General features: G+C 53.5%; 57 protein-coding genes and 1 other RNA gene (1 of these 58 only partly in view). 35 read left to right on the top strand and 23 right to left on the bottom strand.

The annotated features are described in order from the left end of the window. The 6 genes from lepB to rpoE all read right to left on the bottom strand — a co-directional run. A protein-coding gene (gene lepB / locus FD744_RS22225) for a signal peptidase I (RefSeq protein ID WP_034825616.1) crosses the window boundary here: on the bottom strand, window positions 1-374 show its beginning. Its footprint begins 598 nt before the window's first position; only the first 374 of its 972 coding nucleotides appear in the window; its start codon is at window positions 372-374; its stop codon lies off the left edge, out of view. 9 nt (window positions 375-383) lie between these two features. Further along, complete coding sequence (lepA, locus tag FD744_RS22220) at window positions 384-2,183, bottom strand: translation elongation factor 4 (protein ID WP_034825613.1); 1,800 nt, start codon at window positions 2,181-2,183, stop codon at window positions 384-386. 218 nt (window positions 2,184-2,401) lie between these two features. Beyond that, entirely contained in the window at window positions 2,402-2,866 is a 465-nt protein-coding gene (rseC, locus tag FD744_RS22215) for a SoxR-reducing system protein RseC (RefSeq protein ID WP_160869445.1), read from the bottom strand. Then, window positions 2,863-3,819, bottom strand: coding sequence for a sigma-E factor regulatory protein RseB (rseB, locus tag FD744_RS22210; RefSeq protein ID WP_034825608.1), 957 nt, complete (start codon window positions 3,817-3,819; stop codon window positions 2,863-2,865). Before rseB ends, rseC begins: the two co-directional genes overlap by 4 nt. After that, window positions 3,819-4,478 (bottom strand): anti-sigma-E factor RseA, encoded by a 660-nt coding sequence (rseA, locus tag FD744_RS22205; protein WP_034825605.1) that lies wholly within the window; start codon window positions 4,476-4,478, stop codon window positions 3,819-3,821. The genes rseB and rseA overlap by 1 nt, the downstream gene beginning before the upstream one ends. A gap of 27 nt (window positions 4,479-4,505) precedes the next feature. After that, window positions 4,506-5,084, bottom strand: coding sequence for an RNA polymerase sigma factor RpoE (gene rpoE / locus FD744_RS22200; protein WP_038645348.1), 579 nt, complete (start codon window positions 5,082-5,084; stop codon window positions 4,506-4,508). A 442-nt stretch (window positions 5,085-5,526) separates the two neighbouring features. On the opposite strand from rpoE, the gene nadB reads away from it, so the two are divergent. Then, entirely contained in the window at window positions 5,527-7,146 is a 1,620-nt protein-coding gene (gene nadB, locus FD744_RS22195) for an L-aspartate oxidase (protein WP_160869468.1), read from the top strand. Here nadB and FD744_RS22190 read toward each other — a convergent pair. Then, complete coding sequence (locus FD744_RS22190; protein ID WP_058959164.1) at window positions 7,131-7,880, bottom strand: tRNA1(Val) (adenine(37)-N6)-methyltransferase; 750 nt, start codon at window positions 7,878-7,880, stop codon at window positions 7,131-7,133. The two genes, nadB and FD744_RS22190, sit on opposite strands and share 16 nt — an antisense overlap. Window positions 7,881-8,017: 137 nt before the next feature. On the opposite strand from FD744_RS22190, the gene srmB reads away from it, so the two are divergent. Next, the gene (gene srmB, locus FD744_RS22185; protein ID WP_034825597.1) at window positions 8,018-9,346 is read left to right on the top strand and encodes an ATP-dependent RNA helicase SrmB; all 1,329 of its coding nucleotides are present in this window, start codon (window positions 8,018-8,020) and stop codon (window positions 9,344-9,346) included. Window positions 9,347-9,543: 197 nt separating this feature from the next. Here the strand turns inward: srmB and grcA are convergent, their stop codons facing one another. Then, the gene (gene grcA, locus FD744_RS22180; protein ID WP_038645342.1) at window positions 9,544-9,927 is read right to left on the bottom strand and encodes an autonomous glycyl radical cofactor GrcA; all 384 of its coding nucleotides are present in this window, start codon (window positions 9,925-9,927) and stop codon (window positions 9,544-9,546) included. Between the two features lie 264 nt (window positions 9,928-10,191). Here grcA and ung point away from each other — a divergent pair, with 264 nt between their 5' ends. Beyond that, on the top strand, window positions 10,192-10,869 hold the full coding sequence (ung, locus tag FD744_RS22175) for a uracil-DNA glycosylase (protein WP_160869443.1): 678 nt from the start codon (window positions 10,192-10,194) through the stop codon (window positions 10,867-10,869). 49 nt (window positions 10,870-10,918) lie between these two features. On the opposite strand, the gene grpE is transcribed toward ung, so the two are convergent. Beyond that, complete coding sequence (grpE, locus tag FD744_RS22170; protein WP_034825591.1) at window positions 10,919-11,497, bottom strand: nucleotide exchange factor GrpE; 579 nt, start codon at window positions 11,495-11,497, stop codon at window positions 10,919-10,921. Window positions 11,498-11,619: 122 nt separating this feature from the next. Here grpE and nadK point away from each other — a divergent pair, with 122 nt between their 5' ends. The 3 genes from nadK to bamE all read left to right on the top strand — a co-directional run bounded on the left by nadK (window position 11,620) and on the right by bamE (window position 14,777). Next, entirely contained in the window at window positions 11,620-12,498 is an 879-nt protein-coding gene (gene nadK / locus FD744_RS22165; RefSeq protein WP_034825588.1) for an NAD(+) kinase, read from the top strand. An 85-nt stretch (window positions 12,499-12,583) separates the two neighbouring features. Continuing rightward, a complete protein-coding gene (gene recN, locus FD744_RS22160) occupies window positions 12,584-14,245 on the top strand; it encodes a DNA repair protein RecN (RefSeq protein WP_160869441.1) in 1,662 nt (553 codons plus the stop codon). Window positions 14,246-14,429: 184 nt separating this feature from the next. Beyond that, window positions 14,430-14,777 (top strand): outer membrane protein assembly factor BamE, encoded by a 348-nt coding sequence (gene bamE / locus FD744_RS22155; RefSeq protein ID WP_034825584.1) that lies wholly within the window; start codon window positions 14,430-14,432, stop codon window positions 14,775-14,777. 53 nt (window positions 14,778-14,830) lie between these two features. Here bamE and FD744_RS22150 read toward each other — a convergent pair whose 3' ends face one another. Continuing rightward, window positions 14,831-15,121 (bottom strand): RnfH family protein, encoded by a 291-nt coding sequence (locus tag FD744_RS22150; protein ID WP_160869439.1) that lies wholly within the window; start codon window positions 15,119-15,121, stop codon window positions 14,831-14,833. Next, window positions 15,114-15,548, bottom strand: coding sequence for a type II toxin-antitoxin system RatA family toxin (locus tag FD744_RS22145; protein ID WP_034825580.1), 435 nt, complete (start codon window positions 15,546-15,548; stop codon window positions 15,114-15,116). Before FD744_RS22145 ends, FD744_RS22150 begins: the two co-directional genes overlap by 8 nt. Before the next feature lie 158 nt (window positions 15,549-15,706). Between FD744_RS22145 and smpB the strand changes: the two genes are divergently transcribed. From smpB to FD744_RS22125, 4 genes are all read left to right on the top strand, one after another. Then, the gene (smpB, locus tag FD744_RS22140; RefSeq protein WP_034825578.1) at window positions 15,707-16,189 is read left to right on the top strand and encodes an SsrA-binding protein SmpB; all 483 of its coding nucleotides are present in this window, start codon (window positions 15,707-15,709) and stop codon (window positions 16,187-16,189) included. 44 nt (window positions 16,190-16,233) lie between these two features. After that, window positions 16,234-16,595, top strand: a transfer-messenger RNA (tmRNA) gene (gene ssrA / locus FD744_RS22135). A 299-nt stretch (window positions 16,596-16,894) separates the two neighbouring features. Continuing rightward, entirely contained in the window at window positions 16,895-17,839 is a 945-nt protein-coding gene (locus tag FD744_RS22130; protein ID WP_034825548.1) for a hypothetical protein, read from the top strand. Further along, window positions 17,836-18,111, top strand: a complete 276-nt coding sequence (locus tag FD744_RS22125) for a hypothetical protein (protein ID WP_034825546.1) — start codon at window positions 17,836-17,838, stop codon at window positions 18,109-18,111. The genes FD744_RS22130 and FD744_RS22125 overlap by 4 nt, the downstream gene beginning before the upstream one ends. 373 nt (window positions 18,112-18,484) lie before the next feature. Here FD744_RS22125 and FD744_RS22120 read toward each other — a convergent pair whose 3' ends face one another. Next, window positions 18,485-18,676 carry a hypothetical protein gene (locus FD744_RS22120; protein ID WP_160869437.1) on the bottom strand — a complete coding sequence of 64 codons (192 nt, stop codon included), beginning with the start codon at window positions 18,674-18,676 and terminating at the stop codon, window positions 18,485-18,487. Between the two features lie 54 nt (window positions 18,677-18,730). Here FD744_RS22120 and FD744_RS22115 point away from each other — a divergent pair, with 54 nt between their 5' ends. Next, window positions 18,731-19,585: a PA4780 family RIO1-like protein kinase gene (locus tag FD744_RS22115; RefSeq protein ID WP_160869435.1), complete on the top strand. Its 855-nt coding sequence runs from the start codon at window positions 18,731-18,733 to the stop codon at window positions 19,583-19,585. A 34-nt stretch (window positions 19,586-19,619) separates the two neighbouring features. Here FD744_RS22115 and phnX read toward each other — a convergent pair whose 3' ends face one another. Together phnX and phnW are read right to left on the bottom strand one after the other, a co-directional pair. Next, the gene (phnX, locus tag FD744_RS22110) at window positions 19,620-20,429 is read right to left on the bottom strand and encodes a phosphonoacetaldehyde hydrolase (protein ID WP_160869433.1); all 810 of its coding nucleotides are present in this window, start codon (window positions 20,427-20,429) and stop codon (window positions 19,620-19,622) included. Window positions 20,430-20,438: 9 nt separating this feature from the next. Beyond that, window positions 20,439-21,542, bottom strand: coding sequence for a 2-aminoethylphosphonate--pyruvate transaminase (gene phnW / locus FD744_RS22105; protein ID WP_160869431.1), 1,104 nt, complete (start codon window positions 21,540-21,542; stop codon window positions 20,439-20,441). A 138-nt stretch (window positions 21,543-21,680) separates the two neighbouring features. On the opposite strand from phnW, the gene phnR reads away from it, so the two are divergent. From phnR to FD744_RS22070, 7 genes are all read left to right on the top strand, one after another. Next, window positions 21,681-22,400, top strand: coding sequence for a phosphonate utilization transcriptional regulator PhnR (phnR, locus tag FD744_RS22100; protein ID WP_160869429.1), 720 nt, complete (start codon window positions 21,681-21,683; stop codon window positions 22,398-22,400). Between the two features lie 143 nt (window positions 22,401-22,543). Then, window positions 22,544-23,557 (top strand): 2-aminoethylphosphonate ABC transporter substrate-binding protein, encoded by a 1,014-nt coding sequence (locus FD744_RS22095; RefSeq protein ID WP_160869427.1) that lies wholly within the window; start codon window positions 22,544-22,546, stop codon window positions 23,555-23,557. Between the two features lie 6 nt (window positions 23,558-23,563). Continuing rightward, window positions 23,564-24,682, top strand: a complete 1,119-nt coding sequence (gene phnT / locus FD744_RS22090; protein WP_160869466.1) for a 2-aminoethylphosphonate ABC transport system ATP-binding subunit PhnT — start codon at window positions 23,564-23,566, stop codon at window positions 24,680-24,682. After that, window positions 24,675-25,553 (top strand): 2-aminoethylphosphonate ABC transporter permease subunit, encoded by an 879-nt coding sequence (gene phnU, locus FD744_RS22085; RefSeq protein WP_160869425.1) that lies wholly within the window; start codon window positions 24,675-24,677, stop codon window positions 25,551-25,553. The genes phnT and phnU overlap by 8 nt, the downstream gene beginning before the upstream one ends. Further along, entirely contained in the window at window positions 25,547-26,344 is a 798-nt protein-coding gene (phnV, locus tag FD744_RS22080) for a 2-aminoethylphosphonate ABC transport system, membrane component PhnV (protein WP_160869423.1), read from the top strand. The genes phnU and phnV overlap by 7 nt, the downstream gene beginning before the upstream one ends. Before the next feature lie 134 nt (window positions 26,345-26,478). Next, the gene (locus tag FD744_RS22075) at window positions 26,479-26,835 is read left to right on the top strand and encodes a hypothetical protein (RefSeq protein ID WP_038645311.1); all 357 of its coding nucleotides are present in this window, start codon (window positions 26,479-26,481) and stop codon (window positions 26,833-26,835) included. A gap of 116 nt (window positions 26,836-26,951) precedes the next feature. Continuing rightward, window positions 26,952-27,608, top strand: a complete 657-nt coding sequence (locus FD744_RS22070) for an epoxyqueuosine reductase QueH (RefSeq protein ID WP_160869421.1) — start codon at window positions 26,952-26,954, stop codon at window positions 27,606-27,608. A 39-nt stretch (window positions 27,609-27,647) separates the two neighbouring features. Here FD744_RS22070 and FD744_RS22065 read toward each other — a convergent pair whose 3' ends face one another. Together FD744_RS22065 and mgtA are read right to left on the bottom strand one after the other, a co-directional pair. Then, window positions 27,648-28,325, bottom strand: a complete 678-nt coding sequence (locus FD744_RS22065; RefSeq protein WP_160869419.1) for an SDR family oxidoreductase — start codon at window positions 28,323-28,325, stop codon at window positions 27,648-27,650. Between the two features lie 159 nt (window positions 28,326-28,484). After that, window positions 28,485-31,208: a magnesium-translocating P-type ATPase gene (gene mgtA / locus FD744_RS22060; protein WP_160869417.1), complete on the bottom strand. Its 2,724-nt coding sequence runs from the start codon at window positions 31,206-31,208 to the stop codon at window positions 28,485-28,487. An 803-nt stretch (window positions 31,209-32,011) separates the two neighbouring features. On the opposite strand from mgtA, the gene FD744_RS22055 reads away from it, so the two are divergent. Genes FD744_RS22055 through FD744_RS22035 form a run of 5 tightly spaced genes read left to right on the top strand, consistent with a single transcriptional unit; the run spans window position 32,012 to window position 36,967 of the window. After that, a complete protein-coding gene (locus FD744_RS22055) occupies window positions 32,012-33,580 on the top strand; it encodes an ABC transporter substrate-binding protein (protein WP_160869415.1) in 1,569 nt (522 codons plus the stop codon). Beyond that, window positions 33,580-34,632: an ABC transporter permease gene (locus FD744_RS22050; RefSeq protein WP_034825508.1), complete on the top strand. Its 1,053-nt coding sequence runs from the start codon at window positions 33,580-33,582 to the stop codon at window positions 34,630-34,632. The genes FD744_RS22055 and FD744_RS22050 overlap by 1 nt, the downstream gene beginning before the upstream one ends. Then, window positions 34,629-35,486 carry an ABC transporter permease gene (locus tag FD744_RS22045; RefSeq protein WP_034825506.1) on the top strand — a complete coding sequence of 286 codons (858 nt, stop codon included), beginning with the start codon at window positions 34,629-34,631 and terminating at the stop codon, window positions 35,484-35,486. Before FD744_RS22050 ends, FD744_RS22045 begins: the two co-directional genes overlap by 4 nt. Continuing rightward, window positions 35,476-36,309 carry an ABC transporter ATP-binding protein gene (locus FD744_RS22040; RefSeq protein WP_160834638.1) on the top strand — a complete coding sequence of 278 codons (834 nt, stop codon included), beginning with the start codon at window positions 35,476-35,478 and terminating at the stop codon, window positions 36,307-36,309. Before FD744_RS22045 ends, FD744_RS22040 begins: the two co-directional genes overlap by 11 nt. Continuing rightward, a complete protein-coding gene (locus tag FD744_RS22035; RefSeq protein WP_034825502.1) occupies window positions 36,302-36,967 on the top strand; it encodes an ABC transporter ATP-binding protein in 666 nt (221 codons plus the stop codon). The genes FD744_RS22040 and FD744_RS22035 overlap by 8 nt, the downstream gene beginning before the upstream one ends. A gap of 143 nt (window positions 36,968-37,110) precedes the next feature. On the opposite strand, the gene FD744_RS22030 is transcribed toward FD744_RS22035, so the two are convergent. The 3 genes from FD744_RS22030 to FD744_RS22020 are packed head-to-tail and all read right to left on the bottom strand — an operon-like array spanning window position 37,111 to window position 39,721. Continuing rightward, window positions 37,111-37,896, bottom strand: a complete 786-nt coding sequence (locus tag FD744_RS22030; RefSeq protein ID WP_160869413.1) for an ABC transporter ATP-binding protein — start codon at window positions 37,894-37,896, stop codon at window positions 37,111-37,113. Then, the gene (locus FD744_RS22025) at window positions 37,896-38,741 is read right to left on the bottom strand and encodes an ABC transporter permease (RefSeq protein WP_160869411.1); all 846 of its coding nucleotides are present in this window, start codon (window positions 38,739-38,741) and stop codon (window positions 37,896-37,898) included. The genes FD744_RS22030 and FD744_RS22025 overlap by 1 nt, the downstream gene beginning before the upstream one ends. 20 nt (window positions 38,742-38,761) lie before the next feature. Further along, on the bottom strand, window positions 38,762-39,721 hold the full coding sequence (locus FD744_RS22020) for an ABC transporter substrate-binding protein (RefSeq protein ID WP_058959181.1): 960 nt from the start codon (window positions 39,719-39,721) through the stop codon (window positions 38,762-38,764). Window positions 39,722-39,950: 229 nt separating this feature from the next. Between FD744_RS22020 and speG the strand changes: the two genes are divergently transcribed. After that, entirely contained in the window at window positions 39,951-40,496 is a 546-nt protein-coding gene (gene speG, locus FD744_RS22015) for a spermidine N1-acetyltransferase (RefSeq protein ID WP_034825496.1), read from the top strand. Between the two features lie 179 nt (window positions 40,497-40,675). Here speG and FD744_RS22010 read toward each other — a convergent pair whose 3' ends face one another. From FD744_RS22010 to FD744_RS21995, 4 genes are all read right to left on the bottom strand, one after another. After that, window positions 40,676-41,098 (bottom strand): hypothetical protein, encoded by a 423-nt coding sequence (locus FD744_RS22010; protein WP_038645291.1) that lies wholly within the window; start codon window positions 41,096-41,098, stop codon window positions 40,676-40,678. Between the two features lie 96 nt (window positions 41,099-41,194). Beyond that, window positions 41,195-42,130, bottom strand: a complete 936-nt coding sequence (gene mmuM, locus FD744_RS22005; protein WP_160869409.1) for a homocysteine S-methyltransferase — start codon at window positions 42,128-42,130, stop codon at window positions 41,195-41,197. Further along, window positions 42,120-43,529, bottom strand: coding sequence for an S-methylmethionine permease (gene mmuP / locus FD744_RS22000; RefSeq protein ID WP_160869407.1), 1,410 nt, complete (start codon window positions 43,527-43,529; stop codon window positions 42,120-42,122). The genes mmuM and mmuP overlap by 11 nt, the downstream gene beginning before the upstream one ends. 134 nt (window positions 43,530-43,663) lie before the next feature. Beyond that, on the bottom strand, window positions 43,664-44,002 hold the full coding sequence (locus FD744_RS21995) for a DUF2002 family protein (protein WP_034825485.1): 339 nt from the start codon (window positions 44,000-44,002) through the stop codon (window positions 43,664-43,666). A gap of 149 nt (window positions 44,003-44,151) precedes the next feature. On the opposite strand from FD744_RS21995, the gene FD744_RS21990 reads away from it, so the two are divergent. The 11 genes from FD744_RS21990 to emrB all read left to right on the top strand — a co-directional run bounded on the left by FD744_RS21990 (window position 44,152) and on the right by emrB (window position 56,522). Further along, window positions 44,152-44,469, top strand: a complete 318-nt coding sequence (locus FD744_RS21990; RefSeq protein ID WP_058959185.1) for a DUF883 family protein — start codon at window positions 44,152-44,154, stop codon at window positions 44,467-44,469. A gap of 332 nt (window positions 44,470-44,801) precedes the next feature. Further along, on the top strand, window positions 44,802-45,044 hold the full coding sequence (locus FD744_RS21985; RefSeq protein ID WP_038645282.1) for a redoxin NrdH: 243 nt from the start codon (window positions 44,802-44,804) through the stop codon (window positions 45,042-45,044). A 4-nt stretch (window positions 45,045-45,048) separates the two neighbouring features. Continuing rightward, on the top strand, window positions 45,049-45,453 hold the full coding sequence (gene nrdI, locus FD744_RS21980; RefSeq protein WP_160869405.1) for a class Ib ribonucleoside-diphosphate reductase assembly flavoprotein NrdI: 405 nt from the start codon (window positions 45,049-45,051) through the stop codon (window positions 45,451-45,453). Then, window positions 45,432-47,570: a class 1b ribonucleoside-diphosphate reductase subunit alpha gene (nrdE, locus tag FD744_RS21975; RefSeq protein WP_160869403.1), complete on the top strand. Its 2,139-nt coding sequence runs from the start codon at window positions 45,432-45,434 to the stop codon at window positions 47,568-47,570. The genes nrdI and nrdE overlap by 22 nt, the downstream gene beginning before the upstream one ends. An 8-nt stretch (window positions 47,571-47,578) precedes the next feature. Then, window positions 47,579-48,538, top strand: coding sequence for a class 1b ribonucleoside-diphosphate reductase subunit beta (gene nrdF / locus FD744_RS21970; RefSeq protein WP_160869401.1), 960 nt, complete (start codon window positions 47,579-47,581; stop codon window positions 48,536-48,538). A 412-nt stretch (window positions 48,539-48,950) separates the two neighbouring features. Beyond that, window positions 48,951-50,147: a glycine betaine/L-proline ABC transporter ATP-binding protein ProV gene (gene proV / locus FD744_RS21965; protein ID WP_160869399.1), complete on the top strand. Its 1,197-nt coding sequence runs from the start codon at window positions 48,951-48,953 to the stop codon at window positions 50,145-50,147. Continuing rightward, window positions 50,144-51,406, top strand: a complete 1,263-nt coding sequence (gene proW, locus FD744_RS21960; protein WP_160869397.1) for a glycine betaine/L-proline ABC transporter permease ProW — start codon at window positions 50,144-50,146, stop codon at window positions 51,404-51,406. The genes proV and proW overlap by 4 nt, the downstream gene beginning before the upstream one ends. 61 nt (window positions 51,407-51,467) lie before the next feature. Then, on the top strand, window positions 51,468-52,463 hold the full coding sequence (gene proX / locus FD744_RS21955) for a glycine betaine/L-proline ABC transporter substrate-binding protein ProX (RefSeq protein WP_058959187.1): 996 nt from the start codon (window positions 51,468-51,470) through the stop codon (window positions 52,461-52,463). A 653-nt stretch (window positions 52,464-53,116) separates the two neighbouring features. Further along, window positions 53,117-53,647, top strand: a complete 531-nt coding sequence (mprA, locus tag FD744_RS21950; protein ID WP_034825472.1) for a transcriptional repressor MprA — start codon at window positions 53,117-53,119, stop codon at window positions 53,645-53,647. Window positions 53,648-53,796: 149 nt separating this feature from the next. Continuing rightward, on the top strand, window positions 53,797-54,969 hold the full coding sequence (gene emrA / locus FD744_RS21945) for a multidrug efflux MFS transporter periplasmic adaptor subunit EmrA (protein WP_160869395.1): 1,173 nt from the start codon (window positions 53,797-53,799) through the stop codon (window positions 54,967-54,969). A gap of 14 nt (window positions 54,970-54,983) precedes the next feature. Next, window positions 54,984-56,522 carry a multidrug efflux MFS transporter permease subunit EmrB gene (emrB, locus tag FD744_RS21940; RefSeq protein ID WP_141399025.1) on the top strand — a complete coding sequence of 513 codons (1,539 nt, stop codon included), beginning with the start codon at window positions 54,984-54,986 and terminating at the stop codon, window positions 56,520-56,522. The last annotated feature ends 157 nt before the right edge of the window (window positions 56,523-56,679 follow it).

The raw sequence follows: 56,679 nt of genomic DNA, 5'->3' as shown, positions 1-56,679 counted from the left end.
TGACCCGTTGGGATCAGCGTGGTTTGAGTAATCGGATCTTTGATTCCGTAAGCAAACTTCTCCACCAGAATAAAATCACCAATCAGCAACGTCGGCATCATGGAACCTGATGGGATCTGGAACGGCTCAAAAATAAATGAGCGAACGATCAGTACCACTGCCAGCACCGGGAACACCGATGCCGCCGTTTCTACCCAGCCTGGCTGAGCCGCCACTTTGGCCAGCGTTTTGCCGTCCAATGTGTTGCCCGCCTGCGCTTGTGCAGCTGCCTGCTTAGCACGACGCGCCGGAGCCCACTTAAAGCGATCGATACACCAGATAACACCCGTTATAAGCGTGGCGATCACCAGAATCAGGGCGAACATATTAGCCATTAAAGTTCCTTATTTGCTGTCTTTACCGACATGCAGAATGGCAAGGAATGCTTCCTGCGGCAGCTCAACGTTGCCGACCTGCTTCATTCGCTTCTTACCGTCTTTCTGCTTCTGCAACAGTTTCTTCTTACGGCTCACGTCACCGCCATAGCATTTCGCCAGGACGTTTTTACGCAGCTGCTTGACCGTTGAGCGAGCGATAATGTGGTTGCCGATTGCCGCCTGAATCGCAATATCGAACTGCTGACGTGGGATCAGATCTTTCATCTTCTCCACAAGGTCGCGGCCACGATACTGAGAGTTATCACGGTGGGTAATCAGCGCCAGCGCATCAACACGTTCTGAGTTAATCATCACGTCGACACGCACCATGTCAGAGGCCTGGAAACGTTTAAAGTTATAGTCCAGCGATGCATAGCCGCGAGACGTTGATTTCAGACGGTCGAAGAAGTCGAGTACCACTTCTGCCATCGGGATTTCATAGGTCAGCGCAACCTGTTTACCGTGGTAAACCATGTTGGTCTGCACACCGCGTTTCTCAATACACAGGGTGATCACGTTGCCGAGGAATTCCTGCGGCAGCAGCATATGACACTCGGCGATCGGTTCGCGCAGTTCTTCAATATTGTTCAGCGGTGGCAGCTTCGAAGGGCTGTCAACATAGACTGTCTGGCCGTCGGTGGTGATGACTTCATAAACTACCGTTGGCGCTGTAGTAATCAGGTCGAGATCGTATTCACGCTCCAGACGTTCCTGAATGATCTCCATGTGCAGCAGACCCAGGAAGCCGATGCGGAAGCCGAAGCCCAGCGCCGTTGAGCTTTCTGGCTCATAGAACAGTGAGGCATCGTTGAGGCTCAGTTTGCCCAGCGCATCACGGAACGCTTCATAGTCATCAGAGCTGATCGGGAACAGGCCAGCATATACCTGTGGCTTCACTTTCTTAAAGCCTGGCAGGACATGTTCAGCAGGATTGCGTTGCAGCGTCAGGGTGTCACCGACTGGCGCGCCCATGATGTCTTTGATAGCGCAAACCAACCAGCCTACTTCACCGCAGTTCAGTTCATTACGGTCAACCTGTTTCGGTGTAAAGATACCTAAGCGATCAGCGTTATAGGTCTGACCGGTGCTCATCACCTTCACTTTGTCGCCTTTACGCAGCGTACCGTTCTTGATACGAATCAGTGACACAACGCCCAGGTAGTTATCGAACCATGAGTCGATGATCAGCGCCTGCAGTGGGCCTTCCGGATCACCTTCCGGTGGTGGGATATCACGCACCAGACGCTCAAGCACATCCGGAACGCCAACGCCGGTTTTCGCCGAGCAGCGCACGGCATCAGCCGCATCAATACCAACGATATCTTCAATCTCTTCCGCCACGCGCTCAGGATCGGCCGCAGGCAAGTCGATTTTGTTCAGAACCGGTACCACTTCCAGATCCATTTCCATTGCGGTGTAGCAGTTCGCCAGCGTCTGTGCTTCAACGCCCTGACCTGCATCGACCACCAGCAAAGCCCCTTCACAAGCCGCTAAAGAGCGGGAAACTTCATAGGAGAAGTCAACGTGGCCGGGAGTATCGATAAAATTGAGCTGGTAAGTTTCACCGTTCAGCGCTTTGTAATCGAGCGTGACGCTTTGCGCTTTGATGGTAATGCCGCGCTCGCGCTCCAGATCCATAGAATCCAGAACCTGCGCCGCCATCTCACGATCGCTGAGGCCACCACAAATCTGAATCAAGCGGTCAGAGAGCGTTGATTTGCCGTGGTCGATGTGTGCGATGATGGAGAAATTTCGTATGTGCTTCATTTATATGAATATCTTCACGTAAAAAATCAGTGGAAAACTTGAGCACAGACACATTCAGGAAAGTGAGCTTTACCCGGAATCCTGTCAGCCTCATTAATGACGACGCATATTACACTGTTAACGCCGCGCGTTAAAGAATGGAACTGTGGGGAATCGCAACAGATTTCAGCGGGTAAGCCTAAATGAAAAAGCCGCGCATTGCGCGGCCCTGGCAGGGATCAACCTTCATTTTCTACGCGTATGGCATCGGGCGGTAACGCAACGCTGAGGATGATCGGCTGAAAGGCTTCCCGATGACCGAACACGCTGGAAACCCCTTTAGCCACAATAAAGCCACCGATGCCGCCTAACAGCGCACCGCATGCCGCCGCCAGATCGCTGTGGAACAGCATCTGAAACAGACCTGCGACTAAAAACAGGCCAAGCAGCGGCGTCATGTAAACCAGCAGCGCTGAACCTAACAGGCTGCTTTCACGAATGCCCAATTCAATGCGCTGCCCGGGCTGTAAAGGCTCCGGGCTGGCAATGGTCATCACATGGGCATTTTTCGGCCCAAGCTGGTTGAGCGCGTGGCTACCGCAGCCTTTGCGGGCTGAGCAGCTGTTACAGGAGGTTTTCGCTTCCGAGTGCAGCGTGGCAATGCCTTTTTCCCACGCCACCACGGTGGCCCATTCTCTCATCATTTTTGTGCACCTGAATCTATGCTGTCCGCAATACGTTTGGCCGTTGCAGGAGGTAACTCACCCACCACGGTAATTTCACGATTATCGCGCACTTCTGTCTGCACCGTACGACGCCCAGTGCGCAATGACTGCGGCACACTGCTTTTATCGGCAGGCGTAATGTTGATAGCAAAGCTAAATAAGCCATCGCTGTACAGACGAGATTCTACGGTTTTATTCATGGCTGGCATATCGCGGCGACTCTGCGAAATCAGTGTCATACCCGCTGGCAACCAACCAGGCTGCCAGCTGAGCTGCACTTTATCGCCCGCCGGTAATGACAGCGTTGGCGGCAGATTGGCTTTTTCCAACCCCTGCATCAGATTACGTACGCCTTCATCCACCGCAAAGCTGATGACACGGAACTGCTCCAGCGTTTCACCATCACGATCCAGCAAATCAATGCGTAGCGGCAATTTAGTATCAACATCCAGCCACACTACATAGCTGTAGCGCGTGCCATCACGCGACACGATGCGCACCACTTCGCACATTTGATCGGCCATACGTGAACGTCCTACCGGAATAAAATCGTAGGCATCACCAAGGCGGGAGAAATCAGCAAACATCAATGCAGGCAGCGCATCAATAATGTGATTGCCCGGTAGCGAGAAGGGATCAAGCCCTGGCTCGAAGTAGCTGATGTCATTGCCACGTTGAATCACTTCACGACGCGGCCCATCCATCTGCAACAGTTGGGCAAAGATACGATTATCGATAACTGCATGACGATAGCGCAGAGATTCAATGCCAAGACGAGAAACATTGATGTAGGCGAATTCGTAGTTGAGGTTCTGGCTTGCCTGCTCCATCTGCTGTAACAACGCCCCGGAAGCAGATGTCTGCGCCGGGGCGGTGGAGGACCAAAGCAGGCTGCCTGCCAGCAGGCTAACGGCACACCAAAGTTGCTTCATTACTGCTGTTGAGTTCCTAACGACTGATTTCCGGGAACGTTAGCTTGCGCCTGCTGTGGATCATTCTTTTCATCGAACTGGACCTGATCAGCATGCAGACGGCGTTGCAGTTCATAGTCCTGCAGCATGGCATTCACACGACGACGCTGTTCCTGCACCTGCTGGTTAGAGCTGTTGGTGTCAAACGCGTCAGAAGGGACGCCAAGACTGACAGGAGAAGCTTTACCCATCATCGGCAGCGTATTAAACGCTGGAGAGTCTGAGGTTTCCGTTGCACTGCTGCCAGGCTGAGTATTGTAGTGCTGAACACCCACAATCACGGCCAGCGAGACACAGGCAGCCACACCAATCTGCGCCAGTTGTGCAGTCCAGGTGCCGCCACGGCGCCAGAACGGCATTTTCTCCCAGCGTGATGGCTCAGGCTGCGCTTCAGGAATCAGCGGAGTCACTTTACGCAATGGCTCATTTTCAATGGCCGCTGCAACGCGTGCGGAGATATCAAAATGCAGCACTTCACCGACATCACCTCGTAAGGTGTCGCGGATTAGATGGTAGCTCTCCCAGCTTTTTTGAAGATCTGCATCCTTCGACAACGACGCCAGCAGCTCGTTATCGAGAGTTTCACCATCCATTAAAGCGGAAAGTTTTTCTTTCTGCATGCTTTGGTACCCTTCCAGTAGCCGTTATCACTGACGTTGGATAAGCGGTTGAACTTTATTATCAATGGCCTCTCGGGCACGGAAGATACGCGAACGAACCGTACCCACCGGGCAATCCATGATGGCGGCAATCTCTTCGTAACTTAAACCATCCAACTCCCTTAGGGTGATGGCCATACGCAGATCTTCGGGAAGCGCCTCAATGGTCCGAAAAACAATTTGTTTCAGTTCCTCTGACAACATTAAGTTCTCAGGGTTCGAAATTTCTTTTAATGCTCCCGCACTTTCGAAATTTTCTGCATCGATAGCATCCACATCGCTGGATGGCGGACGACGCCCCTGAGCCACTAAATAGTTTTTTGCTGTATTCACCGCAATGCGGTACAGCCATGTATAAAAGGCGCTATCGCCACGGAAAGATTCCAGTGCGCGATACGCTTTAATAAAGGATTCCTGAACCACATCAGGCACATCGCCTGAAGGGACATAACGTGAAACCAGGCTCGCCACTTTATGCTGGTATCGAATCACCAGTAAATTAAATGACTTTTGATCTCCCTTCTGAACCCGCTCAACGAGAACCTGATCCGTTAACTGCTCGCTCATCCGAGGTAATGTCTCCCCAAATCTCTTTTTATGCGTAAGTGAACTGCCAGCACATCTCATTGTTCTGAGCAAGCATGCGCTTAGAGTCATATGTTGGCCTGAAGTTCACCACGACCAGATATTTTCCGTATCGGAACCACGACATCATTGTTGTTGATTGTCTTTCAGTGTAGCGACTGGCTACGCCGTTGGCGTCATTTGCGGCACCGATAATCGCTGGGAGAGTACCCTATGACGCCCTAATTTTCACCTTTATTACCTGAATTTTCAGAGTGTTTGGTATAAAAAACACGATGTGCTTATTTTCGGACATAACTTACTGAAATCGCGTGATTATGTCGCCGCTCTGGATAATTTTACCGCGTAATTTGTTCAAAATACTTCACAGGACCGGCTTCCAGGCTTATGCTCGGGAAACCTTTTGTTTAGTAAATTAAACACCATGACATCGAATCCTGATTACCAATGTGATGTGTTAATTGTGGGTAGCGGTGCTGCAGGCCTCTCTCTGGCGCTGCGACTGGCACCCTATTACCAGGTGACAGTGTTAAGCAAAGCACAGGTGAACGAAGGTTCGACGCTGTATGCCCAGGGCGGTATCGCCGCGGTGTTTGATGAAACAGACAGCATTGAATCTCACGTCGAAGACACATTAATTGCCGGTGCAGGCTTATGTGAGCGCGAAACCGTTAGCTTTATCGCCAGCAATGCGCGCCATTGCGTGCAGTGGTTGATTGATAACGGCGTGGCCTTCGACAAGGAACCACAAGGTGACGGCGAAGCGCGTTACCATCTGACGCGCGAAGGTGGTCACAGCCATCGTCGAATCCTGCACAGCGCCGATGCCACTGGCCACGCGGTGGAAACCACGCTGGTGAGCCAGGCGCTGAGCCATCCCAACATCCGTATTATTGAACGCACTAACGCCGTTGATTTAATTCTTTCCGACAAACTGGGGCTGCCGGGCAAGCGTCGGGTGGTGGGCGCGTGGATCTGGAACCGCAATCGCGAACAGGTGGAAACCTGTCGTGCTCGTGCGGTGGTACTGGCCACTGGCGGTGCAGCAAAAGTGTATCAGTACACCACCAACCCGGATGTGGCCTCTGGTGATGGTATTGCGATGGCATGGCGTGCTGGCTGCCGTGTCGCCAATCTGGAATTCAATCAGTTCCACCCCACCTGTTTATTCCATCCTCAGGCACAGAACTTTTTGCTCACGGAAGCGTTGCGCGGCGAAGGCGCATGGTTGCTGCGCCCGGATGGTACCCGTTTTATGCCTGATTTTGACGAGCGCGCCGAACTGGCCCCGCGCGATATCGTGGCTCGTGCCATCGATCATGAAATGAAACGTCTGGGTGTCGATTGCATGTATCTGGATATCAGCCACCAGCCAGAGAGTTTTGTCCGCGCGCACTTCCCGATGATCTACGAGAAATTGCTGACCTTCGGACTGGACCTGACAAAACAGCCAATTCCCATCGTTCCTGCCGCCCACTACACCTGCGGCGGCGTGATGGTGGATCAGCAGGGCCGCACCGATGTTGATGGGCTATATGCCATTGGCGAGGTGAGCTATACCGGCCTGCACGGTGCCAATCGTATGGCATCGAATTCTTTGCTGGAGTGTCTGGTGTATGGCTGGTCTGCGGCAGAAGACATGATTCGCCGCTTGCCGGATGTTGCCGCCGTCGAGCAACTGCCGGCCTGGGATGAAAGCCGGGTCGATGACGCGGACGAACGCGTAGTGATTCAGCACAACTGGCATGAACTGCGCCTGTTCATGTGGGATTACATGGGAATTGTGCGCACCACCAAAAGGCTTGAGCGCGCACTGCGCAGAATTAATTTACTACAGCAGGAGATCGATGAGTATTACGCGCATTTCCGCCTCTCCAATAACCTGCTGGAGTTACGCAATCTGGTGCAGGTGGCGGAGTTGATGGTGCGCTGTGCGCTGGAACGCAAAGAGAGCCGTGGCCTGCACTATACGCCTGATTATCCCGATCAACTCCCGGAAGCTTTACCGACTCAACTCCAGCCAGAGCATTATCGGAACAGATAGAAATCACTCACCAGACTCAGCCAGTCAGCCGAATAGCTCTTATCTTCATCACGAATGGCGAGACGTTCCAGCAACGTTTCGCCTGCCGTGGGCGAGAAACCTAACACTAGACGATTCGGCGGACGATGCGCGTAAGCCGCCACGTCGTAGCGATATCGCAGATGCCAGCCTTCAGCCAGCGCCAGCGGGATGAGATTTTCTCCCGCATCCTCGGGCAGCACCACGCAAAAAATCCCCTCTTCTTCAATTAGCTGAGCGGCACAGCGCAATAGCGTGGGATGATCCAGGGTGGTGGTACTGCGCGCGCTATCACGCTCTGCGCTGGCTGACGCCGTTCCCGGCGCAAAAAAAGGTGGATTGCTGACGATCAGGGAGTAGCGTTTTTCCGATTGCTCGCTCCAGCTGACGATGTCCTGTTGATGTACAGTGATGCGATCGGCCCAGGGAGAAGCCTGCACGTTTTCCTCAGCCTGGCTAGCCGCACTGGCTTCCAGCTCGACGGCATCCAGCATCACCTGTTGTGGCGTACGCTGTGCCAGCATCAGCGCAATCAATCCGCTGCCGCAGCCAATATCCAGAATTCGTCGCGCGCCTGCAACTGGCGCCCAGGCACCCAGTAACACGCCATCGGTGCCGACTTTCATCGCACAGCGGTCATGCGCCACGAAAAATTGCTTAAAGGTAAAACCATCTTTTCTTAACATTGCCCGCGTCTGCGGCTGGTCCTGAGACATACTTCACTACCGTTGAATTATCTACTGCGGGGAGTGTAACGTGGTCGTGAGGGGAATTCACCTTCACCTGCTGCACACAAACAGATGAAGATTATGTCTGTTCTGTCTATAATCAGCGCCCCAAACTGAGGTAGACCATGACCGTAACCACATTCTCCGAACTCGAACTCGACGAAAGCCTGCTGCAAGCGCTGCAGGAAAAAGGTTTCACGCGCCCCACTGCCATTCAGGCTGAGACCATTCCTGCCGCGCTGGAAGGCCGTGACGTTCTGGGTTCGGCGCCAACCGGAACGGGGAAAACCGCTGCTTTTCTGCTGCCCGCTTTACAGCATCTGCTCGACTTCCCACGCAAAAAATCGGGCCCGCCACGTATTTTGATCCTCACGCCAACCCGCGAACTGGCGATGCAGGTTGCCGATCACGCACGTGAGTTGGCTAAACACACGCACCTGGATATCGCTACCATCACCGGTGGTGTGGCTTATATGAACCACGCCGAAGTGTTCAGCGAAAACCAGGACATCGTGGTGGCCACTACCGGTCGCCTGCTGCAGTACATCAAAGAAGAAAACTTTGACTGCCGCGCCGTAGAAACGCTGATTCTGGATGAAGCCGACCGCATGGTCGATATGGGCTTCGCGCAGGATATTGAAACCATCGCGGCGGAAACCCGCTGGCGCAAACAGACGTTGCTGTTCTCCGCCACGCTGGAAGGCGAGAACATCAAAGATTTTGCCGAGCGTCTGCTGAACGATCCGGTATCAATTGAAGCGGATCCCAGCAAAAGCGAACGCAAGAAGATTCAACAGTGGTTTTATCGTGCTGACAACCTTGAGCACAAAACCAAGCTGCTGGTGCACCTGTTAAAACAGCCTGAAGCCAAGCGCGTGGTGGTGTTTGTGCGTAAGCGTGAGCGCCTGCATGAACTGGTGACCTGGCTGCACGAAGCCGGCATTCGTACCAGCTATCTTGAAGGTGAGATGGTGCAGGTAAACCGCAATGAAGCGATTAAGCGTATAAACGAAAATCGCGTCAACGTGATGATTGCGACCGATGTTGCGGCACGCGGAATCGACATTGATGACGTCACTCACGTCATCAACTATGACCTGCCTCTTACTGCCGATATCTACTTGCACCGCATTGGTCGTACGGCGCGAGCTGGACGTAAAGGCACGGCGATTTCGTTGGTAGAGGCACATGATCATGTGCTGCTGGGTAAAATTACCCGTTATATCAACGAGCCGATTAAAGCGCGCATCATCGAAGAGTTGCGTCCGGAATCGCGTGCGCCGAGTGCTAAAGTCACGGGTAAACCGTCAAAAAAAGCCCTTGCGAAGCGTAAAGAGCGCAAAGAGAAAGAAGCTGAAAAACCGCGTGTTAAACAACGTCATCGCGACACCAAAAATGTCGGTAAACGTCGTAAGGCCAGCGGCAGCAGCACACCAGAGAGCGGTGCAGAATAAATCAGCACGCACTCAATAAAGCGCCTCTGATGAGGCCTTTTTTTTATCTTTAGCCTGCCAAAATAACGCTTCGGTTATATTTTTGCTGTGAATCCCCTTTCCGGCATTCCCTTTCAGGATCGATAAAGACAAAAAAGCCGCGCCTAAGGGTATCGGCGCGGCCTGTATTGCTGTGTGACTTTTCGTCAGCCGATCAATTACAGACTTTCAGTGAAAGTACGGGTAATCACATCGCGCTGCTGTTCAGGGGTAAGCGCATTAAAGCGCACCGCATAACCAGACACACGAATGGTCAGCTGCGGATATTTTTCCGGATGCTTAACCGCATCTTCTAAGGTTTCGCGACGCAGCACGTTGACGTTCAGGTGCTGGCCACCCTCAATACGCACCTCGGGTTTCTGCTCCAGCGGGATTTCACGGTAAGCAATGTCGCCCAGATCGCTAATAGCAACGATCTGATCTTCCGTGAAATCGCCTTTTGCGCACAGGCAACGGGCTTCCGCTTTCTCATCATCCAGCAACCAGAATGAGTTCAGCAGTTGTGGGTTATTGGCCTGAGTAATTTGAATACCGGTAATCATAGTGACCTCCAGGGCTTTAGTGCGCGATGTTTCCTATCACGCGGTGTATCCATTGATCTGACACATTGATATACCACTGAGGATTTGCCACCGTTTTGACCTGTATCAATTATGCTGGCAAGCGAAGTGCGCTTTATCGCTAACAAATTGATTTACAACCATTACGTATGAAAACTTTTTCTGTATTTTTTCAAATTATTTTTACCCTTCTGCTGCCGTGTCCGACACGTTAAGCTAGGCGCAAATTTTTGCAGGGAGTTAACGATGGCTGAGAAGCTGACCTGGCACGACGTGCTGGCTGAAGAGAAAGAAAAACCTTACTTCGTCGAAACCTTAAAAGCGGTAGCTAACGAACGTGCCGCAGGTGTGACCGTGTATCCGCCGCAAAAAGACGTGTTCAATGCCTTCCGTCTGACGGAACTGGGCGACATTAAGGTGGTGATTCTGGGCCAGGATCCCTATCACGGCCCGAATCAGGCGCACGGTCTGGCGTTCTCCGTGCTTCCCGGCGTGCCCACGCCTCCTTCACTGCTGAATATGTACAAAGAATTGGAGCAGGATATTGCGGGCTTTACGCGCCCACAGCACGGCTTCCTCGAAAGCTGGGCCACACAAGGTGTGATGCTGCTGAACACGGTGCTCACGGTAGAAGCCAGCAAAGCGCATTCCCACGCGCGATTCGGCTGGGAAACCTTTACGGACAATGTTATAAGCGCGATCAATCAACATCGTGAAGGCGTGATTTTCCTGCTGTGGGGTTCGCATGCGCAGAAGAAAGGCAGCATTATCGATACGCAACGCCACCATGTTTTGAAAGCGCCGCATCCCTCACCGCTTTCCGCCCATCGCGGCTTTTTTGGCAGTAAGCACTTCTCGCAGGCGAACGCGCTGTTAATCCAGTCGGGCCAGACGCCCATCGACTGGATGCCTGTCCTGCCTTAGAAATAAAAACGGCCGCAATCAGCGGCCGTTTTTGTATTCAGCAGGGTAATTAGCCTTTGGCTTTGGTTACTGCCACCATCGCTGGGCGCAACAGGCGACCATTGAGGGTATAACCACGCTGCATCACCATCAGTACATGGTTCGGTGCCATGTCTTCTGATTCAATCATCGACATCGCCTGATGCACATCCGGGTTGAATGGCACGTTGGTTTCACCGACCACTTCAACACCATACTTACGCACGGCACCCAGCAGGGATTTCAGCGTCAGTTCGATGCCTTCAATCATCGAAGCCAGTTCGGTGTTCTCTTTATCAGCCACTTCCAGCGCGCGCTCGAGGCTATCAATCACTGGCAGCAGTTCGTTGGCAAATTTTTCCAGCGCAAACTTGTGCGCTTTTTCCACATCCATTTCGGCACGGCGACGGATGTTCTCAATCTCCGCCTGAGCGCGCAGCTGTGCTTCACGCACGCCACCTTGCGACTGGGCTAATTCCGCTTCCAGTTGCGCGATACGCTCATCACGCGGATCCACCTCAGTTGCCGTCTCTGCGTCCACGTGCTGCTGATCCTGTTGAATTTCGTCTGAGACTTGCTCGTTAGGGGTGTTCTGTTCTTTACTACTCATGAATTTCTCCGCGTTTTGCACATTCATCTCGCTGGTTGGCTTATTATGGGGATCAGTTTGACGGTTTCAAGTGAACCCATCACATTGCCTGGCCGTTTTGGCTTATGAGGAACACGCGCTAAATGAACAAACACTTTAACTGCATTGGGATTGTCGGCCATCCGCGCCATCCTACTGCGTTAACCACCCATGAAATGCTCTGGCGCTGGCTGACAGCAAAAGGCTATGAGGTGATCGTCGAGCAGCAGATTGCGCGCGAATTGAACCTGAAAGATGTGGAAACCGGCAGCCTGGCGGAAATCGGCCAACGTGCAGATTTAGCCGTGGTAGTGGGCGGTGATGGCAATATGCTGGGCGCCGCACGCGTGCTGGCACGTTATGACATCAAAGTGATTGGGATTAACCGCGGTAATCTCGGTTTTCTCACCGACCTCGATCCCGATAACGCACAGCAACAGCTGGATGATGTGCTGCAAGGCGAATACTTTGTCGAAAGCCGTTTCCTGCTGGAGGCGCAGGTGTGCAAAGAAGCGTGCTCACCGCGGATTGGAAGTGCCATTAATGAAGTGGTGCTGCATCCAGGAAAAGTGGCACACATGATTGAATTCGAGGTGTATATCGATGAAGTTTTTGCCTTTTCCCAGCGTTCGGATGGCTTAATCATCTCGACGCCCACCGGTTCTACCGCCTATTCCCTCTCAGCGGGCGGCCCGATTCTGACGCCATCACTGGATGCCATCGCCATTGTGCCCATGTTCCCGCACACACTTTCTGCCCGCCCGCTGGTGATCAACAGCAGCAGCACCATTCGACTGCGTTTCTCATCTCTGCGTAGCGACCTGGAGATCAGCTGCGATAGCCAGATTGCGCTGCCTATTCAGGAAGGAGAAGATGTGTTGATTCGCCGTAGCGCGCATCATCTCAACCTGATCCATCCTAAAAATTACAATTATTTTAATACGTTAAGCTCAAAACTGGGCTGGTCAAAAAAATTGTTCTGAAAATCACCGCCAGCCACTTTACTGTATAAAAAACCAGTTTATACTGTATGAAAAACCATATCTGTTTTTACATACAGGTGATTTCATGCTGGCACAACTGACCATCAGTAACTTTGCTATCGTTCGTGAACTGGAGATCGACTTTCATCGTGGGATGACAGCGATCACGGGGGAAACCGGCGCAGGTAAATCCATCGCAATTGATGCGCTGGGCCTGTGCCTGGGCGGCCGCTCTGAAGCAGATATGGTGCGTCAGGGTGCCAGTCGTGCCGATATCTGCGCGCGTTTCCAGCTCAAAGCCTCACCTTCTGCACAGCGCTGGCTGATGGAGAATCAGCTCGATGAAGGCAACGAATGCCTGCTGCGCCGCGTGATCAGTGCCGATGGCCGCTCTCGTGGCTTCATCAATGGCACGTCGGTGCCGCTGTCACAACTGCGTGAACTCGGTCAGTTGCTGATTCAAATTCACGGCCAGCATGCGCACCAGCTGCTGCTCAAGCCAGACCACCAAAAACATCTGCTGGATGCTTATGCGGCCCATGATGACCTGCTTGATGAGATGCGTCAGCACTACCAGCGCTGGCATCAAAGCTGCCGTGCGCTGGCTCAGCATCAGCAGCTGGCACAGGAGCGTGAAGCACGCCGTGAACTGCTGCAATATCAGCTGAAAGAACTGAATGAGTTTGCCCCGCAGCCGGGCGAATTTGAGCAGATTGATGAAGAGTACAAACGCCTCGCCAACAGCGGCCAACTGCTCTCTACGAGTCAGCAGGCACTGCAAATTCTCGCCGATAGCGATGACACCAACCTGCAAAGCTTGCTGTATAGCGCGCGCAATATGCTCGGCGAATTAGTATCGCTGGATGACAAGGTGAGCGGCGTGTTCAATTTGCTGGAAGAGGCAGCGATTCAACTGAGCGAAGCCAGCGATGAGCTGCGCCACTATTGTGAACGTCTGGATCTCGATCCCAATCGTCTGCATGAACTGGAACAACGTCTGTCACGCCAGATTGTCCTCTCACGTAAACATCATGTGTCGCCAGAAACCTTACCGGTGCTCTATCAGCAGTTGCTGGACGAAGCAGAACAACTGTCGCAGCAAGAGAGCGATCAGGAAACGCTGCAAAATGAAGTGGGTTCACACCATCTGGCGGCTGTGGCCTGCGCGGAAAAACTGCACCAGCTGCGTGAACAGGCGGCGCATGAACTTAGCCAGCTGATCACCCAGAGTATGCGTACCCTGTCGATGCCGCACGGTCAGTTTGCCATTGAACTGGAGTTCAAAGCCGATCAACTCACGGCAGATGGCGCTACACGCATTGATTTCCGCGTGACCACCAACCCTGGCCAGCCGTTGCAACCACTCGGCAAAGTGGCATCAGGGGGTGAGCTGTCGCGTATTGCGCTGGCGATTCAGGTGATCACCGCACAGAAAATGGAAACGCCGGCCATGATCTTCGATGAAGTGGATGTCGGTATCAGCGGCCCAACGGCTGCTGTGGTCGGTCAGATGCTGCGTCAACTGGGCGAATCTACCCAGGTGATGTGTGTGACGCACTTGCCGCAGGTTGCCGGTTGTGGACATCAGCACTTCTACGTCAGCAAAGAGACCGATGGCGAGATGACCGAAACCCATATGCAGCCGCTGGATAAACGAGCCCGCCTGCAGGAACTGGCACGTTTGTTAGGCGGTAGCGAAGTCACGCGCAACACGCTGGCCAACGCAAAAGAACTTTTAGCAGCCTGATTCCGCACTTTTTTCTGGCCTGGTGGTCATATGCTTGCTCTGTAGAGGTTTCCAATAGGACAAAGGTTTATTATCATCGGCAGTTATATCGCCATAATAAAGCCTGCCGTAAGCAGAGTTCAGAATTTGATGGCAACAAAACAGCCTGACAAAAGGCGTTTGGCCCCAGAAAAGGAATGTATAGATGCGCTGTAAAACGCTGACTGCCGCGGCAGTGGTAATGTTGATGATGACCGCCGGATGTTCCACCCTTGAGCGCGTTGTATATCGTCCGGATATCAATCAGGGCAATTACCTGGTCGCCAACGATGTTTCGAAGATTCACACCGGCATGACGCAGCAGCAGGTTGCCTACACTCTCGGCACACCGATGATGCACGATCCGTTTGGCAGCAATGTCTGGTATTACGTGTTCCGTCAGGAACCAGGCCATGAAGGCGTGAAGCAGCAAACCCTGACGCTGACCTTTGACAGCAACGGTACGCTGACCAATATCGATAACAAACCGAAACTCACTGGCAAAGAAGGCTAAGTGAGCGGCAACAAAAAAGGCGCTTAAGCGCCTTTTTTGTGTCTGCGATTCCGCTATTTGTTGCTCGCCGAGCGTTCTGCTCGCTGGCGACGCATCTCTTTAGGATCCGCAATCAGTGGGCGGTAAATCTCCACGCGATCGCCATCCTGAACCGCATCACCCAACTTTACTGGCCGGCTGAAAATACCCACCTTGTTATTTGCCAGGTCGATGTCTTTGCGCAGTGATAACAAGCCCGAGGCTTTAATCGCCTGTTCGACGGTCGCGCCCTCTTCCAGGGTTACCGAACGCAGATACTGCTTTTCAGGCAGCGCATAAACGATCTCAACGGTGATATCAGGCACGATAAACCTCTTTCGCGCGCTGACTGAACGCTTGCACCATACTGTTGGCCAGTTCTTTGAAAATACGACCGAACGCCATCTCCACCAACATATTGGTGAATTCGAAGTCGAGGCTCAGCTCCACTTTGCAGGCATCATCACCCAGAGACGTGAAGTGCCATCCACCAGTCAGCTTGCGGAACGGACCATCAACCAGCTGCATTAAAATGCTCTGATTGCTGATCAGGGTATTACGTGTGGTAAAGGTTTTACTGATGCCCGCCTTCGAGACATCTACCGCAGCCGTCATCTGATTTCCGCTGTTATCCAGCACGCGGCTGCCGGTGCAGCCCGGAAGAAACTGAGGATAAGCGTCCACATCATTCACGAGCTGATACATCTGCTCAGCGCTATAGGGGACCAACGCCGAACGGCTAATCTGGGCCATAATGGTTCCTGTTCATCACAAAACCGTTGAATAATACCATTTTCGGACACCAAACAAAATTCACGGGTTTGCCAGCTGTGCTAAAATAGTGTGTTTTTTACCGCCCCCAGGACAGGGGGATGCGCCCACAGACTGAGTGATGTAGACTACGCCGCACTATGACAAAGAAAAAAGCTCACAAACCCGGTTCAGCCACTATTGCCCTCAACAAACGCGCTCGCCACGAATACTTCATTGAAGAAGAGTTCGAAGCGGGGATGTCGCTACAGGGATGGGAAGTTAAATCACTCCGCGCCGGTAAAGCCAATATCAGCGACAGCTACATTTTGCTGCGCGATGGCGAAGCCTATCTGTTCGGTTCCACTTTCCAGCCGCTGGCGGTTGCCTCTACGCACGTGGTGTGTGACCCCACGCGTAGCCGCAAGCTGTTGCTGAAGCAGCGCGAACTCGATTCGCTTTACGGCCGTGTCAACCGCGAAGGTTTCACGGTGGTTGCACTGTCGATGTACTGGAAAAACGCCTGGGCCAAGCTGAAGATCGGTGTGGCGCGCGGTAAGAAAGAACACGACAAGCGTAACGATGTGAAAGATCGCGAATGGCAGATGGATAAAGCACGTATTATGAAGAATTCAAAGCGTTAAGCACTGGATTCAACCGTCACTTTTCTGTAGTATAAGAAGTTCTTGGGGCTGATTCTGGACTCGACGGGATTGTGAAGCCTTAGGTGCATGTCGAGGGGCGGTTTGCCTCGTTAAAAGCCGCAAAAAAATAGTCGCAAACGACGAAAACTACGCTTTAGCAGCTTAATAACCTGCCAAGAGCCCTCTCTCCCTAGCTTCCGCTCTTAAGACGGGGATCAAGAGAGGTCAAACCCAAAAGAGATCGTGTGGATGCCTTGCCTGGGGTTGAAGCACTAAATCTAATCAGGCTAGTTTGTCAGTGGCGTGTCTGTCCGCAGCTGGCCGGCGAATGTAAAGACTGACTAAGCATGTAGTACCGACGGTGTAGTAATTTCGGACGCGGGTTCAACTCCCGCCAGCTCCACCAAAATTCTTTCGCGGCGATACCAGAATCGTCCGCTGAAGTCCTGAAAGCCCGCACGGCACAAGCCTTGCGGGCTTTTTTGTGTCTATCGTTTTCAAGTGAGAATTGTTGGGAATGGTTCTGTCATTGAGCTTGGTTAAACCAGGCACCACTGAGCTCAGATAACCTTATTGTGGCAGCCCTGAATAACTGAATTCATTCCTACCGTTGATTTGTGCGCGATTTCAGATATATGAATTTTCCTAAAGATTTTCTGGCAACTAAGGTTATTCTTTGTTCGAATCGGTCACGGAGATTGCCTGATGGACATCACTAGCCTTAATTTACAATCAAGACTTGAAATAGTCCTGACCAAAGCTGCGGCTCGGTTGCCTTATGAAATGGGACAGCAGCTTCTTGCAATGATTAGTCCTCAGGCATTGGCAACAATGGCTGCGATAGTGGTTGTCTGGGTCGGTGCGCATTTTTTTGGAATTGGTGAAATTGCAGATGTCATTCTGTTGATTGTGGGGTGGGCTGCTGTAGGTGGTGTGGCGCTTGAAGCCGGGAAGAAGCTGTATGATTTTGCTATCAAAACTAACAATGCTCGCAATGAGGCAAATCTCGATGTGGCGGCAGAAAATTTGGCTGATGCTATAACTCTGATCGGCGTTGATGCTGTTCTGGCTGTTTTATTAAAGAAAAAACCGGGGGATACCTTTAAAATTCCTTTTAAGGGAAAATCCATGCCCAGATACAGTAATGATATTGGTAGACGCATGAGCCTGCCCAGAAATGGCGGATGGCGCTATACTCCAAAAATAAAAATAACTAAACATAAAGATGTTATCCAGGGTGCAACAAAGCCCTGGGGTGATGCTGTAGTCGGTCGTAATTATTATCCGGGGGCAATGTCGAAAGATGAGGCGCACTTGAAAATGCTTACGACACTTTACCATGAGCAGGTGCACATATTTATTGCTCCAAAATTTTATTTACTAAGAGAACTCAGGGTCTTTATGCGTCAAAGCGCCTATAATAAGTCATTTATTTTACGTTATCTTGAAGAAGCTTTTGCAGAGACTATTGGCTTATTAAGGGCGCGAGGCATGCATCGTGAATATATTGTCGAGGGTTTTAAATTCCCATTAGGCAACACTTATGAGATAACTTTTTCATTTTTAAGAAATGAAGCGAAAGGAATCCTTTTAGGCCCAGTGGTTGTTGGTGGATTGATGTACAGAGTGTGGTACGGAGCGCAACGATGATTTCTAAAGAAAAAGCGATACAGATAGCGAAAGAATATGCTCAAAAAAGTGAAAAAGGGTGGGATGAGAAATACCATGAAGCAGAGAAGACCATTTTAAGTGGAGAGCCAGCTTGGATCATTTCCACTTCAGACATAAAATACAATGACGAACTTCCATGGATGATGGAGCATTTCCCAAATCCTGTCTATTACTATATTAGCATGGTTGACGGCATCTGCATTGCTATAGGAAATAGAAGAAATGAATTTCAAAGGATTGATGGGAAATAAAACACCAACACTTAATCCAATAGCTTCACCAGAAAATAATATATATTAGACGTACTTATAGCACCTGGATAATGAGTTTAATTTAAAAAATAAATGATTACCACCTCGTAAAATAGAATTCACAGCCTCACCAAACCATTCGCAATATAACTGCAAGCACTAATAGTTAATTTACTTATTGCAACCAAATTTCATATAGCTGACTATCGCCACGAAATCCCTCCCCTTCTGTCTGATGTAAAATACGAACTAGCCTCCATATTCATTTATGTGCGTTTTTAGTTATGGAGGCTGAATATCTGATGCACCACTTTTTTCAGTTAAGGATCTTGCCGTTACCGTCTTAGCCGGCTCGATGCTTTTAATTAAGGTGCTATTCAATTTGATGACGTAAATAGCCATGCTCTGGATCTTTGGATTTTGGTCCCATCGATGGCACCAGAGCCATGCGATGGAGTCCCAGGAGCCGTAAGGTGAAACCCTTGCGGGCTTTTTTGTGCCAGTGGTTTTGTGGAATGATGTACCAGGCCTCTGCAACTATCGATGCTCGTTTGGTTTTTCCCATGTAACTCACCATGTTCTTGATGCGGAAAGCCTCTTAAATAAGGTATAAAGCCGCATGAAAATTCCAAACCGAATCCAACCGCTGGTCGATGACGGCCTGATCGATAACGTGCTTCAGCGCTTGAAAAGCGGCAAAGAAGCTGACGTTTACACTGTCATGTGCGGCGGCAAAGTCCAGTGCGCTAAAGTCTACAAAGAAGCTTCTCAGCGCAGCTTTAAGCAAGCCGTGCAATATCAGGAAGGGCGCAAAGTTCGCAACTCCCGTAGCGCGCGTGCAATGCAAAAAGGTTCCAAGTTCGGCCGCAAGCAGCAAGAGGAAGTCTGGCATACCGCAGAAGTCGACGCGCTGTTCCGCCTGGCCAAAGCCGGCGTTCGCGTGCCTGAACCCTATATGTGCCTCGACGGTGTGTTGTTAATGGAGTTGGTCACTGATGCAGATGGCGCAGTAGCACCACGTCTGAGCGATGTAATTTTGTCGCAAGAGGAAGCTCTGACTGATTTCGCCACCATGATTCGCAATATCGTACGCATGTTGTGTGCCGGCATTGTGCATGGCGATCTGTCAGAGTTTAACGTGTTGCAAGATGAGCATGGCCCAGTGATCATCGACCTGCCTCAAGCGGTGGATGCTTCAGCAAACAACCACGCTGAATCAATGTTCGAGCGCGATGTGAATAATATCACCGAATATTACGGTCAGTTTGCCCCGCAGATTTTAGAAACGCGTTATGCGAAAGAGATCTGGCAGCTATTTGAAGGCGGTAAGTTAACGCCTGAAACCGTTTTAACCGGTCTGTTTGTGGAAGAAGTTCATGCTGTAGATATGGATTCCCTGCTGGACGAAATCATCTCTGCTGAAGATGAGTATTACGATCGCCAGCGAGCAGCTAAAGAGCGGGATGAAGATTAGGGCAGCAAAGTTTCTCTTCGCCGCCCCTGATAAATTAAGGCCGTTCACCCCGCGCCAGTCGGGCATTGATATCTGTGATCACCGTCGGTAAATCCGCCAGCGTATCGATGACGTAGTGCGCTCCCGCCGCGCTCAGTTTCTGCTGCGCCACTTCACGGCGACGCGCAATCTCAGCACCATCCATCTGCTGATATTCTTCCCAGGTCGCACCAAATTCATTCCCGGACACCGACAGACCAACGCTCCACATCCCGGCGCGCAGCCCTTCTTCGATGCCTGGCACGGCGTCGTCGACCTTTACGCAGTGACCGACCGCATCGATGCCCAGTGCAATCACATTCTGAAGAGCCATCCACGGACCAGGACGCGCTCCAGCCGCAAGATCGTCAGCAGCCACCCAGTAATCCGGCGCGTAACCTGCCTCGGCAGCGGCGGGCACCAGTCGCTCCATCACCGGACGCGGATAACCAGAACAGGAGCCGATTTTGATGCCATCGGCGCGGAGCTGGGTTATCATCTCGGTTACCCCTGCGATGGGTTGGGCGAAATCGACCACTTTGGCAATTTGCAGCGGCATAAAAGCCTGGTAGATAGCGTCGATATCCTCCCTGCTCATCGCCCGGCCAAAGCGCTGTTGCCAACGTGCATCCACGGTTGGCAACTTGCCAAGCGCTTCAATGTGCTGCCATTTTCCCAGCCCCATCGGCACGCGTGCTTCTTCCAGCGTGATTTCCATATCAAATGCCAGACGAAAGGCTTCGACAAAAATTTGCGTGGGTGCGAAGGAGCCGAAATCCACGGTGGTGCCCGCCCAATCCAGAATTACGGCGCTAATACGTTGCATGGTATGTCCTCATTTTTTCCAATACATGGCATGTTCGATGGCGTTGAGCAGGCCGGCGATATCCGCTGCATACACCTCACCGATGTTGCCGATGCGGAAGCAGTCGCTTTTTGAAACCTTGCCGGGATAGATCACAAAGCCTTGTGCTTTTAATTGCTGATAAAAATCGGCAAATCGATAGGTCTCGGCCTTGGGAGAATAAAACGCGGTGATGATGGGCGAGTGCATCGCATCTTCCAGTAAGGTTTCAAAGCCCAACTGACGCATGCCCGCCACCAGCTTCAGCTGGTTATGGCGATAGCGTGAATGGCGAGCCGCCACACCGCCCTCTTCCGCCAGCTCTTTGAGCGCCTGCGCAAAAGCCAGCACCGTGTGCGTAGGTGAAGTGAAGCGCCATTTGCCGTGGTTCTCTTCCATGCAGTGCCACTGCGCATAGAGATCCAGTGAGAGGGAGCGGGAGCGCCCTTTGCACTTTTCCAGCTCACTCTGGCGCGCGATAACAAAGCCAAAGCCGGGTACGCCCTGGATGCATTTATTGGCAGAGCTGATCAGAAAATCGATATTGAGTGCTGCGACATCAAGCGGGATACCGCCAAAGCTGCTCATCGCATCGACGATATAGATCTTGCCATACTGCCGGGCCAGGGCTGCCACCTCGGCAATCGGATTCAGCATGCCGGTGGTGGTTTCACAATGCACCATGGCGATATGGGTAATGCTGTGGTCTTCGCGCAGCACGCGTTCGATCTCAGCCACATCCGGGCGTGCCACTTCGCCACAATCATAGGCACGATGCGCGATGCCCATCAGTGATGCCATCTCAATCATGCGCGCACCATACGCGCCATTACTGACAATCAGCACTTTGCCAGCATCGCCAATCGCACTGCCTAACACCGCTTCCACGGCATAGCTGCCGCTGCCTTGCAACAGCACAGAAGTGTAACCCGCAGCAGGCGTCGCTAATGAGACCAGCTGCCGCCTGATGGTCTGAACCACACCAAGATTGTAATCATCATCCCAAGTGCAACTATCAGAGAGCATGGCTTCTTTTACGGTTTTAGAGGTGGTCAGTGGACCGGGTGTGAGCAACAGGTAATTACGGGAAGTCATTTTTTCACCATTGGTATATACCAGATGACATTTATTATTAGAGAATCGCTTTCGTCACCACAAGGAGAAATCGCCACTGCAACAAAAAATTCATCTGGGCATGTATAATGACGTCTTAAAAAACTACAGCGAATCCGCATGAAATCGTTAACCAGTGATATCCCGCAATACCTGCTGATCAAGGCCGAGCTTCAGGCGCGCATTCAAAGTGGTGCGTTGAAAACCGGTGATAAATTGCCGTCAGAGCGCGAGTTATGTGCGATCTTCTCCACCACCCGCACCACCATCCGCGAAAGTCTGGCGCAGCTGGAGGCGAGCGGCGTCATTTATCGCTCCGATCGCCGTGGCTGGTTTGTCACCCCGGAACGCCTTTGGCTTGATCCCACACAGAACACCAACTTCCACAAACTCTGTCTTGAACAGGGTCGTGAGCCGAGAACAGTATTGCTCAGTGGCCGCCTGACCACCGTGCCGCTTGATGTCATGAAGCCACTGGAATTGCAGCCATTCGACCAGATTTATCTGCTCGCGCGCCTGCGTTACGCCGATGGTCGCGCTATATGTTATTGCGAAAACCATTGCCTGCCCGCGCGAGTTCCTGAGCTGCTGCGTCATGACCTCAATGGCAGTCTGACGGAGGTCTACCAAAGCCATTACGACCTGGTTTACACCAGCATGCATCTGGCCTTTTACCCAACCTCCATTCCGGCGCATGCCGCGGCCGCGCTGGGGATTATGGAGGGCTTGCCGGCGCTGCAACTGAGTCGGCTCAATTACGACCAGCATGGTCGCGTACTCGATTACGATATCGAGTTCTGGCGCCATGACAGCCTGCGGATCGAGGTGGACACTCATTAATCCCTGCGAATAAAAAAGCCCTGCTCAGTGATGAGCGGGGCTTTTTTTTGCCTGCTTCATTTTTCTGTCACATATGCCGATTAGCGTTAAACGCAATTCTGGTACATACCAGATTAACTTTCACACGCTACGAGGCCCAACAGATGAAACTCTCTCACCTTGCTCTGCTGTCCGCTCTTGCTGTTGCTTCAAGCCCGGCTTGGGCAGATTCGGTTGTCACCGTCTACTCGGCCGATGGCCTGCACGATGGGGAAAACAGCTGGTACCAGGCAGAATTTGCCGCGTTCACGCAAGCCACGGGAATCAAAGTGCAGTACGTAGAGAGCGGATCGGGAGCGATTGTCGAACGCCTTGCGAAAGAGCGCAGTAATCCTCAGGCAGATGTTTTAGTCACCGTGCCGCCGTTCATCCAACGTGCCGCCGGCAACGACTTGTTAGCCGATTTCACGCCAGATGCCGCCGCGCAAATTCCCGGAGCCACCGCGCGTTATGTGCCTCTGGTGAACAACTATTTGAGCTTCATCTACAACCGCAAGTTACTGAAATCCGCCCCTGCCAGCTGGCAGGATCTGCTCGATAACCGCTTCAAGAACAAGCTGCAATACTCTACGCCTGGTCAGGCGGGCGATGGCACCGCAGTCATGTTGCAAGCGTTCCACAGCTTTGGTGGCAAACCCGCTGCCTTCGATTATCTGGGTAAGCTGCAAGCCAACAACGTGGGTCCATCCGCCTCCACTGGCAAACTGACTGCCCTGGTGAATAAAGGCGAGCTGTATGTGGCGAACGGTGACCTGCAAATGAACCTGTCGCAAATGAAGCAAAACCCGAATATCCAGATCTTCTGGCCAGCGGATGCTCAGGGGGAACGCAGCGCATTGGCCCTGCCCTATGTGATTGGTCTGGTGCAAAACGCGCCACAAAGCGAGAACGGTAAAAAACTCATCAACTTCCTGTTGGATAACGCCGCACAAATGCAGGTCAGCTCTCTGGCATGGGGCATGCCCGTTCGCCGTGATATCACGCCGGATGACAGCAATTATCAGCAAGCAACAGCCGCATTACAGGGCGTGAAAGTGTGGCAGCCAGACTGGAATGAGGTGGCCAATTCACTCTCAACCGATATCGCGCAATGGCACAACGTGACTGACAGCGAGTAACCCGTGATGCTGATGAAAACCTCTGTCGCCGCACCGGATATCGCAGCCAACACCTCGGGCATTGTGCTGGACAACTTGCGTGTGGCTTATCACGACCAGGTCGTGCTCAAACCGCTCACCCTTACCATTGAACCCGGTGAAGTGCTGGCATTGATTGGGCCTTCCGGCTCGGGAAAAACCACGGTATTGCGTGCGATTGCAGGTTTTGTGCCTCCCGCAGGGGGGCGCATTTTACTGGGCGATCGCGATATCAGTGCATTGCCACCTTACCAACGCGGACTCGGCATGGTGGTACAAAACTACGCGCTGTTCCCGCACATGAAAGTGGAGGACAACGTGGCGTTCGGTCTGCGTGCACAAAAGCAGCCCAGGGCGCTGATCGCTGAGCGTGTGCAGGATGCCCTGAAAATGGTGGGAATGCGTGATTTCGCCACTCGTTATCCGCACCAGCTTTCTGGCGGCCAGCAACAGCGCGTGGCAATTGCCCGCGCTATCGCCACACGTCCGCAAGTGTTGCTATTGGATGAGCCGCTATCAGCACTGGATGCACAGATTCGCCACAACATGGTGGAGGAAATCGCGCGGTTACACCGGGAATTACCTGAACTGACTATCCTTTACGTCACGCACGATCAGACCGAAGCCCTGACGCTGGCGGATAAAATCGGCATCATGAAAGAGGGTTCGATGGTGGCGTACGGTGAAAAGCATACGCTGTATCAGCGACCGCCCAATCGCTTTGCCGCGGAATTCCTTGGACGCGCCAACATCCTTGCAGCCACCGCGCTGGAGGTGCAGCAGCAGTCAGGTGAAGTGTGCGTCAGTTGTGGCGGTACGCTGGTCAACGCCTGTACCTCGGGCAACATGCGCGGCCGCAACAAGTTACTCTGCGTTCGCCCGCAGCACATTACGTTGCAGCCACGTTCGCCACGCAGCAATCGCCTGAACGCCACTCTGCAATCCCTGCACTGGCAAGGCGATCTCACCCATCTTTTATGTGATGTGGCGGGGGAAACAGTGCGCGTGGTGCTGACGCAACTCAATCCGCTGCCACAGGCTGGAGATGCGTTGACGTTGTGGTTTGAACCGGAAGATGCGGTGTTGCTGGAGGTTGAGCATGTCTGACACCCTCCCTGTACTGCGCCCATTACGGCGCAGCCTGGCGCTTCAACGTCATGGCAGCTTGCTGTTACCGCTGCTGGTGCTCACCACGTTATTCTTCTATCCGTTGTTACTGATTGTGCAACAAGCCCTGCAGGACAACAGCGGCCACAGCAGTTTCGCTGCATTTTTGCAGGTGCTGGAATCACGCCGCTTTATCAGTGCATTGTTGAACACCGTTCAAATCGCGCTGTTCACTACCTTCGGCTGCTTACTGTTAGGCAGCGTGATGTCTCTGATTCTGGTCTTTATCCCCTTCAGCGGCAGCCGGTTTATCGGCCTGGTGATCGATACCTTTATCGCGCTGCCGACCTTTCTTATCACTTTGGCGTTCACCTTTATTTATGGGTCCGCCGGTTTACTGAATGGCGGGCTGATGGCGCTGTTTCATTTCGAATTGCCGCCGATTGATTTCCTCTACTCCATGCCGGGGGTGATTCTGGCGGAAATCACGGTATTCACGCCTTTGGTGATGCGCCCACTGATGGCTGCGTTGCGCCAGATCGATCGTAGCCAGTTAGAAGCCGCAAGCGTGCTGGGTGCGCATCCTCTACGCGTTATCGCTCAGGTGATTTTTCCTGCGGCTCTGCCCGCGCTGCTGGCGGGCGGCAGTCTGTGCTTGCTGCTGGCAACCAATGAGTTTGGCATCGTGCTGTTTATCGGCGCAAAAGGCGTCAACACTCTGCCAATGATGGTGTACAGCAAGGCGATTCTTGAATCCGATTACGCCAGCGCCTGCGCCATTGCCGTTATCAATATTCTGCTGTCGCTCGGCTTGTTTCTGTTGTATCGCCTCGCGGCCGGTCGCGCTGGCGCAAGGAGCTCATCATGTTAGTTTGGTCACGCCGCGCTCGCAGGTTGACCAGCGCTGCTGCTGTCACGCTGTTTACCCTGTTCTTCCTTCTGCCACTGATGGTGATCCTGCTTTCCAGCTTCAGCCAGCAGTGGAATGGTTTTTTGCCATCAGGCTTTACTGTTGATCACTTCATCAATGCTTTTAGAGGAGCCGCCTGGGATGCGTTGTTCTCCAGCCTGGTGATGGGATTTGCTGCTAGTCTGTTTGCCCTGTTTTGTGGCTGCTGGGCGGCACTGGCACTGCGTCAATACAGTGTGCACTGGCAAAAGCGTCTCGGCATCATCTTCTTTCTGCCCAGCGCTGTGCCCTCTGTGTCAGTGGGATTGGGCATTCTGGTGGCCTTCAGTCAGGGGCCGTTGCAGATGAACGGCACCGTGTGGATCGTCCTGGTCGCGCATTTTGTGCTGATATCCGCCTTTAGCTTCAGTAACCTCTCTACCGGGCTGGCGCGTATTTCGGCTGATATCGAGAACGTGGCGTCGAGTCTGGGCGCGTCCCCTGCATATCGTCTGCGCCATATTACGTTGCCACTGCTGATGCCGTGGATGTTGTCCGCGCTGGCACTGAGTTTGTCACTGTCAATGGGCGAACTTGGCGCCACAGTAATGATTTATCCGCCGGGCTGGACTACATTGCCGGTGGCGATTTTCAGCCTGACCGATCGTGGCAGCATTGCCGATGGTTCCGCCCTGACCATTGTGCTGGTAGCGGTGATTCTGTGGCTGACGGTAAAACTCGAGAGGCTGGCACAGCGGCTATCGAATCCCTAACGGGCCACCGCGCACATTTTTTCACCGGGCAAACCCGATGATTCAATTAAGGTTATTCCTGGAGCCAATTCTGGCTGAGCGTGCCATTGTTAACTACGCTCATAACTCATAGAGCGATTGATGAGGGAATATTCATGAAAAAGACAATTATTGCTGTATCTGCCCTGCTGCTGGCTTCTTCGGCTTTTGCCGCTACCACACATGCAACTGACGACACCGTCGCGAACGCACAAGCGGGCGCAAACACCGCCAAAGAGAAGCTGCATCAGGCGCAGCATCAGGGCGAAGAGCAGAAGCTGAAAGCCAAGCATGCTGTTGAAGGTAAGAGCGACAGCACCAGCAGCAAAGTGAGCGAAGGCGCACAGAAAGGCTGGAACAAAACCAAAGAAGGCACTGAAAAAGGGTGGGATGCCACCAAAGAAGGTGCGACTAAAGGCTGGAACAAAACCAAAGAAGGTGCCAGCGATCTGAAGAAGAAAGTGACTGAATGAGTTCTTCTGACAGAATCCCGAAAGGCCGCGATTGCGGCCTTTTTCGTTTTTGCCGCTTTGCGTGCGGCTCGATATCGACTTACACTTCGCTCAACACTCATTAACCATTTTTTCTTATGTCTGACACCTTCAAACGCCAGCCCTTGCCTTTACCCAACGGTCACAACAAAGTGCTGTTGCACTCCTGCTGCGCACCCTGCTCGGGTGAGGTGATGGAAGCGATGCTGGCTTCCGGAATCGATTACACCATCTTCTTTTACAACCCAAACATTCATCCGCTGAAAGAGTACGAGCTGCGCAAAGAAGAAAATATCCGCTTTGCTGAGCAGTTCGGTGTGCCTTTCGTGGATGCCGATTACGATAAAGATAACTGGTTTGATCGGGCGCGCGGCATGGAGTGGGAACCGGAGCGTGGCGTACGCTGCACCATGTGTTTCGACATGCGCTTTGAACGTACTGCGCTGTATGCACATGAAAATGGCTTCCCGGTGATCACCAGTTCGCTGGGCATTTCGCGCTGGAAGGACATGAAGCAGATTAATGACTGCGGTGTGCGTGCAGCAGCGCACTATCCTGACATGCTGTATTGGGAGTTTAACTGGCGTAAAGGTGGTGGATCATCGCGCATGATCGAGATCAGCAAGCGCGAGCGTTTCTATCAGCAGGAGTACTGCGGCTGCATCTACTCGCTACGCGGCAGCAATCGCCATCGCGTGGCCAGCGGGCGCGAACGCATTGAAATTGGTGTGCAGTACTACCAGCCCGACGAATAAACAAATAGCCTGCTGGCATCGGTTAGCAGGCGCTTACCCTCACCAGGCTAATTGCCTGCCGCTGTAATCGACGTAATGATGTCCGCCCTGCCCGGCAAAACGGTTCAGTTGCGTCACTATTCCCTGAGCACTTTCGACCGCCGTAATATCCGCATCATCCCCGCCCATATCGGTCTTCACCCAGCCCGGATGCAGCGATAGCAAGGTTGTGCCACGCGGATCCATCTGCTGCAGTAGTGCACGGCTCAGCATATTCAGTGCCATCTTGCTGGCTGAGTAGTAAGGGCGAAGCGCTTCCGCATTTTCCGTCAGGCTGCCGAGACGAGATGTGGTAATACCAAGCACGCCCTGTTTTTCCGTCAGCAACGGCAACAGACCTTCCGCCATGCGCACGGGCGCAACGCTATTGGTCATAAACAGCTGTATCAGTTCATCATCGGAAGTGGGGATCAATTCCATTGAATCCGGGCCGAGAATCCCGGCATTGATCAGCGCGCGATCAAACTGCTCGCCTTTGAGCTGCTGAAGTAATTGCTCACGCTGTGTGCCAATAGTGATATCCAGTGGCAGCCAGCGCAGTTTTTCATGCTGATAGGAAACGGCAGTGCTGCGATAAGTCGCCGTAACGTCCCAGCCATCGGCCAGCAGTTGCTGCACCACCGCCAGTCCAATCCCCTTTGAAGCACCGATAATCAATGCGCGTTTTGTTTGGCTCATTTGTCCCTTCCCGCAGTTAAAAGGCAAAAAGGGCAGAGTAACCTGCCCTTGGTTTGACTAACGAAACACCAGCGTTAGTACGACGATAACCACCATCATGATTAGCAGATGGCACACCACCTTATTAAGATTCCGATTCCGCATAGCGCCTCCATGGAGTTAGAACCACTGGCCGAAGCGTTTGATGTAGAGCATTTTCATACCCTGTGCGACCACGCAGTAACCTAACAAGGTCGCGACCAGCCATGGGAAGTAAGCCCAGGGCAACGGGGTCAATCCCACCATGTGTCCCAACGGAGAGAATGGCAGCAGAATGCCTGCAATCATCACACACGCCGTAGTCAGCAGCACCGGCAGTGCAGCACGGCTCTGGATGAACGGAATTTTTTGTGTGCGCAGCATATGCACTACCAACGTCTGCGACAGCAATCCTTCTACAAACCAACCGGACTGGAACAGTGACTGCATTTCGGGCGTGTTGGCGGCAAACACGTACCACATCACAGCAAAAGTCGTGATATCAAAGATTGATGATGTAGGCCCAATCCACAGCATAAAGCGTTTGATATTACGCGCGTCCCATTTGCGCGGTTTGCGCAGGAACTCACGGTCCATTTTGTCCCATGGCAGCGCCAGCTGAGACAGGTCATACATCAGGTTCTGAATCAGCAAGTGAATCGCCAGCATTGGCAGGAACGGAATAAAGGCGCTCGCCACCAGCACAGAGAACACGTTGCCAAAGTTGGAACTGGCGGTCATGTTCAGATACTTGATGATGTTGCCGAAGGTTTCGCGTCCTTTCATCACCCCCTCTTCCAGCACCATCAGATCTTTTTCCAGCAGGATGATGTCAGAAGACTCTTTGGCGATGTCTGCTGCACTATCCACTGAAATCCCGACATCGGCATCACGCAGGGCTGGCGCATCATTAATCCCATCGCCGAGGAAACCGACGGTGTGTCCTTGCTGCTGCAATGCACGCAAGATGCGAGATTTCTGCAGCGGCGTCAGTTTGGCGAACACTGCGCTATGCGCTGCCGCCTCCGCCAGTTGCTCGTCGCTCATCATGGCAATCTGATCGCCAGTGACGATGTCGCCGCTATCAATGCCAACCTGCTGGCAAATCCGTGCAGTGACCACCGGGTTGTCGCCGGTCAGCACTTTGACGCTCACGCCATTGTCGCGCAGTGCGGTGATGGCTTTGGCGGCACTCTCCTTAGGTGGATCGAGGAAAGTGAGTAACCCTTCCACGGTTAACCCTTGCTCATCTGCCACACTCAATGCCTGCTGCAAGCCCGGCTCTTCCAGTGCACGACTCGCCACCAGCAATACACGGAAACCTTGCTCGTTGTACTGATGTGCCAGAGCTAACAATTCTGCACGGCGTTTTTCATCCAGCGGCTGAACCAGTTTTCCTTCACGCTCAGCCGTAGCGATACTCAGCATCTCTTCTACCGCGCCTTTACAGATCAGCATCTGTTGATTCAGACGACGATCGCGCACCACAACAGAAACACGGCGACGCACAAAATCAAACGGCAACTCATCCACTTTGGCGTAATAGTCGCCCATGTCCGCCGTTACACGATCCTTGCCGTAGCGCAGAATCGCACGATCCATCAGATTCGGCGTGCTGCTCTGATAGTGGCTGTTGAGCCAGCTCAGCATCAGTACGCGAGAGTTTTCCACCCCGGCGCAATCCAGATGATGCTCAAGAATGATATTGTCCTGGGTCAGCGTGCCGGTTTTATCGGTACACAGGATGTCCATCGCACCGAGGTTTTGAATCGCGTTAAGCCGTTTCACAATCACTTTGCGGCGTGACATGGCAATCGCGCCTTTCGCCAGATTCGAGCTGACAATCATCGGCAGCATTTCCGGCGTCAGACCGACCGCTACCGCCAGCGCAAACAGCGAGGCATCCAGCCAGTCGCCTTTGGTTAGCCCGTTAATCAGCAGAACCACCGGTACCATCACCAGCATGAAGCGGATCAGCAGCCAGCTGACGCTGTTCACACCGCGATCAAAAGCAGTTTGCGAGCGATTACCGACAATCGATTTCGCCAGGCTGCCAAAGTAGGTTTCGCCGCCGGTCGCCACCACCACCGCTTTGGCACTGCCGCTGGAGACGTTAGTACCCATCAGACACACGCTACCGAGTTCCAGCAATGAAGCCCCGTGATCGCTCGCTCCTGCGCCTTTGCTGGTGACGTGGCCCGTGACGTCATATTTCTCAACCGGCAGCGATTCACCGGTCAGAATCGCCTGGCTGATAAACAGGTCACGCGAATCCAGCAAACGTACGTCGGCAGGCACCAGATCGCCAGCCGATAGATAGATAATGTCGCCGGGGACTAAAGTGGCAATATCCACTTCCTGTCTAGCCGGGGGCTGTTGGGCAGATTCCCGACGCAGTACGGTAGCGGTAGTGCGCACCATGGATTTCAACGCCTGCGCGGCTTTATTGGTGCGGAACTCCTGCCAGAAGCGCAGCAAACCGCTGAGCGTTACCATCGTCACAATGATGATGACACCGGTCAGGTCGGTCTCCTCGCCTTTACGTAATGGCAGCAGGTAGTCAGTGAAAAAACTCACCGCTGCCAGCGCCATTAATACGTAGATGAACGGGTTATTAAATGCCTGGATCAGCTGAATCAGCGCGTGCGGCGCTTTATCATGCGCCACCTGATTGCGGCCATAGACTTCCAGACGCGCTTCGGCTTCGCGTTCGCTCAGGCCCAGCGCATCACTGCGCAGGCGAACCAGGGTTTCATCGGCGGTGAAACCGGCTTCATCTTCAATCAGATAGCGCGGCGTTTTCTGACTCTGCGGACGGGCGTTGCTCCAGGCTTTTTTTTCCTGGTTGAGTTTCATGTCAGTCATGATGACATTCCTCTATTTTTTTACGGCAATAACAGTCCCTGTGCGGGGAGCACATTAACGGGGATAAATTAAATTAACGACGATGCGTTAGATGATTAAAAATAACCTATCGGGAATTTCCATATGACCTCCCGTAAATAAAAGACGAAGAAATTCGCTCGTTAAAATAACGAGAAATAGCGATGACGATGTCAATGATGCCCCTGAGAGCGATCTTCAGTCAGTCCAGATTTGCCAGTTATCCTGACTATGGACGTGCTGAAACACGCCATAAAAGCGGTTAATTCTGCACGCTGATGATCAGCGCGCGCATCGAGGCGGAGGAAAAAGTGCGTTTAAAATCATGTGCATAATGAAATCCCCACGGGCATCAACCCGCTACTGTCGTTTAAAGGGGAACAATCATCAGAGAGAAGAGAGGATTGCTGCCCGCCGTGTTGGCAAGCAGCGACAAAAGAATTCGCGCGTCAGCTTGCCTTGTGTTGCCATCTAAAAGGGTGACTGTCCAACTGAATTCTCCTGTTTGAAGTTGGCGCCATTATATTCCTGAGCGAAGCGAAGTAAAGGTAATTATTTCCGTTCAGCAACGAGTTTAATTTCCGTTGTAATTTGGTTGATGGAAGGACATAAACTGGCGAGTCTCTAGCACAGCACGGTGCGATAACAATAACAGCATATTTAACAGGCTTATAACCAATCCGTCGTGCTTAGAACCGTAAAGCATATGTATAGCCATAAATTGACTATTCTTCATTACTGCGCTCTCGTAAACTCGCGTTACTTTTTTAAGGCAAGGAAACAACATGAAAAAAATCATTCCCTCACTGCTGGCGTTATCGCTGGTAGCCGCCTTCTCTGCTCAGGCCGCAACACCAAAAGATACGCTGGTGATTGCGCAGTCGACTGATGATGCTGATAGCTTCGATCCGGCACAGGGCTTTGAACTCACCACGGTGCAAGCATTCACTAACATCTATCAACGTCTGGTTCAGTCGGATCCAACTAACCCTACCGATTTGAAGCCAACGCTGGCCACCTCCTGGACGCCAGGCAGTGACAACCGCAGCCTGACTTTTGAACTGCGCAAAGGCGCGCAATTCGCCAGTGGTAACCCGCTTCGTCCGGAAGATGTGATCTTCTCGCTGGGTCGTGTGGTGAAACTTAACCTCGACCCTTCCTTTATTCTGACGCAGCTCGGCTGGAATAAAGACAACGTCGATACCTTCCTGAAAAAAGTCGATGACAACCATGTGCAGATTAGCTGGAGCGCCAACGTCAGCCCGGCCTATGTGCTGAGCCTGCTGTCTGCGCCGGTCTCTTCAATTGTGGATGAGAAAACTGCGCAGGCGAATGCCAAAAACGGCGACTTCGGCCATGCATGGTTAGGCACCAACTCCGCGGGTAGCGGCCCGTATCAGATTCGTAAAGTGGTGCTGCATGAAGTGGTATTGCTGACCGCCAACCCGACCTCACCGGCGGGCGCACCGAAGCTGAAGAACATCCTGATCAAGAACGTGCCGGAACCTGCTGCGCGTCGTCTGCTGCTGGAACAGGGCGATGTGGATATTGCTCGTAACCTCGGCGCAGACCAAATTGCGGCGCTGAAAGGCAAAACGGGCGTGAAGACCGAAGCGATTCCGATGGCCTCGCTCTACTACATTCAGTTCAACGTCGGTGAGAATCCAGTGTTGAAGAACCCGGCACTGTGGGAAGCGGCGCGTTACCTGTTCGACTACAAAGGTATTGCTAACGACCTGCTGAAAGGCCAGTTCGAAGTACATCAAACCTTTCTGCCTAAAGGTTTCCTCGGTGCGTTGAATGACACGCCGTACACCTACGATCCGGAGAAAGCCAAAGCGATTCTCAAGAAAGCAGGTTTAACCAACGTCAGCTTTAAGCTCTCTACCAGCAATCAACCGCCGTACCTCGACATTGCGCAGGCATTACAGGGCAGCTTTGCCAAAGGTGGCGTGAAAGTCGAAGTGCAGCCGGGCCTGAGTTCTGAAGTCTCTACCCGCGTGAAAGCGCATCAGTACGAAGCGACACTGAACGCCTGGGGTGCGGATTATTTCGATCCCAATACCAATGCCGCCTCGTTCGCCTATAACCCGGAAGATGGCAGCAAAACCATTGCTTACCGCTCTGACTGGCACATTCCAGAGCTGAGTAAACAAACGCTGGCCGCCACCGCCGAAGCTGACAGCAATAAACGCGCTGAGCTGTATCAGGCGATGCAGCGTGAAGTGCTGAAGAACTCGCCCTACGTGATCGGCTTGCAAGCGCGCAACCTGATTGCATTGCGCGATAACCTGAAAGGCTATGTGCAGGGGATTAACCCTGACATGGTGTATTACTCGCAGGTTTCTAAGTAATGGCAGTGTCTGCTTCACAGGCCGGGTTCGCCCGGCCACTCTGGCAACGTTTTAGCCGTCTGGTCACCAGCCTGTTATCGCTGCTGGTGACGTTGATTGGTTTGTTAGCGTTCACTTTCATGCTGTCGCACCTGTCACCGGTTGATCCGGTGCAGCAAATCGCCGGCGATCACGCCAGCGAAGCCACCTATGCACAGGTGCGCCACGATCTCGGCCTCGACCAGCCGGTGCTGGTACAGTTCTGGCGTTATATCAGCCATCTGGCGCAGGGCAATTTAGGACTCTCGCATCTGACCAATCAGCCTGTCAGCGCTGATCTGATGCGCACCTTCCCCGCCACCATTGAACTCGCCACCTGTGCGATGATCTTTGCTGCGGTGTTTGGCATCACTTTAGCCTTGCTGGCCGCGTGGAAGCCGGGCAGCGTGATCGATAACGTGGCGCGCTTTATCTCGCTGCTCGGCTATTCCGTGCCGGTATTCTGGCTGGGTCTGCTGGGTCTGCTGCTGTTTTACGCGGTGTTGCATTGGTCTGCCGGGCCGGGACAGTTGGATGATATCTGGATCTACACGCTGGAGCCGAAAACCGGCTTTGTACTTATCGATAGCTGGCTGTCTGGCGATCCCGAGATGTTCCGTAATGCGATTGCCCATTTGTGGCTACCGGTGGTGATCCTCGGTTTACTGGCAATGGCCGGTATTACGCGCTTATTGCGTGCCGCGCTATTAGAAGAGAGCAGCAAAGAGTATGTGATTCTGGCACGCGCCAAAGGTGCAGGACGGACTCGCATCCTGCTGCGACACATCTTCCCCAACGTGCTGGGGACGTTGATCACGGTCATCGCCCTCTCCTACGCCACCCTGCTGGAAGGTTCGGTGTTAACCGAAACCGTCTTCGCCTGGCCCGGTGTCGGACGCTACATGACCAACGCGCTGTTTTCCTCTGATACACCAGCGATTCTCGGCTCGACCCTGCTGATTGGCAGTTGCTTTATTCTGCTTAATGCCGTGGCCGATGCCCTCACCTGGTTAACCGATCCGAGAACCCGATGACTCAACAACTCTCTGAACTGGAGACAGTTCGTCCGCGCCGCCGCCGTGCGCGCGTGACTTCACTGACCATCGGCCTAACGCTGGTGGTGATCGTGGTGGCAATGGCACTGTTCGCCCCACTGCTGGCACCGTTCGATCCTAACGCCCAGGTGATCGCCCAGCGTTTGCAGGCCCCTTCCGCGCTGCACTGGTTTGGCACCGATGGCTTTGGCCGTGATTTGCTGTCACGCGTGATTTACGGTGCGCGTCCTACGCTGTTGCTGGTGTCACTGATTCTGGTTCTGACCATTCCGGTGGGCCTGCTGGTCGGCATTACTGCCGGCTATGTGGGCGGCTGGACCGAGCGAGTGCTGATGCGCATCACGGATATCTTCCTGTCGCTGCCGAATCTGGTGATTGCTTTGGCGCTGGTGGCGATGCTCGGTCCAGGATTGATGAACGGTGCGCTGGCGCTAGCATTAACTAGCTGGCCGCCATTTGCCCGTCAGGCACGTGCGGAAACCCTGGCACTGCGCCGCAGTGATTATCTGGCTGCCGCACGTATGCAGGGTATTACCGGTTTGCGCTTAATGTTCGGGCACATTTTACCGCTGTGTTTGCCCACCGCCGTGGTGCGCGCGGCGCTGAGCCTCGGCGGCATCATTCTCTCCGCTGCGGGCTTGGGCTTCCTGGGCATGGGCGTGCAACCGCCAACCGCCGAATGGGGTTCGATGGTGGCGGAAGGCAGCAAAGTGATTTTCGACCAATGGTGGGTGGCTGCCGCCCCCGGCGGTGCGATTCTGTTCGCCAGTCTGGCGTTTAATCTGACAGGCGATGGCCTGCGCGACCGACTGGATACCCGTCATGCCAAATGATCTGTTAATTGATGTGCAGGGGCTGACCATCCGCAGCGAAGATACACTGTTAGTGGATAATATAGCCTTTCAAATTGGCCGTGAGCGCGTGGCGCTGGTCGGTGAATCCGGTTCGGGCAAATCACTGACGGCCCGCTCGCTGATGGGGCTGCTCTCTCCTTCATTGCAGCTGCAGGCCGATCGCTTACAGGTGGTGGGTGCCGATGCGCTCAACCTGCGCGAACGCGACTGGATCGCCCTGCGCGGCGGCAAAGTCGCGATGGTGATGCAGGATCCGAAATACGCCCTCAACCCGACTCGCACTATTGGCTGGCAGGTCGAAGAACCGCTGGTGCTACACCGCAAACTGAGCCGTGCCGAACGTAAAGAGAAAGTGTGCGAGATGCTGGATGCAGTCGGTCTGCCGGATCCCCGTCAGTTGATGAAGCGTTATCCGCATCAGCTTTCCGGCGGCATGGGGCAGCGTGTGATGCTGGCGATCGCTTTGATCACCGATCCCGATCTGCTGATTGCCGATGAACCGACCTCGGCGCTCGATCATGCGATGCGCGATCAGGTGCTGGCACTGATTCGTCGTTTGGTGGAGCAGCGTAATATGGGCTTGCTGCTGATCAGCCACGATCTGCAACAGGTCTCTGAGCACTGCGATCGCGTGATGGTGATGTACAAAGGCAAATTGCTGGATACGTTGCCTGCGGCAGAGCTATCTAATGCGACTCATCCTTACACACGCACGCTATGGTCCTGTCGTCCGAGCAAAGCCACGCACGGTGAACGCTTGCCGGTGCTGGATCGTGCTGCGCTGGAGGCCAGCAATGATTGAGTTAAACAATCTGAGCGTGTCGCATAAGCAGGGCTATGAACTGCGCACCGTGGTGCATGACGTCTCTTTGCAGGTGGCCGCGGGCGAGTGTTTTGGCCTGGTCGGGCCATCGGGCTGCGGCAAGTCATCGCTGCTGTGGGTGATGGCAGGTTTGAACCCGTTCTGGAGCGGCAGCATGCAACTGGCCGGCACCGATGTGCAGCCAGGTAAAGCCTTTACCGGTCCGCTGCGTCGTGATGTGCAGATGGTGTTTCAGGATCCGTATGCCTCACTGCATCCACGCCATCGTCTGCGCCGTACGCTGGCCGAACCGTTGAAGATGCTGAAGCGCGATAATATCGACGACCGCATCAATCAGGGTTTTCGCCATGTCGGGCTGGATCCAGCGCTGGCGGATCGTTATCCGCATCAGCTGTCCGGCGGCCAGCGTCAGCGCGTGGCGATTGTGCGCGCCCTGCTACTGGAGCCGAAAATCCTGTTGCTGGATGAGCCAACCTCGGCACTGGATATGTCGGTGCAGGCGGAGATCCTGAATCTGCTGAATGATTTGAAGCAGAATGATGGGTTGACCATGGTGCTGGTAAGTCACGATCCCGATGTGATTGATCATATGTGCGACCGCGCGGCGCATATGGCATTGGGTCGGATTGTCGGTTAACGCATTTTCACTCCACCGTTGCGGCGCGATTTTTCATCCGCATCTAAAGCGATCATATCGCAAACAGATGCATGCTCCATCGTGCCGCCACGGACAAGCGTAAATCGATGCGCCATTCAATTTAAGCTAAATGTGATCTCTGCTTAATGCGCCATCGCCTGCATCGTTTCGCTGCGAATCGACTCGGTCACTTCGGCCTTTAACGCCATAAACTCGGGTGAGGTTTTGATGGTGTAATCACGGCCATTATTGAAATTCACTGCCACCTCCTGCTTGATGCGGCCCGGCCGGGCGCTGAAAATCGCTACCTTGTTAGCCATGAAAATCGCTTCATCGATATCGTGGGTGACGAACAGCACGGTCTTGCGCGACTGCTCCCACACCGACAGCAACAGCTCCTGCATCATCACGCGCGTCTGATTATCCAGTGCGCCAAACGGCTCATCCATTAACAGCACTTTGGGATCGTTGGCCAGCGCACGGGCAATCGCGGTACGTTGCTGCATGCCGCCCGAGAGCTGGCGCGGATAGTGCTGCGCAAAGCCGCGTAATCCCACCTGCTGGATGTAGTAGTCGCTGCGCTCTTTCTGCTGCGCCGCGCTGATGCCGCGCTCCTGCAGGCCAAAGCGGATGTTCTCCTCCACCGTCAGCCACGGAAACAGCGTGTAGCTCTGGAATACCATGCCGCGATCGGCGCCCGGCCCTTCCACGCTTTTACCGTCCAGCCAGATTTCCCCGCGCGTGGGCGTATCCAGTCCGGCGATGATGCGCAGCAGCGTGGATTTACCGCAGCCTGAGGGACCGAGGATAGTGATGAAATCATTCTCCTCCACCTGATAGTGGATCGGCTGCAGCGCCTGGGTCTGTTCCCCTTTCGGTCCGGTAAAAATGCGTTCCACGCCGCGCACGTTGAGTTTGCTGTGTTTCATTACAGGGTGCTCCATGCAAACAAGCGCCGATTGAGCACTTTGAACAAGTAGTCAGAGATCAAGCCAATGCAGCCGATCACAATAATGCCGAAAATGATCTGCCCGGTATTCAGCAATGCCTGACTGTCGACGATCATATGGCCGATACCGCTTTCCGATCCGATCAATTCGGCGACGATGACGTAAGTCCACGCCCAACCAAGCACCAGACGCAGCAGTTCGGCAATGCCCGGTGCTGCGCCGGGGATCAGCACGCGACGCACGATCGAGCGGTTGCTGCAGCCCAGCGTGTAGGCCGCTTCCACCAGATCGCGACGGGCGCCGCTCACCGTGACCGCCACCATCAAGACGATTTGGAAGAAGGAGCCAATAAAGATCACCAGGATCTTCTGGGTTTCACCGATACCGGCCCACAGAATCAGCAACGGCACAAACGCCGAGGCCGGTAAATAACGGCAAAAGGAGACGAAGGGTTCGAGAAAGGCTTCCCAGGTTTTATAGGCGCCCATCATGATGCCCAGCGGCACACCTATCACGGCCGCAAGCAGGAAGCCCGACAGTACGCGCATCACCGTCATGCCGATATCCAGCGAGAAGTTGTACTCGGTGAACAACACCACTCCCTGCTGCAGCATGGTGAGCGGATCGGCGAGGAACGTCGGCGATACCATGCCGCCCAGCGTCACCAGCGTCCATACCGCGATAAACAGCACAAAAAACGCCACGCCGAGCGCGACACGTAAACGCAGCGAAATCGCTTTCAGCGGCACCATCAACGGATTGTGCCAGCGCTGCGGCGCCTCCGGCAGCGCGGCTGGCGGAGTCACGGGTTGGCTTTTACTCATCTCCATCTCCTTTCTCCTGCTTACTGCACGAAGCTGGCGTCGTACAAGCTCTTCACATCCGGCATTTTCTTGATCACCCCTGCACGCAGCAGCAGTTTGCCGGCTTCATCACTGAAGGTTTCAATTTCACCATTGAAGAATTTCTTGTTCTCTTCCGGCCCCTGCCAGCGCAAATAACTGGCCGATTCCGCAAACTCCTTGCCAGTGGATTTTACTGCTGCACCCATGATCTCGTTGGATTTATCCGGCTGCTGTTTGATCATCTCCAGCGCATCGTAATAGCTGGCCACCAGCGCTTTCGCGGCCTGAGGATGTTCTTTCAGGAACGTTGGCGTACAGCCGAGCGTGTCCATGACCATAGGATAATCCAGCGTAGTGGCGAGGATCTTACCTGCCTTAGGCTGGTTGCGGATCACCGAGAGATAAGGTTCATAGGTCACTGCCGCATCGTTTTGACCCGCCGCAAAAGATTGTGCCGCCGCCTGCGGTGCCATGGTCGCGAGACGCACGTCTTTCATCGTCATGCCGTTTTTATCCAGCATCCACGCCAGCAGGAAATAAGGTGAGGTGCCGGGCGCATCAACCGCGATGGTTTTGCCTTTCAAATCTTTGATGCTGGTGATGTCACTGCGGGCGGCGAGGCCATCGGCACCATATGATTTGTCCAGCTGAACGATCTGCTTGATCGGCACGCCTGCGGCGTTCCAGGAGATGTAGGTTTCCACCGTGGTCGCCGCGCACTGAATGGTGCCGGAAGCCACCGCCAGATGTCGGCTGCTCTGCGGGATCATCTTCACATCGACATCAAGGCCGTGCTTTTTGAAAATCCCAGCTTTATCGGCCAGCGTCAGCGGGGCAAATCCGGTCCAGCCGGAAATACCGATGGCGACTTTGGTGTCGGCCGCCTGTGCTCCTAAAGCACTGGCGCACAGTACTGCGGCGGTTAATGCACGAACAACGAGTTTCACTGGCTTGCCCATCTTCCACTCCTGATAAAGGTGATGAAAAACAACGGTTGTATAGTCTTATCTATACAAGCCAAGCAATGGCTGTGCCAGATTGTGAAAGCCCATTGTGATGGGGAAAGGGGGTTGAGATCGCGCACTGAAACGGTGCATAAACCCTATGCCGATGATCACACTGGTGCGAAAGCAACCTTCGGCGGATGGCGCTATAATCACGCCAATTTTTCAACAGAAGGAACACCGTATGACGGTGAAATTGCGTCCGCTTGAGCGAGAAGATCTGCACTTTGTGCACCAGTTAGACAACAACGCCAGCGTGATGCGTTATTGGTTTGAGGAGCCGTACGAAGCTTTTGTCGAGCTCTCGGATCTCTACGACAAGCATATCCACGATCAAACAGAGCGTCGTTTTGTCGTTGAACACGATGGGCAAAAAGCGGGATTGGTGGAACTGGTCGAGATCAATCACGTACATCGTCGCGCTGAGTTTCAGATCATCATTGATCCGGGGCATCAGGGCAAAGGCTTAGCCAGTCAGGCGGCTAAACTGGCGATGGATTATGGCTTTTCGGTGCTCAATCTCTACAAACTCTACCTGATTGTTGATCAGGAGAATGAGAAAGCGATTCACATCTACACCAAACTGGGATTTGAAGTGGAAGGCGTGCTGAAGCACGAATTTTTCATCAATGGTGAATACCGCAATACCATTCGCATGTGCATTTTCCAGCAGCAGTATCTGGCGCAGCATAAATCCGGTCATGCCATGGTGAAGCCGACAGCACAATAGCTTGAAATCGGCTCTCATTGTCGCTGCCGTCTTGAATATCAAACGGCAGCTATGTGATTTATCGCTTTTAACCAAAAAGATGATGCTGAACCTTAGCAGCGCGGTGTATCGCGCATCTCTCAGCGACATACCTGCTTAGGAGATGCACAAAAAATTGCGCCGCGACCACGCCATGCGGTTTAACCGCCGCGCGCACCCACCACGTTGAGACGTGGCTGCGGATGTTCAGGTTTCAGGTCGTACATGCCGCCATAGAACGGATCCACCAGCAGCCAGCCGGGGAAGCCCAGTAACGGGATATTACCCAGCAGATACCACAGGTTGGCACTGGCCTCGATCGGCAGCGTCACCGGCACGTAGCCCGGACTCTCCAGCATCACCTGATAGTGTTTTTTACCAAAATAATTACCAGTGGATTTTGCCAGCTCGACGGTTTGTGGCGTGTAGCCCTGCGCCACTGCGCGGCCGGTCTCATCCTGCACGGTGAAACGCGCGCCTTGCGGGACAGAGTCGATTTTTACCGGCTGCGTTTCCGTGCCGACAATGGTGGCACAGCCGCTCAGCAGCAATGCAGTGGCGGGAAGAAGGTGTCGCAGGTTCATGGCAGGTCCGCTATAGAATCAGATAGGACAGTCTAAACTGCCCTATCCTGCTTTTCACTCGCCTCAATCGCCCTATCAGTGCTGCTTTTCTGGCCTTTATTGCGGTTGACAACAGGCGGCAATCGCCGCGATATCTTGCGGTGTGGTGCGGCAACAGCCGCCAATCAACCGTGCGCCCGCTTGTTGCCACTCAGGGAATTTATCCTGCAGCGTGCAGCCCGACGGTGCCGAGTGCCAGGTTTTGCTGCTGGCATCGTACTGTTCACCGGAGTTGGGATAGACCAGCAGCGGTTTAGCACACAGCGCCTGCAGGGCTTGCAGCGCCGGTGTCACGCTCTCCAGTGCTACGCAGTTGATGCCCATCGCCACCACTTGCGGTGCCGCATTCACCAGCTCAGCTACCTGACTCAGCGGCGTGCCGTCGCTGATGTGCTGCGCATCACGCAGGGTGAAGGAGAACCAGGCGCTGCTGTTTGGGCACTCTGCCAGCAAACTCACCAGCGCCTGCGCTTCGGCAAATGACGGCAGGGTTTCACACGCCAGCAAATCCACGCCTGCGTCCAACAGCGCCTTGACGCGCGGGCGATGGAAATCTTTCATCTCCGCTTCTGGCAGGGCGTAATCACCGCGATACTCAGCACCATTAGCTAGGTAAGCGCCATAAGGCCCAACGGAACCGGCCACCAGCAAAGCGGCTTCACTGCCTGATGCCGCACGATAATCATCACGCGCACGTTGTGCCAGTTTCACACTTTGGTCGATCAATGTGAGCGCTTGCGCCTCATCCAGCCCACGCGCCGCAAAGCCCTGCGGCGTGGCCTGATAGCTGGCGGTGATCGCCACATTGGCGCCGGCCGCAAAATAGTCGTAATGCACCTGATAAATCAGCTCAGGGTTTTCCATCAGCACTTTGGCAGACCAGAGCGCATCGGCGAGATTGCAACCGCGCGCCTCCAGTTCGGTGGCCAGCGCGCCATCCAGAATCAGTGTGTCATGTTGTGTTAAGGCTTCTGCGACAGGATTACGCGACATCATTGGCCTCCCCGGCCTTCAGGTTACGTCGATGCGTGACATGGTATGCGGCATAGCAGAACAGCACAAATGGAATGCCGCACCACAGCGCAATACGCTGCGACGGATCGAAGGCCAGCCCGACACACGCCAGCAGGCACAGCAGGAAACCGAGAATCGGCGTTAGAGGATAGAGTGGCGCGCGATAGGCGAGTTGTTGCAGCGAACCGCCTGCGGCCAAGTGGCGACGACGGAACACATAGTGCGAGGCACAGATACTCAGCCACACCGCCACCACCGCAAAACCTGAAATGGCTGACAGCGCCACAAATACGGTATCCGGCGCGATCACGCTGGAGAACAGCGCCAGCAGGCCGCCCAGCATACTGACGGTGATCGCCAACACCGGAATCCCACGGCGGTTCACCTGGGCGAAACAGCGCGGCAAGGTGTTCTCATTCGCCAGTGACCACAGCATCCTGCCCGATGCATACAGACCCGAGTTGGCGGCGGACAGGATCGCCGTCAGGATCACGAAATTGAAGATATCAGCCGCATAGGGAATACCGATCTTCTCGAACACCAGCACAAACGGGCTTTTGACGATGCCGGCCTGATCCATCGGGATCAACGCCGCCAGCACAAATACTGTACCAATAAAGAAGATAATCAATCGTGCTACGGTCGTGCGGATCGCCAGCGGCAAGGCTTTCTGCGGCTGCTCGGTTTCGCCAGCGGCAATACCAATCAGCTCAGTGCCGGAGAAGGCGAAGTTCACCGCCACCATGGTCATCAGAATCGGCAAGGTGCCGTGCGGTAACCAGCCTGAAGCCGTCAGGTTACTCAATCCCGGTGCGGCACTGCCATCCTTCATCGGGATAAAGCCAAACATCGCGCCCGCACCGAGGATGATAAAGGCAATGATGGTGACCACTTTGATGATGGAGAACCAGAACTCCCCTTCCGCGAAGAAACGCGTGGAGACGATATTCAGCAGATAGATGGCGATGCAGAAAACCAAACACCACAGCCACACCGGCGTGGTGGGGAACCAATACTGCATACAGAATCCGGCGGCGGTCAGGCTGGAGCCGAGCGCCACCGTCCACGTCAGCCAGTAAAGCCAGGCCACGGTGTAGCCGGTTGCCGGGCTGAGATAGCGCGCCGCATAGACATGGAAAGCGCCGGTTTCCGGCATCGCTACGGCCAGTTCGCCGAGACATACCATCACCAGCCACACCACCAGCGCGCCGATCAGATATGCCAGTAGCGTGCCCGCCGCCCCGGTGGTTGAGATGATATAGCCGGTGTTGAAGAACAGTCCGGTGCCAATCACACCTCCCAGCGACAGCATCACCAGATGCCGCACTTTCATGGTGCGCTTAAAGTTTTCCTGCGAAGAAGTATCCTGCGTTTGCATTATTTTTATCCGTATGGACGTCTGAACATCTATATGGACACAGGGTTATACGCGCCAGCGTGTCAATTTGCAACGTGGCAAAGGGTGAGGGTTTTAAAAAGTCGGGGGTGGCCCCGCGTCAACGGGGCACCACATCAGGCGCCAAATACGCCTTGCAGATAGCGCTCAAGCGCGATACGCGAGCTAAAACCGTGCGGAATACCGTAATGTTCCTGGGATTCACCCATCAGATAAAGCGGGAACTGGGTGTAATGATCGCAGGTTTTCATTTCTGAGGCGGGCTCGGCAAAGTGCTGACTTTTCTCTTTCAGCGTGGGGTGAATGATCAATGCGGTGCGGCCCATGCGCGCTTCGCGATTGACGTAGACATAATTTTCACCACGACGATAACCGTAAATTTTTGGCGTCAGGGTGTCCATTTCGAACCCTGCTTTTTCCAGTACGCGCGCTACCTCATCCGGACGTAAATACATGCTTGCTCCTCTCTTCTCACAGCCCCGCAACCTTACAACAGCCCGACATACAGGACATTCGGAATTTCCCTAAAGCCTGGCATACGCCTGCGTTTAGTCACGTTTCGTCTACACTCAGTATTACTTGTTAAATCAAAGGGAGCGAAAAAATGTTTAATCGCGTAAGCAAAAACGATGACATTGATATCAATCAGGATGTAAACGAGCTGGCAGATTCGCTCGAAGCATTACTTAAATCTTACGGCAGCGAAGCCAAAGATGAAGTGGATAGCGCACGCAGCAAAGCACAGTCGCTGCTGAAGCAGACCCGCGCAAAACTGAACGGCGGCAACAGCCGCGTTTCTCAGGCAGCGCGTGACGCCAGTTATCAAGTTGATGCCTACGTGCATGACAAACCCTGGCATGGCGTGGGTGTCGGTGCAGCCGTGGGTCTGGTGTTAGGTGCGCTGTTAATGTCACGCCGTTAACCATCTTTAGCGTTTAAAGAGAGCCTCGCGATTGCGGGGCTTTTTTGTGCCTGCCGCAAATGAAAGCGCACAAAATTTGACCTAAATTTTGCCTCCCTCGCCTTTACAAAAAAAATTTCGGGCCTGGAAGGTGCATGATCTCTGGTGTTAGCGTTTATCCGAAGATAAAAATACAAAATCCCTATATCTGGTGGGCTTGACCACCACGAGCACTACATCTAGTATTCAACCCATCAACTCGCTACCAGATGTCGTCAAGGACGAAGTTCGCTGCAAATAGGATTTTGCTTCGTATCTCGCATCCAGACCGCAATCAAAGGGAAATACGAATCATGCGCATTATTATTTACACTAAAAACAACTGTGTCCAGTGCAACGCGACAAAAAATGCCATGGACCGTAAAGGTATCGACTATCAGCTGATCAACCTCGATACCCAACCGGAAGCCATTGATAACCTCAAATCCCTCGGCTATCGCCAGGTGCCCGTCGTCATGACCCATGATGACCACTGGAGCGGCTTCCGCCCTGACAAAATCGCCAGCCTGCGCCAGCTCGCTGCAGTCGGGGGATAAGGCGATGTTCCCACTGGTCTACTTCTCTAGCCAGTCGGAAAACACGCACCGATTTATCACTCGTCTGGGACTGCCTGCTTGCCGCATACCGCTTGATGGCAAGCAGCGCCTGCATATCGACCAACCCTTTATTTTAGTGGTGCCGAGCTACGGCGGCGGCAGTGCGCGGGGTGCGGTGCCCAGACAAGTGATTCAATTCCTTAATGATGACGCCAACCGACGCGGTATCCGCGGGGTGATTGCTGCCGGTAACCGTAACTTCGGTGAAGGCTATTGCCTGGCAGGCGACATCATTGCGCAGAAATGTCAGGTTCCTTATCTCTACCGCTTTGAGCTGATGGGAACCCCCGACGATATCGCTAATGTAAAAGCGGGAGTAACCCAATTTTGGCAACGACAGATACCCTGAACAGCACGCAGCTGGATTATCACGCGCTCAACGCGATGCTGAACCTGTATGACGCCGATGGCCGCATTCAGTTCGAGAAAGATCACGAGGCTACGCGCCAGTTCTTCCTGCAGCATGTAGAGCCGAATACCGTACAGTTCGCTTCGGCGGCCGATCGCCTGCGCTATCTGGTTGAGGAAGGCTACTATGAAGCCACGGTACTGAATCAGTACGACTTCAGTTTCCTGTGCCAGCTGCACGATGAAGCCGATGCCTGGGGTTTCCGTTTCCACACCTTCCTCGGTGCGTGGAAGTTTTACACCAGCTACACGCTGAAAACCTTCGACGGTAAACGCTATCTGGAAACCTTCGAGCAGCGCGCCTGCATGGTGGCGCTGACGCTGGCACGCGGCAACGAATCTCTGTCACGCGAATTGCTGGCAGAGATGCTCAGCGGCCGCTTCCAGCCAGCCACCCCAACCTTCCTCAACTGCGGTAAACAGCAGCGCGGCGAGTTAGTCTCGTGCTTCCTGCTGCGCATCGAAGACAATATGGAATCGATTGGGCGTGCGGTGAACTCGGCGCTGCAGTTGTCAAAACGCGGCGGCGGCGTGGCCTTCCTGCTCTCTAACCTGCGTGAATCCGGTGCGCCGATTAAGCGCATCGAAAACCAGTCGTCTGGCGTGATTCCGGTAATGAAGATGCTGGAAGATGCGTTCTCTTACGCCAATCAGCTTGGTGCGCGTCAGGGCGCGGGCGCGGTGTGGCTGAACGCTCACCACCCTGATATTTTCCGCTTTCTTGATACCAAACGCGAAAACGCTGACGAGAAGATCCGTATCAAAACGCTGTCGCTCGGCGTGGTGATCCCCGATATCACCTTCCAGCTGGCGAAAGAGAATCGCGATATGGCGCTGTTCTCGCCGTATGACGTTGAGCGCATTTACGGCAAAGCGTTCGGTGATATCAGCATCAGCGAGCTGTATGAAGAGATGCTGGCCGACGATCGTATCCGTAAGACTTACATCAAGCCGCGTGACTTCTTCCAGACGCTGGCAGAAATTCAGTTTGAGTCAGGCTATCCGTACATCATGTACGAAGACAGCGTGAACCGTCACAACCCGATTGCTGGTCGCATCAATATGAGCAACCTGTGCTCAGAGATTTTGCAGGTTAACAGCGCCAGCGAATTCTATGACGATCTTAACTACCGCCGCGTGGGCAAGGATATCTCCTGTAACCTCGGCTCGCTGAACATCGCGCATGCTATGGATTCCCGCAATCTGGCGCAGACCGTTGAAACCGCCGTGCGCGCATTGACGGCGGTTTCTGAGATGAGCGAAATCAACTCGGTGCCGTCGGTCGCGGAAGGCAATCGTCGTTCACATGCGGTGGGCCTGGGTCAGATGAACCTGCACGGCTATCTGGCGCGTGAAGGCATGGCTTATGGCTCGGAAGAGGCACTGGATTTCACCAATCTCTACTTCTACTGCGTCACCTATCACGCGGTGCGCACGTCGAACCTGCTGGCACAAGAGCGCAATCAGAGTTTTGATGGCTTTGAACAATCGCAGTACGCCAACGGTCACTACTTCGATAAGTATGTGGATCGCGCCTGGCTGCCACGCACCGCGCGTGTGGCACAGATTTTTGCCGATGCAGGCATTGCGCTGCCAAGTCAGGCCGATTGGCAGGCATTGCGCGAATCAGTGATGCAACACGGCTTGTTTAACCAGAACTTACAGGCGGTGCCGCCAACCGGTTCGATCTCGTACATCAATCACGCGACATCGAGTATTCACCCGATCGTGTCGCGCATTGAGATCCGTAAAGAGGGTAAAACCGGCCGCGTTTACTATCCGGCGCCGTTTATGACCAACGAGAATCTGGATCTCTATCAGGATGCGTACCAGATTGGTCCGGAAGCGATCATTGATACCTACGCTGAAGCCACGCAGCACGTCGATCAGGGCTTGTCTTTGACGCTGTTCTTCCGCGATGACGTCACCACGCGTGACATCAACAAAGCGCAAATTTATGCGTGGAAGAAAGGTATCAAAACGCTCTATTACATTCGTCTGCGCCAGATGGCGCTGCAAGGCACCGAAGTCCAGGGCTGCGTCTCCTGCTCATTGTGATGAAAACTATGCAACTTAAACAAATTCAAGCGATTAACTGGAACCGAATCCAGGACGAAAAAGACCTCGAAGTGTGGAACCGTCTAACCAGTAACTTCTGGCTGCCGGAAAAAGTGCCATTGTCCAACGACCTGCCAGCCTGGCAGTCGCTGGACCACCAGCAACAGCAGCTGACCATCCGCGTGTTTACCGGTTTGACGCTGCTCGACACTATCCAGAACGTGATCGGCGCGCCGGGCCTGATGGAAGACGCCATCACGCCGCATGAAGAAGCGGTGCTGTCGAATATCAGCTTTATGGAAGCGGTGCATGCGCGTTCATACAGCTCGATTTTCTCCACCCTGTGTAACACCGCCGATGTCGATGCGGCGTATCGCTGGAGTGAGGAAAACGAAGCGTTGCAGAACAAGGCGAAGATTGTGCTGGAGCACTATCGTGCCGAGGACCCGCTGAAGAAGAAAATCGCCAGCGTGTTCCTGGAATCGTTCCTGTTCTACTCCGGTTTCTGGCTGCCGATGTACTGGTCAAGCCGTGGCAAATTGACCAACACCGCTGACCTGATTCGTTTGATTATTCGCGATGAAGCGGTGCACGGTTATTACATCGGCTACAAGTACCAGAAAGCACTGGAAAAAGTTGACGATTCACGCCGTGAAGAGCTGCAGCAATTTGCCATCGATTTGCTGCTGGCGCTGTATGAAAACGAAGTGGAGTATACCGAAGCGCTGTATGCGGATGTCGGTTGGGCGGAAGAGGTAAAAACCTTCCTGCACTACAACGCTAATAAGGCGTTGATGAATCTGGGGTATGAGGCGTTGTTCCCGTCAGAGCTGACGACGGTGAATCCGGCCATTCTCTCGGCTTTGTCACCGAATGCCGATGAAAACCACGATTTCTTTTCCGGTTCAGGTTCTTCCTACGTGATGGGAAAAGCCGTGGAAACCGAAGACGAGGACTGGAATTTCTAGCATCAGGCCTGCTGCACAGGGCGCGCCACAACGCGCCCTTTCATCACCTTCATATTTACTGATTAGACTGACAAATATTCCCTCGTTATTTCCCTTTCTCAGCTTCATTATTTTGTCATTTTAGCGCCATTAATTCGTCCATTATATCGCCTACATAAGCGCAATTTATTCGTGTTTCACTGAGCATTTGCCGTGAAAGCGGGTTAATTTCATAAAAAATTCAGAAAAAAATGATTCGCTCTCATCCCTTGTGAGCACTGGAATTATCGCCAATCTGCACGCGCTCGCTCAGCCAAATATCCGAACCAAGGGTTGTCAGATATTCTCACTATGCTAGGTTATAGGGCGCTTAAATTTAATCGAGATCACTACAAGAAATAGCTAAACATTTAACCGGGAAATTAATTACTGCATGGCAATTAAACTCGAAGTAAAGAATTTATATAAGGTATTTGGGGATCACCCCGAAAAGGCATTTAAGCTGATTGAGAAAGGCGAAAGCAAAGAGAGTATTCTGGCGAAAACCGGTCTCTCCGTCGGCGTAAAAGATGCCAGTCTGGCCATTGAAGAAGGCGAGATCTTCGTCATCATGGGGCTCTCCGGTTCAGGGAAATCCACCATGGTTCGCCTTCTCAATCGTCTGATCGAGCCCACTCGCGGCCAGGTGATCATTGACGGTGTCGATATTGCGAAAATATCGGATGCTGAACTGCGTGAAGTGCGCAGAAATAAGATCAGCATGGTATTCCAGTCCTTCGCATTAATGCCCCATATGACGGTGCTGAATAATACCGCCTTCGGCATGGAATTAGCGGGCGTGCCGTTACAGGAACGTCAGGAAAAAGCGCTGGAAGCATTGCGTCAGGTGGGACTGGATAATTATGCTCACTCCTATCCAGATGAACTCTCCGGCGGTATGCGTCAACGTGTCGGATTAGCGCGCGCGCTGGCGATCAATCCCGATATTTTACTGATGGATGAAGCCTTCTCCGCCCTCGATCCGCTTATTCGTACCGAAATGCAGGATGAGCTGGTCAAACTGCAGGCGAAACATCAGCGTACCATTGTGTTTATCTCTCACGATCTCGACGAAGCGATGCGTATTGGCGATCGCATCGCCATCATGCAGGGTGGCGAAGTGGTACAGGTCGGTACGCCGGATGAAATCCTGAATAATCCCGCTAACGATTATGTGCGCACCTTCTTCCGGGGTGTCGATATTAGCCATGTGTTTAGCGCTAAGGATATTGCCCGTCGTAGCGCCGGCGCGCTGATTCGTAAAGCGGCCGGTTTTGGCCCACGTTCCGCCATTAAACTGCTTCAGGATGAAGACCGCGAATATGGCTATGTGCTGGAGAAACAGAAATTTGTCGGCGTAGTTTCAACCGATTCACTCAAAGCGGCACTGGCTGCGGGTGAAGGTCTGGATAGCGCCCTGCTTGAGACGCCGTTAGCGGTTCCTGCGGATACCTCCCTGAACGATTTGCTCTCCCACGTTGCACAAGCGCCCTGCGCGGTGCCGGTGGTTGGCGAAGAAAATCAGTACGTCGGTATTATTTCCAAAAGCATGCTATTGCGCGCTTTAGATCGTGAAGGAGCCCAGTCATGAGTGAACAAACCAGCAATCCGTGGGACAGCGCCAGCCAGACCACGCAGCAACCCGCGACCACAGATTCGAGCGCCGCGGCCAGCAGTAGCGATCCCTGGGGCGGCAGTAGCAGCAGCGCACCCGCCGACAGCACGTCCAGCAGCGGTTCCGCCGATGCATGGGGCGATCCTTCAGCGGCGAGCGGTGGACATGATGCTGCCAGCAGCGCAGCCAGTAGCAGTGGTTCAGCCGATGCATGGGGTGATCCATCAGCGGCGAGCGGTGGACATGATGCCGCCAGCAGTGCCGCCAGTAGCAGTGACTGGCTCAACAGCGCGCCCGCTCCGGCTCCCGAGCATTTTAATATCATGGATCCGTTCCACAAGACCTGGATCCCACTCGACAGCTGGGTGACCGAAGGCATCGACTGGGTCGTCAGCCATTTCCGCCCGGTGTTCCAGGGCATTCGCGTGCCGGTCGACTATATCCTCAGCGCATTCCAGCAGTTGCTGCTGGGCATGCCCGCGCCCGTGGCGATTGTGGTATTTGCGTTGATTGCCTGGCAAATTGCCAGCCCGGCCATGGGAATCGCGACTCTCATTTCCTTGATTGCGATTGGTGCTATTGGCGCGTGGTCGCAAGCGATGGTGACACTGGCGCTGGTACTGACCGCCCTGCTGTTCTGCATCATCATCGGCCTCCCGCTGGGCATTTGGCTGGCGCGCAGTGAACGCGCGGCACGCATTATTCGTCCGCTGCTGGATGCGATGCAGACCACGCCGGCCTTCGTGTATTTAGTGCCGATCGTGATGCTGTTCGGTATCGGCAACGTACCGGGCGTGGTGGTGACCATTATCTTTGCGCTCCCGCCGATGGTGCGTCTGACCATTCTTGGCATTAAGCAGGTGCCCGCCGATTTGATCGAAGCGAGCGAATCCTTTGGTGCCAGCCCGCGTCAGATGCTGTTCAAAGTGCAGTTGCCGCTGGCGATGCCGACCATTATGGCCGGTGTGAACCAGACGCTGATGCTGGCGCTGTCGATGGTGGTTATCGCCTCGATGATCGCTGTGGGTGGTTTAGGCCAGATGGTGCTGCGCGGTATCGGTCGTTTAGATATGGGTCTGGCAACTGTCGGCGGCGTGGGCATCGTGATTCTGGCGATTATCCTTGATCGCCTGACTCAGTCGTTCGCCCGTGATAGCCGCAGCCGTGGCAACCGTCACTGGTACAGCACCGGTCCAATTGGCCTGCTGCTGCGCCCCTTCAGTAAAAAAGCCTGATTTCTATGGACGGCCCAGCGTGGCCGTCCGTCTGACGCAACACGTAAAATAAGGAATGACTATGCGCAAGACAGCTCTGTTCGCTGCCGTCCTGACGACGTTCGCCGCGACGCACGTGTCCGCCGCCGACCTGCCGGGTAAAGGCATCACCGTTAAACCTCTGCAAAGCACTATCGCAGAAGAAACTTTCCAGACGCTGATTGTCAGCCGCGCACTGGAAAAACTGGGCTACACCGTTGAGAAGCCGGGCGAAGTCGATTACAACGTAGCCTACACCACCATCGCGGCAGGTGATGCCACCTTTATAGCCACTAACTGGAAACCGCTGCATGACGACATGTATAAAGCGGCAGGCGGTGATAACAAGTTTTACCGTGAAGGCACTTACGTTGGCGGCGCTGCTCAGGGTTATCTGATCGATAAGAAAACCGCCGAGCAGTATCACATCACCAACATCGAACAGCTTAAAGATCCGAAAATCGCCAAACTGTTCGACAGCAACGGTGACGGCAAAGCCGACATGACGGGCTGTACGCCGGGCTGGGGCTGTGAAGCGGTGATTAACCACCAGAATAAAGCCTATGGCCTGGCTGATACGGTTACGGCCAACATGGGTAACTATTCAGCAATGGTGGCTGACACCCTGGCACGCTACAAGCAGGGCAAACCTATCCTTTATTACACCTGGACACCTTACTGGCTGAGCGACGTGCTCAAACCGGGTAAAGATGTGGTTTGGCTGCAGGTGCCATTCTCTTCCCTGCCAGGCGAGCAGAGCAAAGTGGACACCAAACTGCCTAATGGTAAAAATTACGGTTTCCCGGTCAACACTATGCACATTGTGGCCAACAAAGCCTGGGCTGAGAAAAACCCAGCAGCGGCAAAACTGTTTGCTGAAATGAAATTGCCGATTGGTGATATCAACGCCGAAAACGCGGCCATGCATGCGGGTCAGGCTTCTGAAGCTGACATCAATCGCCACGTAGATGGCTGGATCAAAGGCCATCAGGCCGAGTTTGATAAGTGGATTTCTGACGCACAAGCGGCGGCAAAGTAATCCTCTTCCCTTAAAAGCGGCCTTTTGGCCGCTTTTGTTCTCAATCCCCGCACAGTTCGTGCGTTATAGCGCACTGGTACGTCCTGTCAATTAACACACCATTGAAATAATTTTTTGGGTTACTATTAACCACAAATGATTATCTACGCCTTTCTTCCGCCATGAATGCTGCTAAGCCGAGACTTATCTCTGCAATGCCTGAGGTTAAATTCTCTCAACGAATGCAATTCATCATTTTAGCTGGTACGGTATTGGTACCGGAATTGTTACGATTAAGTTAATTAAACCATTGATTTCGTGATGTAATGCGTTCAGCTAAAGTGTTTAGAAAGCGTAAAGACCAACCCAATCACGTGAGTGAGACTATTCATTGATGATTGAGTTTGTTATGGTTAGCAGCACAGTTATTCACCAGAGTTATTTTTTCTCGCGAAATTATTTTTTCTTAAAAATATTTCACGATGTGAATTGATGACAATGTAACCATCCTGCGTGGCACGTTGTCAGGGCGAAGCGCCCAGGGTTATGGAACGACCTGGAACGCCAGATGTTGACAATGTGATCGTGCGAACAATCACTGGCGGAAAATATGACTACGCTTAATCTGTCACCATCCTTACTATACCAGTTGCAACTAAGAGGTTTTTTTTAAAATGGAAAGTTCGTTTACTCCCATTGAACAGATGCTGAACATCCGTGCTAACCGCCATAAAGATTTTCCGTTGCAGGAAATCATCCTGACTCGTCTGTGCATGCATATGCAGGGAAAACTGCTGGATAACCGCAACAAGATGTTGAAGGCGCAGGGAATTAACGAGACCTTATTCATGGCGCTGATTACACTTGATGCGCAAGAAAACCAGAGCATCCAGCCTTCAGAACTGAGTTCTGCGCTGGGTTCCTCACGCACTAATGCAACACGTATTGCCGATGAGTTGGAAAAACGCGGCTGGATCGAGCGCCGCGAGAGCGATAATGACCGTCGCTGCCTGCATCTGCACCTGACCGAAAAAGGTAACGAATTCTTACGTCAGCTGCTGCCACCGCAGCATCAGAGTCTGCAGTATCTGTGGTCTTCGCTCTCTACATCCGAGCAGGATCAGCTGGAAGCGATTACGCGCAAGTTGCTTAACCGTCTTGATAAAATGGATGAAGATCAGGTTATCGCTTCCCTGTCGCGCTAATAGCAAGAAGTGCGACACAATCACCTTCCGAAATCGCTATTTTAATCCCCTTTTATCCGGCCAGCGTCTTATACGCTGGCTTTTTCGACTCGGGAAACCGTGTTGAAGGATCAACACAGCCCGGCTAAATGGAAAACGTGGAGAACAACATGAGTGCGACCGCGGAAGCGCAAAGCCCGCAACAGCCAGCGAATAAAAAGAAGAAGCGCAAAGGTGTGCTGATCCTGCTGGCTATCGTGTTTGTATTGATTGGGGTGGCGTATCTGGCCTACTGGTATTTGGTGCTGCGCCATTTCCAGGAAACCGATGACGCCTATGTGTCAGGTAATCAGGTGCAGGTGATGGCACAGGTTTCCGGCAGCGTGAATAAAGTCTGGTTCGATGACACTGACTTCGTGAAAAAAGGCGATATTTTGGTGTCGCTGGATAAAACCGATGCGGAGCAGGCGTTTGAAAAAGCGCAGACTGCACTGGCCACCAGCGTCCGCCAGACGCATCAATTGATGATCAACGGCAAGCAGTATCAGGCCACCATCAAGCTGCAACAGACCGCGCTGGATCAGGCTGAAGCCGATCTGAAACGTCGTGAGCCGCTGGGTGCATCAAACCTGATTGGTCGTGAAGAACTGCAGCACTCACGTGATGCCGTGGCCACGGCGAAAGCGCAACTTGATGTCGCCGTGCAGCAGTACAACGCGAACCAGGCGATGATCCTGAACACCGATCTGGAACAGCAACCCGCCGTCAAACAAAGCGCGGCTGAACTGCGTGATGCCTGGCTGGCGCTGCAGCGTACCGATATCCGTAGTCCAATGGATGGCTATATTTCGCGTCGTAGTGTTCAGGTCGGTTCGCAGATCTCCACCAGCACGCCGCTGCTGGCGGTAGTGCCTGCCACGAATTTGTGGATTGATGCCAACTTCAAAGAAACGCAGCTTTCCGGCGTGCGCATCGGTCAGCCCGCTACCGTAATCAGCGATATTTACGGTGATGACGTGGAGTATCGCGGCAAAGTTGTCGGTCTGGATATGGGCACCGGCAGCGCCTTCTCTCTGCTGCCGGCGCAGAATGCGACAGGTAACTGGATCAAAGTGGTTCAGCGTTTACCGGTGCGTATTGAGCTGGACCCGCAACAGGTGGCCGAACACCCGCTGCGTATTGGTCTCTCCACCTTAGTCAAAGTGGATACCCAGAACAAAGACGGGGCTACACTGGCCAGTAGCGTGCGTCCACAAGCGGCGTATGAAAGTAACGCATTGGCAATCGACCTCGCGCCGGTTAACAAGCTGATTACTGATATCGTCCGTGCCAACGCCGATTAATTCCGCGGGAGGCTGTGATGGCACAAAAACCGCTTGAAGGTGCGCCGTTAGTCCTGATGACCATCGCCTTATCATTGGCGACGTTTATGCAGGTTCTCGACTCCACCATTGCTAACGTGGCGATCCCAACGATCGCCGGTAACCTTGGTGCCTCGAACTCACAGGGCACCTGGGTGATTACCTCATTCGGGGTGGCAAACGCCATCTCGATACCGATTACCGGTTGGTTAGCCAAACGTATCGGTGAAGTGAAGCTGTTTACCTGGTCGACCATTCTGTTTGTACTGGCCTCATGGGCGTGCGGCATGTCAGAGAGTCTGGAGATGCTGATTTTCTTCCGTATCATCCAGGGTGTGGTCGCCGGTCCGTTGATTCCACTGTCGCAAAGTTTGCTATTGAACAACTACCCGCCCGCGAAGCGCAGCGTGGCGCTCTCGCTGTGGGCAATGACGGTGATCGTTGCGCCGATCTGCGGTCCGATTCTCGGCGGCTGGATCAGTGATAACTATCACTGGGGTTGGATCTTCTTTATCAACGTGCCGATTGGTGTGGTCGTCGTCGCGCTGACTCTGCAAACCCTGCGAGGACGCGAAACCAAAACCGAGATCCGCCCGATTGATATCGTCGGTCTGGTGCTGTTGGTCGTGGGGATTGGTTCGCTGCAGGTGATGCTCGACCGGGGTAAAGAACTCGACTGGTTTGGCTCCACGGAAATCATCGTACTCACGGTAGTCGCCGTGGTGGCGCTGGCAGTGCTGTTGGTGTGGGAGCTAACGGACGACCATCCGATTGTCGATTTGTCGCTGTTTAAAAAGCGCAACTTCACCATCGGCTGTTTGTCGATCAGCCTGGCTTACATGCTTTACTTCGGCTCGATCGTGTTGCTGCCCCAGTTGCTGCAGGAGGTATACGGCTACACCGCCACCTGGGCAGGTTTGGCGTCAGCGCCGGTCGGCATCATTCCGGTGATCCTGTCGCCGATCATTGGTCGCTTTGCCCACAAGCTGGATATGCGGCGGTTGGTGACCTTCAGTTTTATCATGTATGCGGTGTGCTTCTACTGGCGTGCGTATACGTTTGAGCCGGGGATGGATTTTGGTGCGTCGGCATGGCCGCAGTTTATTCAGGGCTTTGCCGTGGCGTGCTTCTTTATGCCACTGACCACCATTACGCTGTCAGGGTTGCCGCCAGAGCGTATGGCAGCAGCATCAAGCCTGTCGAACTTTGTGCGTACGCTGGCCGGTTCAATCGGTACGTCGATCACCACCACCATGTGGACGGATCGCGAATCGATGCACCACAGCTATCTGTCTGAATCGGTGAATCCATTCAACCCGAATTCGCAGCAGATGTATGACCAACTGCAAAGCATGGGCATGACGCAGCAGCAAGCTTCAGCCTACATTGCACAGCAAATTACCAATCAGGGCCTGATCATCTCAGCGAATGAGATCTTCTGGGCATCAGCGGGAGTATTTTTGATCTTGCTGGTTCTGGTGTGGTTTGCTCGTCCGCCATTTGGCGCGGGCGGCGGTGGTGGTGGCGCGCACTAAACAGTAGAAACAAAAACGGGCCTTTCGGCCTAATGCCAGTCAGTTAAGGATCAGTTGAACGATCCAGTGGCTGTGTAAGAATCCGGAAACGCTTCGTTTCCGGATTTTTTTATGCAGCTCAGTCAGGCCCTTGATATCGTCTCTCGTTACGATTCTC

The organism is Pantoea sp. Taur (assembly GCF_009830025.1).
GTDB lineage: Bacteria > Pseudomonadota > Gammaproteobacteria > Enterobacterales > Enterobacteriaceae > Pantoea > Pantoea communis.
This window is presented reverse-complemented; position numbering and strand designations above follow the sequence as displayed.

Excerpts from the sequence above, each read along its gene's own strand:
- lepA (WP_034825613.1), bottom strand. The coding sequence starts at position 2,183 with ATGAAGCACATACGAAATTTCTCCATCATCGCACACATCGACCACGGC.
- rseC (WP_160869445.1), bottom strand. The coding sequence starts at position 2,866 with ATGATGAGAGAATGGGCCACCGTGGTGGCGTGGGAAAAAGGCATTGCC.
- rseB (WP_034825608.1), bottom strand. The coding sequence starts at position 3,819 with ATGAAGCAACTTTGGTGTGCCGTTAGCCTGCTGGCAGGCAGCCTGCTT.
- rseA (WP_034825605.1), bottom strand. The coding sequence starts at position 4,478 with ATGCAGAAAGAAAAACTTTCCGCTTTAATGGATGGTGAAACTCTCGAT.
- rpoE (WP_038645348.1), bottom strand. The coding sequence starts at position 5,084 with ATGAGCGAGCAGTTAACGGATCAGGTTCTCGTTGAGCGGGTTCAGAAG.
- nadB (WP_160869468.1), top strand. The coding sequence starts at position 5,527 with ATGACATCGAATCCTGATTACCAATGTGATGTGTTAATTGTGGGTAGC.
- FD744_RS22190 (WP_058959164.1), bottom strand. The coding sequence starts at position 7,880 with ATGTCTCAGGACCAGCCGCAGACGCGGGCAATGTTAAGAAAAGATGGT.
- srmB (WP_034825597.1), top strand. The coding sequence starts at position 8,018 with ATGACCGTAACCACATTCTCCGAACTCGAACTCGACGAAAGCCTGCTG.
- grcA (WP_038645342.1), bottom strand. The coding sequence starts at position 9,927 with ATGATTACCGGTATTCAAATTACTCAGGCCAATAACCCACAACTGCTG.
- ung (WP_160869443.1), top strand. The coding sequence starts at position 10,192 with ATGGCTGAGAAGCTGACCTGGCACGACGTGCTGGCTGAAGAGAAAGAA.
- grpE (WP_034825591.1), bottom strand. The coding sequence starts at position 11,497 with ATGAGTAGTAAAGAACAGAACACCCCTAACGAGCAAGTCTCAGACGAA.
- nadK (WP_034825588.1), top strand. The coding sequence starts at position 11,620 with ATGAACAAACACTTTAACTGCATTGGGATTGTCGGCCATCCGCGCCAT.
- recN (WP_160869441.1), top strand. The coding sequence starts at position 12,584 with ATGCTGGCACAACTGACCATCAGTAACTTTGCTATCGTTCGTGAACTG.
- bamE (WP_034825584.1), top strand. The coding sequence starts at position 14,430 with ATGCGCTGTAAAACGCTGACTGCCGCGGCAGTGGTAATGTTGATGATG.
- FD744_RS22145 (WP_034825580.1), bottom strand. The coding sequence starts at position 15,548 with ATGGCCCAGATTAGCCGTTCGGCGTTGGTCCCCTATAGCGCTGAGCAG.
- smpB (WP_034825578.1), top strand. The coding sequence starts at position 15,707 with ATGACAAAGAAAAAAGCTCACAAACCCGGTTCAGCCACTATTGCCCTC.
- FD744_RS22130 (WP_034825548.1), top strand. The coding sequence starts at position 16,895 with ATGGACATCACTAGCCTTAATTTACAATCAAGACTTGAAATAGTCCTG.
- FD744_RS22125 (WP_034825546.1), top strand. The coding sequence starts at position 17,836 with ATGATTTCTAAAGAAAAAGCGATACAGATAGCGAAAGAATATGCTCAA.
- FD744_RS22120 (WP_160869437.1), bottom strand. The coding sequence starts at position 18,676 with ATGGGAAAAACCAAACGAGCATCGATAGTTGCAGAGGCCTGGTACATC.
- FD744_RS22115 (WP_160869435.1), top strand. The coding sequence starts at position 18,731 with ATGAAAATTCCAAACCGAATCCAACCGCTGGTCGATGACGGCCTGATC.
- phnX (WP_160869433.1), bottom strand. The coding sequence starts at position 20,429 with ATGCAACGTATTAGCGCCGTAATTCTGGATTGGGCGGGCACCACCGTG.
- phnW (WP_160869431.1), bottom strand. The coding sequence starts at position 21,542 with ATGACTTCCCGTAATTACCTGTTGCTCACACCCGGTCCACTGACCACC.
- phnR (WP_160869429.1), top strand. The coding sequence starts at position 21,681 with ATGAAATCGTTAACCAGTGATATCCCGCAATACCTGCTGATCAAGGCC.
- FD744_RS22095 (WP_160869427.1), top strand. The coding sequence starts at position 22,544 with ATGAAACTCTCTCACCTTGCTCTGCTGTCCGCTCTTGCTGTTGCTTCA.
- phnT (WP_160869466.1), top strand. The coding sequence starts at position 23,564 with ATGCTGATGAAAACCTCTGTCGCCGCACCGGATATCGCAGCCAACACC.
- phnU (WP_160869425.1), top strand. The coding sequence starts at position 24,675 with ATGTCTGACACCCTCCCTGTACTGCGCCCATTACGGCGCAGCCTGGCG.
- phnV (WP_160869423.1), top strand. The coding sequence starts at position 25,547 with ATGTTAGTTTGGTCACGCCGCGCTCGCAGGTTGACCAGCGCTGCTGCT.
- FD744_RS22075 (WP_038645311.1), top strand. The coding sequence starts at position 26,479 with ATGAAAAAGACAATTATTGCTGTATCTGCCCTGCTGCTGGCTTCTTCG.
- FD744_RS22070 (WP_160869421.1), top strand. The coding sequence starts at position 26,952 with ATGTCTGACACCTTCAAACGCCAGCCCTTGCCTTTACCCAACGGTCAC.
- FD744_RS22065 (WP_160869419.1), bottom strand. The coding sequence starts at position 28,325 with ATGAGCCAAACAAAACGCGCATTGATTATCGGTGCTTCAAAGGGGATT.
- mgtA (WP_160869417.1), bottom strand. The coding sequence starts at position 31,208 with ATGACTGACATGAAACTCAACCAGGAAAAAAAAGCCTGGAGCAACGCC.
- FD744_RS22055 (WP_160869415.1), top strand. The coding sequence starts at position 32,012 with ATGAAAAAAATCATTCCCTCACTGCTGGCGTTATCGCTGGTAGCCGCC.
- FD744_RS22050 (WP_034825508.1), top strand. The coding sequence starts at position 33,580 with ATGGCAGTGTCTGCTTCACAGGCCGGGTTCGCCCGGCCACTCTGGCAA.
- FD744_RS22045 (WP_034825506.1), top strand. The coding sequence starts at position 34,629 with ATGACTCAACAACTCTCTGAACTGGAGACAGTTCGTCCGCGCCGCCGC.
- FD744_RS22040 (WP_160834638.1), top strand. The coding sequence starts at position 35,476 with ATGCCAAATGATCTGTTAATTGATGTGCAGGGGCTGACCATCCGCAGC.
- FD744_RS22035 (WP_034825502.1), top strand. The coding sequence starts at position 36,302 with ATGATTGAGTTAAACAATCTGAGCGTGTCGCATAAGCAGGGCTATGAA.
- FD744_RS22030 (WP_160869413.1), bottom strand. The coding sequence starts at position 37,896 with ATGAAACACAGCAAACTCAACGTGCGCGGCGTGGAACGCATTTTTACC.
- FD744_RS22025 (WP_160869411.1), bottom strand. The coding sequence starts at position 38,741 with ATGAGTAAAAGCCAACCCGTGACTCCGCCAGCCGCGCTGCCGGAGGCG.
- FD744_RS22020 (WP_058959181.1), bottom strand. The coding sequence starts at position 39,721 with ATGGGCAAGCCAGTGAAACTCGTTGTTCGTGCATTAACCGCCGCAGTA.
- speG (WP_034825496.1), top strand. The coding sequence starts at position 39,951 with ATGACGGTGAAATTGCGTCCGCTTGAGCGAGAAGATCTGCACTTTGTG.
- FD744_RS22010 (WP_038645291.1), bottom strand. The coding sequence starts at position 41,098 with ATGAACCTGCGACACCTTCTTCCCGCCACTGCATTGCTGCTGAGCGGC.
- mmuM (WP_160869409.1), bottom strand. The coding sequence starts at position 42,130 with ATGTCGCGTAATCCTGTCGCAGAAGCCTTAACACAACATGACACACTG.
- mmuP (WP_160869407.1), bottom strand. The coding sequence starts at position 43,529 with ATGCAAACGCAGGATACTTCTTCGCAGGAAAACTTTAAGCGCACCATG.
- FD744_RS21995 (WP_034825485.1), bottom strand. The coding sequence starts at position 44,002 with ATGTATTTACGTCCGGATGAGGTAGCGCGCGTACTGGAAAAAGCAGGG.
- FD744_RS21990 (WP_058959185.1), top strand. The coding sequence starts at position 44,152 with ATGTTTAATCGCGTAAGCAAAAACGATGACATTGATATCAATCAGGAT.
- FD744_RS21985 (WP_038645282.1), top strand. The coding sequence starts at position 44,802 with ATGCGCATTATTATTTACACTAAAAACAACTGTGTCCAGTGCAACGCG.
- nrdI (WP_160869405.1), top strand. The coding sequence starts at position 45,049 with ATGTTCCCACTGGTCTACTTCTCTAGCCAGTCGGAAAACACGCACCGA.
- nrdF (WP_160869401.1), top strand. The coding sequence starts at position 47,579 with ATGCAACTTAAACAAATTCAAGCGATTAACTGGAACCGAATCCAGGAC.
- proV (WP_160869399.1), top strand. The coding sequence starts at position 48,951 with ATGGCAATTAAACTCGAAGTAAAGAATTTATATAAGGTATTTGGGGAT.
- proW (WP_160869397.1), top strand. The coding sequence starts at position 50,144 with ATGAGTGAACAAACCAGCAATCCGTGGGACAGCGCCAGCCAGACCACG.
- proX (WP_058959187.1), top strand. The coding sequence starts at position 51,468 with ATGCGCAAGACAGCTCTGTTCGCTGCCGTCCTGACGACGTTCGCCGCG.
- mprA (WP_034825472.1), top strand. The coding sequence starts at position 53,117 with ATGGAAAGTTCGTTTACTCCCATTGAACAGATGCTGAACATCCGTGCT.
- emrA (WP_160869395.1), top strand. The coding sequence starts at position 53,797 with ATGAGTGCGACCGCGGAAGCGCAAAGCCCGCAACAGCCAGCGAATAAA.